General features: G+C 69.2%; 50 protein-coding genes. 17 read left to right on the top strand and 33 right to left on the bottom strand.

Going from position 1 to position 54,328, the window contains the following annotated elements:
* The first annotated feature begins 117 nt into the window (after nt 1-117).
* On the top strand, nt 118-702 hold the full coding sequence (locus ABZ824_RS38260; protein ID WP_356969645.1) for an NAD-dependent epimerase/dehydratase family protein: 585 nt from the start codon (nt 118-120) through the stop codon (nt 700-702).
* 7 nt (nt 703-709) lie between these two features.
* Here the strand turns inward: ABZ824_RS38260 and ABZ824_RS38255 are convergent, their stop codons facing one another.
* The 11 genes from ABZ824_RS38255 to ABZ824_RS38205 all read right to left on the bottom strand — a co-directional run bounded on the left by ABZ824_RS38255 (nt 710) and on the right by ABZ824_RS38205 (nt 15,879).
* Nucleotides 710-1,855, bottom strand: a complete 1,146-nt coding sequence (locus ABZ824_RS38255) for a MarP family serine protease (protein WP_356969643.1) — start codon at nt 1,853-1,855, stop codon at nt 710-712.
* Nucleotides 1,856-1,997: 142 nt separating this feature from the next.
* Nucleotides 1,998-4,709 (bottom strand): fumarate reductase/succinate dehydrogenase flavoprotein subunit, encoded by a 2,712-nt coding sequence (locus ABZ824_RS38250; protein WP_356969641.1) that lies wholly within the window; start codon nt 4,707-4,709, stop codon nt 1,998-2,000.
* On the bottom strand, nt 4,706-5,446 hold the full coding sequence (locus tag ABZ824_RS38245; RefSeq protein ID WP_355078881.1) for an ABC transporter ATP-binding protein: 741 nt from the start codon (nt 5,444-5,446) through the stop codon (nt 4,706-4,708). The genes ABZ824_RS38250 and ABZ824_RS38245 overlap by 4 nt, the downstream gene beginning before the upstream one ends.
* Nucleotides 5,443-6,303: an ABC transporter permease gene (locus tag ABZ824_RS38240; protein ID WP_356969639.1), complete on the bottom strand. Its 861-nt coding sequence runs from the start codon at nt 6,301-6,303 to the stop codon at nt 5,443-5,445. The genes ABZ824_RS38245 and ABZ824_RS38240 overlap by 4 nt, the downstream gene beginning before the upstream one ends.
* On the bottom strand, nt 6,300-7,727 hold the full coding sequence (locus ABZ824_RS38235; protein ID WP_356969637.1) for an ABC transporter substrate-binding protein: 1,428 nt from the start codon (nt 7,725-7,727) through the stop codon (nt 6,300-6,302). The genes ABZ824_RS38240 and ABZ824_RS38235 overlap by 4 nt, the downstream gene beginning before the upstream one ends.
* Nucleotides 7,728-7,739: 12 nt before the next feature.
* Nucleotides 7,740-7,967, bottom strand: a complete 228-nt coding sequence (locus ABZ824_RS38230; protein WP_039797742.1) for a ferredoxin family protein — start codon at nt 7,965-7,967, stop codon at nt 7,740-7,742.
* Nucleotides 7,968-8,753, bottom strand: coding sequence for a GntR family transcriptional regulator (locus ABZ824_RS38225; protein WP_355078884.1), 786 nt, complete (start codon nt 8,751-8,753; stop codon nt 7,968-7,970).
* 206 nt (nt 8,754-8,959) lie between these two features.
* A complete protein-coding gene (locus ABZ824_RS38220; RefSeq protein WP_356969634.1) occupies nt 8,960-9,955 on the bottom strand; it encodes a pyridoxal-phosphate dependent enzyme in 996 nt (331 codons plus the stop codon).
* Nucleotides 9,952-10,563: a QsdR family transcriptional regulator gene (locus ABZ824_RS38215; RefSeq protein ID WP_356969632.1), complete on the bottom strand. Its 612-nt coding sequence runs from the start codon at nt 10,561-10,563 to the stop codon at nt 9,952-9,954. Before ABZ824_RS38215 ends, ABZ824_RS38220 begins: the two co-directional genes overlap by 4 nt.
* 46 nt (nt 10,564-10,609) lie before the next feature.
* Nucleotides 10,610-12,403: an acyl-CoA dehydrogenase gene (locus ABZ824_RS38210; RefSeq protein ID WP_356969630.1), complete on the bottom strand. Its 1,794-nt coding sequence runs from the start codon at nt 12,401-12,403 to the stop codon at nt 10,610-10,612.
* A gap of 488 nt (nt 12,404-12,891) precedes the next feature.
* Entirely contained in the window at nt 12,892-15,879 is a 2,988-nt protein-coding gene (locus tag ABZ824_RS38205) for an AAA family ATPase (RefSeq protein WP_356969628.1), read from the bottom strand.
* A 296-nt stretch (nt 15,880-16,175) separates the two neighbouring features.
* On the opposite strand from ABZ824_RS38205, the gene ABZ824_RS38200 reads away from it, so the two are divergent.
* The 3 genes from ABZ824_RS38200 to ABZ824_RS38190 all read left to right on the top strand — a co-directional run bounded on the left by ABZ824_RS38200 (nt 16,176) and on the right by ABZ824_RS38190 (nt 18,477).
* A complete protein-coding gene (locus tag ABZ824_RS38200; protein ID WP_356969626.1) occupies nt 16,176-17,321 on the top strand; it encodes an epoxide hydrolase family protein in 1,146 nt (381 codons plus the stop codon).
* Nucleotides 17,322-17,532: 211 nt separating this feature from the next.
* Complete coding sequence (locus ABZ824_RS38195; protein ID WP_356969624.1) at nt 17,533-17,994, top strand: hypothetical protein; 462 nt, start codon at nt 17,533-17,535, stop codon at nt 17,992-17,994.
* Nucleotides 17,995-18,036: 42 nt separating this feature from the next.
* Nucleotides 18,037-18,477: a hypothetical protein gene (locus ABZ824_RS38190; RefSeq protein ID WP_356969622.1), complete on the top strand. Its 441-nt coding sequence runs from the start codon at nt 18,037-18,039 to the stop codon at nt 18,475-18,477.
* Nucleotides 18,478-18,849: 372 nt separating this feature from the next.
* Here the strand turns inward: ABZ824_RS38190 and ABZ824_RS38185 are convergent, their stop codons facing one another.
* Nucleotides 18,850-19,749 carry an SDR family oxidoreductase gene (locus tag ABZ824_RS38185; RefSeq protein ID WP_356969620.1) on the bottom strand — a complete coding sequence of 300 codons (900 nt, stop codon included), beginning with the start codon at nt 19,747-19,749 and terminating at the stop codon, nt 18,850-18,852.
* Nucleotides 19,750-19,913: 164 nt separating this feature from the next.
* Here ABZ824_RS38185 and ABZ824_RS38180 point away from each other — a divergent pair, with 164 nt between their 5' ends.
* Nucleotides 19,914-20,204, top strand: coding sequence for a hypothetical protein (locus tag ABZ824_RS38180; RefSeq protein WP_356969618.1), 291 nt, complete (start codon nt 19,914-19,916; stop codon nt 20,202-20,204).
* 80 nt (nt 20,205-20,284) lie between these two features.
* Here ABZ824_RS38180 and ABZ824_RS38175 read toward each other — a convergent pair whose 3' ends face one another.
* Nucleotides 20,285-21,832, bottom strand: coding sequence for an MFS transporter (locus ABZ824_RS38175; RefSeq protein WP_356969616.1), 1,548 nt, complete (start codon nt 21,830-21,832; stop codon nt 20,285-20,287).
* 75 nt (nt 21,833-21,907) lie between these two features.
* On the opposite strand from ABZ824_RS38175, the gene ABZ824_RS38170 reads away from it, so the two are divergent.
* Nucleotides 21,908-22,876, top strand: a complete 969-nt coding sequence (locus ABZ824_RS38170) for a LysR family transcriptional regulator (protein WP_356969614.1) — start codon at nt 21,908-21,910, stop codon at nt 22,874-22,876.
* A 104-nt stretch (nt 22,877-22,980) separates the two neighbouring features.
* Here the strand turns inward: ABZ824_RS38170 and cysC are convergent, their stop codons facing one another.
* From cysC to ABZ824_RS38155, 3 genes are read right to left on the bottom strand one after another with little or no spacing between them, the layout of a single operon-like run.
* Complete coding sequence (cysC, locus tag ABZ824_RS38165; protein ID WP_356969612.1) at nt 22,981-24,816, bottom strand: adenylyl-sulfate kinase; 1,836 nt, start codon at nt 24,814-24,816, stop codon at nt 22,981-22,983.
* The gene (gene cysD, locus ABZ824_RS38160; RefSeq protein ID WP_356969610.1) at nt 24,816-25,748 is read right to left on the bottom strand and encodes a sulfate adenylyltransferase subunit CysD; all 933 of its coding nucleotides are present in this window, start codon (nt 25,746-25,748) and stop codon (nt 24,816-24,818) included. The genes cysC and cysD overlap by 1 nt, the downstream gene beginning before the upstream one ends.
* A 27-nt stretch (nt 25,749-25,775) precedes the next feature.
* Nucleotides 25,776-26,657, bottom strand: a complete 882-nt coding sequence (locus ABZ824_RS38155; protein ID WP_356969608.1) for a helix-turn-helix domain-containing protein — start codon at nt 26,655-26,657, stop codon at nt 25,776-25,778.
* An 84-nt stretch (nt 26,658-26,741) separates the two neighbouring features.
* On the opposite strand from ABZ824_RS38155, the gene ABZ824_RS38150 reads away from it, so the two are divergent.
* From ABZ824_RS38150 to ABZ824_RS38140, 3 genes are read left to right on the top strand one after another with little or no spacing between them, the layout of a single operon-like run.
* The gene (locus ABZ824_RS38150) at nt 26,742-27,905 is read left to right on the top strand and encodes a hypothetical protein (protein ID WP_356969607.1); all 1,164 of its coding nucleotides are present in this window, start codon (nt 26,742-26,744) and stop codon (nt 27,903-27,905) included.
* Nucleotides 27,905-28,681: an SDR family oxidoreductase gene (locus tag ABZ824_RS38145; protein ID WP_356969605.1), complete on the top strand. Its 777-nt coding sequence runs from the start codon at nt 27,905-27,907 to the stop codon at nt 28,679-28,681. The genes ABZ824_RS38150 and ABZ824_RS38145 overlap by 1 nt, the downstream gene beginning before the upstream one ends.
* Nucleotides 28,682-28,690: 9 nt before the next feature.
* Entirely contained in the window at nt 28,691-29,854 is a 1,164-nt protein-coding gene (locus ABZ824_RS38140; RefSeq protein ID WP_356969603.1) for a sulfotransferase, read from the top strand.
* Between the two features lie 487 nt (nt 29,855-30,341).
* On the opposite strand, the gene ABZ824_RS38135 is transcribed toward ABZ824_RS38140, so the two are convergent.
* Complete coding sequence (locus ABZ824_RS38135) at nt 30,342-31,019, bottom strand: PaaI family thioesterase (RefSeq protein ID WP_356969601.1); 678 nt, start codon at nt 31,017-31,019, stop codon at nt 30,342-30,344.
* Nucleotides 31,020-31,217: 198 nt separating this feature from the next.
* Here ABZ824_RS38135 and ABZ824_RS38130 point away from each other — a divergent pair, with 198 nt between their 5' ends.
* Nucleotides 31,218-31,868, top strand: a complete 651-nt coding sequence (locus ABZ824_RS38130; protein ID WP_356969599.1) for an HAD family phosphatase — start codon at nt 31,218-31,220, stop codon at nt 31,866-31,868.
* Between the two features lie 12 nt (nt 31,869-31,880).
* Here ABZ824_RS38130 and ABZ824_RS38125 read toward each other — a convergent pair whose 3' ends face one another.
* Nucleotides 31,881-32,474, bottom strand: coding sequence for a TetR family transcriptional regulator (locus tag ABZ824_RS38125; RefSeq protein ID WP_355078927.1), 594 nt, complete (start codon nt 32,472-32,474; stop codon nt 31,881-31,883).
* Nucleotides 32,475-32,495: 21 nt separating this feature from the next.
* Here ABZ824_RS38125 and ABZ824_RS38120 point away from each other — a divergent pair, with 21 nt between their 5' ends.
* A complete protein-coding gene (locus tag ABZ824_RS38120) occupies nt 32,496-32,861 on the top strand; it encodes a hypothetical protein (protein ID WP_356969597.1) in 366 nt (121 codons plus the stop codon).
* On the top strand, nt 32,858-33,445 hold the full coding sequence (locus tag ABZ824_RS38115; protein WP_356969595.1) for a hypothetical protein: 588 nt from the start codon (nt 32,858-32,860) through the stop codon (nt 33,443-33,445). Before ABZ824_RS38120 ends, ABZ824_RS38115 begins: the two co-directional genes overlap by 4 nt.
* A 15-nt stretch (nt 33,446-33,460) precedes the next feature.
* On the opposite strand, the gene ABZ824_RS38110 is transcribed toward ABZ824_RS38115, so the two are convergent.
* The 6 genes from ABZ824_RS38110 to ABZ824_RS38085 all read right to left on the bottom strand — a co-directional run bounded on the left by ABZ824_RS38110 (nt 33,461) and on the right by ABZ824_RS38085 (nt 38,335).
* On the bottom strand, nt 33,461-34,342 hold the full coding sequence (locus tag ABZ824_RS38110) for an isocitrate lyase/phosphoenolpyruvate mutase family protein (protein ID WP_356969594.1): 882 nt from the start codon (nt 34,340-34,342) through the stop codon (nt 33,461-33,463).
* A 125-nt stretch (nt 34,343-34,467) separates the two neighbouring features.
* Complete coding sequence (locus ABZ824_RS38105) at nt 34,468-35,013, bottom strand: hypothetical protein (RefSeq protein WP_356969592.1); 546 nt, start codon at nt 35,011-35,013, stop codon at nt 34,468-34,470.
* Between the two features lie 94 nt (nt 35,014-35,107).
* Complete coding sequence (locus tag ABZ824_RS38100; protein ID WP_356969590.1) at nt 35,108-36,385, bottom strand: sigma-70 family RNA polymerase sigma factor; 1,278 nt, start codon at nt 36,383-36,385, stop codon at nt 35,108-35,110.
* Between the two features lie 13 nt (nt 36,386-36,398).
* Nucleotides 36,399-36,749, bottom strand: a complete 351-nt coding sequence (locus ABZ824_RS38095; protein WP_356969588.1) for a YciI family protein — start codon at nt 36,747-36,749, stop codon at nt 36,399-36,401.
* A gap of 111 nt (nt 36,750-36,860) precedes the next feature.
* Nucleotides 36,861-37,667, bottom strand: coding sequence for an ATP-binding cassette domain-containing protein (locus ABZ824_RS38090; protein ID WP_356969586.1), 807 nt, complete (start codon nt 37,665-37,667; stop codon nt 36,861-36,863).
* A complete protein-coding gene (locus ABZ824_RS38085) occupies nt 37,664-38,335 on the bottom strand; it encodes an FCD domain-containing protein (RefSeq protein WP_356969584.1) in 672 nt (223 codons plus the stop codon). The genes ABZ824_RS38090 and ABZ824_RS38085 overlap by 4 nt, the downstream gene beginning before the upstream one ends.
* 256 nt (nt 38,336-38,591) lie before the next feature.
* Here ABZ824_RS38085 and ABZ824_RS38080 point away from each other — a divergent pair, with 256 nt between their 5' ends.
* Nucleotides 38,592-40,262: a 2-isopropylmalate synthase gene (locus ABZ824_RS38080; protein WP_356969649.1), complete on the top strand. Its 1,671-nt coding sequence runs from the start codon at nt 38,592-38,594 to the stop codon at nt 40,260-40,262.
* Nucleotides 40,263-40,456: 194 nt separating this feature from the next.
* Here ABZ824_RS38080 and ABZ824_RS38075 read toward each other — a convergent pair whose 3' ends face one another.
* Nucleotides 40,457-40,840 carry a nuclear transport factor 2 family protein gene (locus tag ABZ824_RS38075; RefSeq protein WP_356969583.1) on the bottom strand — a complete coding sequence of 128 codons (384 nt, stop codon included), beginning with the start codon at nt 40,838-40,840 and terminating at the stop codon, nt 40,457-40,459.
* Between the two features lie 88 nt (nt 40,841-40,928).
* Between ABZ824_RS38075 and ABZ824_RS38070 the strand changes: the two genes are divergently transcribed.
* Nucleotides 40,929-41,714: a helix-turn-helix transcriptional regulator gene (locus tag ABZ824_RS38070; RefSeq protein WP_356969581.1), complete on the top strand. Its 786-nt coding sequence runs from the start codon at nt 40,929-40,931 to the stop codon at nt 41,712-41,714.
* A gap of 15 nt (nt 41,715-41,729) precedes the next feature.
* Here the strand turns inward: ABZ824_RS38070 and ABZ824_RS38065 are convergent, their stop codons facing one another.
* Both ABZ824_RS38065 and xylB read right to left on the bottom strand, forming a co-directional pair.
* Nucleotides 41,730-42,359, bottom strand: a complete 630-nt coding sequence (locus tag ABZ824_RS38065) for a maleylpyruvate isomerase family mycothiol-dependent enzyme (RefSeq protein ID WP_356969579.1) — start codon at nt 42,357-42,359, stop codon at nt 41,730-41,732.
* A 141-nt stretch (nt 42,360-42,500) separates the two neighbouring features.
* Complete coding sequence (gene xylB / locus ABZ824_RS38060; RefSeq protein ID WP_356969577.1) at nt 42,501-43,910, bottom strand: xylulokinase; 1,410 nt, start codon at nt 43,908-43,910, stop codon at nt 42,501-42,503.
* A 235-nt stretch (nt 43,911-44,145) separates the two neighbouring features.
* Here xylB and ABZ824_RS38055 point away from each other — a divergent pair, with 235 nt between their 5' ends.
* Nucleotides 44,146-44,637 (top strand): hypothetical protein, encoded by a 492-nt coding sequence (locus ABZ824_RS38055; RefSeq protein ID WP_356969575.1) that lies wholly within the window; start codon nt 44,146-44,148, stop codon nt 44,635-44,637.
* Here ABZ824_RS38055 and ABZ824_RS38050 read toward each other — a convergent pair.
* From ABZ824_RS38050 to ABZ824_RS38025, 6 genes are all read right to left on the bottom strand, one after another.
* Entirely contained in the window at nt 44,628-45,650 is a 1,023-nt protein-coding gene (locus ABZ824_RS38050; RefSeq protein ID WP_356969573.1) for a glycoside hydrolase family 172 protein, read from the bottom strand. The genes ABZ824_RS38055 and ABZ824_RS38050 overlap by 10 nt on opposite strands.
* Nucleotides 45,635-46,087, bottom strand: a complete 453-nt coding sequence (locus tag ABZ824_RS38045) for a thioredoxin domain-containing protein (protein WP_356969571.1) — start codon at nt 46,085-46,087, stop codon at nt 45,635-45,637. Before ABZ824_RS38045 ends, ABZ824_RS38050 begins: the two co-directional genes overlap by 16 nt.
* 56 nt (nt 46,088-46,143) lie before the next feature.
* On the bottom strand, nt 46,144-47,625 hold the full coding sequence (locus tag ABZ824_RS38040) for an FGGY-family carbohydrate kinase (protein ID WP_356969647.1): 1,482 nt from the start codon (nt 47,623-47,625) through the stop codon (nt 46,144-46,146).
* Between the two features lie 2 nt (nt 47,626-47,627).
* On the bottom strand, nt 47,628-49,040 hold the full coding sequence (locus ABZ824_RS38035; protein ID WP_356969569.1) for an L-fucose/L-arabinose isomerase family protein: 1,413 nt from the start codon (nt 49,038-49,040) through the stop codon (nt 47,628-47,630).
* Nucleotides 49,041-49,159: 119 nt separating this feature from the next.
* A complete protein-coding gene (locus ABZ824_RS38030) occupies nt 49,160-50,038 on the bottom strand; it encodes a family 43 glycosylhydrolase (RefSeq protein WP_356969567.1) in 879 nt (292 codons plus the stop codon).
* A gap of 38 nt (nt 50,039-50,076) precedes the next feature.
* Nucleotides 50,077-52,365, bottom strand: coding sequence for an excinuclease ABC subunit UvrA (locus tag ABZ824_RS38025; protein ID WP_356969565.1), 2,289 nt, complete (start codon nt 52,363-52,365; stop codon nt 50,077-50,079).
* 63 nt (nt 52,366-52,428) lie between these two features.
* On the opposite strand from ABZ824_RS38025, the gene ABZ824_RS38020 reads away from it, so the two are divergent.
* Nucleotides 52,429-53,397: a WYL domain-containing protein gene (locus ABZ824_RS38020; RefSeq protein ID WP_356969563.1), complete on the top strand. Its 969-nt coding sequence runs from the start codon at nt 52,429-52,431 to the stop codon at nt 53,395-53,397.
* A 67-nt stretch (nt 53,398-53,464) separates the two neighbouring features.
* A complete protein-coding gene (locus tag ABZ824_RS38015) occupies nt 53,465-53,866 on the top strand; it encodes a nuclear transport factor 2 family protein (RefSeq protein ID WP_355078963.1) in 402 nt (133 codons plus the stop codon).
* Nucleotides 53,867-54,328: the final 462 nt, after the last annotated feature.

Raw genomic sequence — 54,328 nt, 5'->3', positions numbered from 1 at the left:
CGGCTCGCGTCCGAGCGGCCGCCGCGTCCGCGACGAAGTCGCCAGCGGCGGTCGCTCGGACGCGAGCCACAAAGGGGCCGCGAACACGCCGCGACGAAGTCGCGGCAAAATGGTCCAGTGCGCATCTTCTTGGCCGGTGCGACCGGCGTTATCGGAGTCCGCTTGCTTCCGCTGTTGATCGAGGTGGGGCACGAGGTCGCGGGGATGACCCGATCGGCGGGGAAGGCCGATCCTTTGCGGGCGCTGGGGGCCGAGCCGGTGGTGTGCGATGTGTACGACGCCGACGCCCTGTCCGCCGCCGTGGTCGGGTTCGGGCCCGACATGGTGATGCATCAGCTCACGGACCTGCCGGACGACGCGGCGCTGCTGCCGGAGCGGGCCGAGGCGAACGCGCGCATCCGTACCGAGGGCACCCGTAACTTGATCGCCGCCGCGCGGGCGGCCGGGGCGAAACGCTTTCTCGCCCAGAGTATCGCGTGGGAGCCGCCCGCGGGCCGGGGCGCGGTGATCCAGGAGCACGAAGCGGCCGTGCTGGACTTCGACGGCGTGGTGGTGAAGTACGGCCAGTTCTACGGTCCTGGCACCTACTACGAGACCGAGCTGCCCGCGCACCCGCGCGTGCATGTCGACGATGCCGCGGAGCGGACCATTCCGCTGCTGGATGCCTCGAGCGGTGTGGTGATCATCGCCGACGCGTCCTGACCGGCGGTCAGGACGCGCAGGGGCCGGTGTCGACCGGGCGGTCGGAGCGCCACCCGTGGTCGAGCCGGTCGAGGACTTCCGGCAGGCTCGTGGCGAATCCGACATTGCTGTTGTTCTCGTCGACACCGAACACGATGCCAAGCACCCGGCCGTCGCGGTCGACCAGTGGCCCGCCGGAATTGCCGTGCTGGATCGAACCGTCCAAGGTGTAGATCTCGCGTTCCCCGACACCGGTGCGGTAGATGTCGCGCACCTGGCGTTCGGCCCGGCCGCGCACCCGCGTGGCGGACGCGGTGTAGGACCCGCCCCTGGGGTAGCCGAGCGCGATCGCGTCGTCGCCGGGATCGGCCGGTTCGGGCGCGACGGTCAGGGCGGGCGCGGTGAGCCCGGGGACGGCGAGCACCGCGATGTCCATGGTCGGATCGAACCGCACCACAGTCGCGGTGAGCGATCCGGCCGCGGTGTCGACGGAGACTTTGCTGGAGCCCGCGACGACGTGCGCGTTGGTCAGCACGCGCTCCGGCGCGATGACGAATCCGGAGCCGGACTGGCGCACGCCGCAGGTCGGCGCGAGATCCTGGACGCGAAGCACACTCTGGCGCAGTGCGGCGGGCATCGGTCCCGCGACGATGCCCGGATCGGGCGGCGCGAGCGGGCGGCCGAGCCCGGCGTCCACGATCGGTCCGGTGAGCACCTCCGACAGTCCGGACAGCCAGAAGGGCGCGACGTCGTCGACGGTCCGCACGGTCGTCGAATCACGCACCAGGGCGGACGATTCCAGCGGTGCGGCGAACAGCCACACCACCAGCGGCACCGCGAGCGCGTAGGCGAGACATCCGCAGACGGCGTCGGCGCGTTGCGCGACGGGATCGGACACCGTCGCGCGTGCGGCTCGTCCGGCCCGGTGCCCGGCGACCGCGCCGAACGCGACCAACCCGGCGACCACCGTCAGCGCGAGCAGGAGCCGCACGGCGCCGGGAGCCAGCTGACCGAACACCGTGGCCGAGAGCGCCGCGCCGAGAATCGCTCCTGCCAAGGCGCCCGCGAAACCGGGCAGCCCCACGATCGCGCCGCGACGCCAGCCGAGCACCGCGGCCACCGCGACGGTGGTGAGCACGGCGAGATCCAGCCAGTTCGGCAAGGTCAACGCCATACTCCCGTCGCTGCTGGTGGACAACGGCGACGGATTCGTCGTCGGCCGCCCCGTCGCCATCCGGCTGTGTCACGGCCGACGAGTCGGCAACGGTCGAGCCGCTAATCTAATCAGCGATTCGAGCTGCGGCAACCACGCCGCGCTAGGCCGTCGGCTGGGTGGCCAGCGCTCGCCGGGCATACGCGCGCACGTCGGCATCGGTGTCGTCGATCGCGGCGCGCAGCGCGTCGTGCGCGGCGGGCAGGTCCGGCCACGCCGACAGCGACAGCACCGCCGCCTTGCGGACGTCGAGATGCGGATCGTGCAGTGCCGCAGCCAGGATCGGCACCGCGAGGTCCGGGTCGGCACCAGCGAGCCCGCGCGCCGCGCCGACCCGGATCTGCCAGGCCGAGTGACGCAGGGCGCCCGCCAGCGCGGTGACGTCGGCCGGCTCGGCGCCCAGCTGCGCGAACGCGGTCAGGGCCGCGGCGCGGACCAGCGGGTCTTGGTCGTCGGCGAGGCGGCGGATCACCTCGGCCCCGCCGTCGCCGATGGCGGCCAAGCCTTGGGCGACCGCGATCCGCACTTCCCGGTTACTGTCGACGGCCAGGGTGGCGACGCCGTCCCGATCGTTCAGCGAGACCAGCGCGCGGACCGCCTCGATGCGGACGCGATGATCCTCGTCCGCCAACGCCGCGCGGTAGTGCGCGGGTTCGCCTGCCCGCAGGGCGCGCAACAGATCGATCACCGTGGACCGCACGACGGGGTCGGCCGAGCCGAGCCGGTCGGAAAGTCCTGCCGCCGAGGGCAACACCTCGACGAGTTCGCGCAGGCTGGCCGCGGCGGCGCGCCGGACCGAGGCCGCCGTGTCGTCCAGCGCGTCGCCGAGGGCGGTCGCGAAGCCCTCCGGGGTGTGCTCGGTCAGCACCGAGATCGCCGCGGCCCGCACGCCCGCGTCGGCATCGGTCAGATAGCTGGACAATTGCTCCACGGTGGGCTCGTCGAGCGCGAGCAGCGCGACGATCCGGGGAGACGGGGGAGTGGCGGGCTGCGCCGGCGAACCGGCCGCGGTGCGATCGTGCTCAGCGCCGCCGCCGGTGTGCGGCGCACGGCCGACGACCTGGTGCGGCTGGTGCACCGGCACCACCTCGGCATCGGCCGAGGGCAGGTCGTCGAGCCCGGGCACCGGAACCAGGTACGGCGCCACCGGCCGCTTCAGGAACGCCATGGTTCCGTCTGGGTTCTTGCGCAGGTTGAGGTGGTATCGCCATTCGACATCGTCGCGTTCGGGTAGGTCGGCGCGCTCGTGGTAGAGGCCCCAACGGGATTCGGTCCTGGTCAGTGAGCTGCGGGCGGCCATCTCGGCGCAATCGCGGATGAACGACACCTCCGCCGCGCGCATCAGCTCGTGCGGGGTGCGCGCGCCGATGCCCTCGACCTCCCCGCGCATCCGGTCGAAGGTCTCCACCGCGATGGCCAGCTTGGTCGCCGTCTTGGGCGGCGCGACATAGTCGTTCACGAAACGTCGCAGCTTGTATTCCACCTGCGGTTGCGGCGGCCCCTCCGGCTGGCGCAGCGGCCGGTAGATCAGCTCATGGGCGGCGGCCAGCTGGTCCTCGGGCAACTCGGCGGGCGCGGCGACCTCGTCCAGGGTGGATGCGGCGTGCGCACCGGCGAGATCGCCGAAGACGAACGCGCCGATCATGTAGTTGTGCGGCACGCACGCCAGATCGCCCGCCGCGTACAAGCCGGGCACCGTGGTGCGCGCGTGCTCGTCGACCCACACCCCGGAGGCGGAATGGCCACTGCACAAACCGATTTCGGAGATGTGCATCTCGATGTCGTGGGTGCGATAGTCGTGGCCGCGGTTGGCGTGGAAGGTGCCTCGGGTGGGTCGCTCGGTGGTGTGCAGGATTCCTTCGAGCGTGCTCAGCGTCTCGTCGGGCAGGTGCGACACCTTCAGGTAGATGGGACCGCGCGCGGATTCGATCTCGCGCTTGACCTCGGCCATCATCTGGCCGGACCAGTAGTCGGAGTCGACGAAGCGTTCGCCTTCGGCGTTGACCTGGTAGCCGCCGAACGGATTGGCGACGTAGGCGCAGGCCGGGCCGTTGTAGTCCTTGATCAGCGGGTTGATCTGGAAGCATTCGATGCCGCTGAGTTCGGCCCCGGCGTGGTAGGCCATCGAGTAGCCGTCGCCCGCGTTGGTCGGGTTCTCGTAGGTGCCGTACAGGTATCCGCTGGCGGGCAGCCCGAGCCTGCCGCACGGCCCGGTGGCCAGGATCACGGCTTTCGCACCGACGGCAACGAATTCGCCGGTGCGGGTGTGCAGGGCGGCGGCGCCGACGGCGCGTCCGTTGTCGGTGAGCACGCGCACCGGCATGAGCCGGTTCTCGATGCGGATCTTCTCGCGCATCTTGCGCTGGCGCAGGACGCGATACAGCGCTTTCTTGACATCCTTGCCCTCGGGCATCGGCAGCACGTACGAGCCGGACCGGTGCACTCGGCGCACGGCGTACTCGCCGTACTCGTCCTTCTCGAACTTCACGCCGTAGCGTTCCAGCCGCTGCACCATGGCGAAGCCGCGCGTCGCGGTCTGGTAGATCGTGCGCTGGTCGACGATGCCGTCGTTGGCGCGGGTGATCTCGGCGACGTAGTCCTCCGGCTCGGCCTTGCCCGGGATCACGGCGTTGTTCACGCCGTCCATGCCCATGGCCAGCGCGCCGGAGTGCCGCACGTGCGCCTTCTCCAGCAGCAGCACGTTCGCGCCCTGCTCGGCGGCGGTGAGCGCGGCCATCGTGCCCGCCGTGCCGCCGCCGATGACGAGCACGTCGCAGTCCAGCCGAATCCGTTCCGACAGCGGCGGAATGTTCACAGTTTCTCCAGGATCTCGGCCTTCGTCGCGGCCCGGTCGATCGCGTCCCTCGGGCTGGGCACCGGCACCAGCGCCCGCAGCGTGCCGCCGCCGAGCACGGCGATGCGGTCGCCGAGCAGCAGGGCCTCGTCGAGGTCGTGGGTGACGAAGACGATGGTGGTGGGGTGGGCGCGCCAGGTCTGGATCAGCAGGCGCTGCATGGTTTCCCTGGTCTGGGTGTCCAGTGCGCCGAAGGGCTCGTCCATCAGCACGGCGCGCGGCGCGGCGGCCAGGCTGCGCGCGAGCTGGACGCGCTGGCGCATGCCGCCGGACAGGTCGCGCGGCAGGTAGTCGGCGTAGCCGGTGAGCCCGACCTCGTCCACCCAGTGCAGGGCGGTGGCCCGCCGCTGGGCTCGCGGTGTGCCGCGCAGGCGCAAGGCGAGTTCGATGTTCTGCCGCACGGTGCGCCACGGCAGCAGCGCGTCGTCCTGGAACACCAAGGCGCGGTCGGCCGCGGGCCCGGTGACGTGGTCGCCGTCGGCCAGGATGGCTCCGTCCTCCGGCCTCCGCAGTCCGGCGACCGCGCGCAGCAACGTCGACTTGCCGCAGCCGGATTTGCCGACCACGACGAGGATTTCGCCCGGCGCGATGGACAGGTTCAGCCCGTCGAGCACCGGCTCGCCGCTATAGGCGATGCGGACACCGCTGAGACTCAAGGCCATTCCGGTCGATGCCGGTGCGTCGATCACTGTGGTCATGCTTCGACCTCCCTGGGCAGCCAGCGGGTTATGCGGCGGCCGGCCAGCTCGACCAGCCCCGATGTCGCGAAACCGAGGACGCCGATGGTGATCATGCCGACGAACACCGCCGGATAGTCCACGATGGTGTAGGCCTGCCAGGTGCGGTAGCCGACGCCGAGGCGTCCGGAGATCATCTCCGCGGAGATGAGACAGATCCACGCCACGCCGACGCCGACCGACAGCCCGCTGAAGACGCCGGGCAGGATGCCGGGGAACACCACGCGGGTGAGCACGTCCAGCCGGGACGCGCCCAGCGTGCGCACCGCGTCCTCCCAGATCGTGGGCAGTGCGCGCACCGCGTGCCTGGTGCTGACCAGCACCGGGAACAGCGACGCGGTGAACGTGATGAACACGATGCCGGACTCGTCGTTGGGGAACAGCAGGATCGCGACCGGCACCAGGGCGATGGCCGGGATCGGGCGGACGAGTTCGGCCAGCGGGCCGAAGGTGTCGGCGAGCAGCCGCGACCGGCCCAGTCCGATGCCCGCGATCACGCCGATGACCGCGGCCAGCCCGAAGCCGGTGACGATCCGGATCAGCGACTGCGCGATGTCCAGGTAGTACTGGTCGGAGCGCAACTGCGTGCCGAATTCGGCGACGATCTCGGTGACGGTCGGCAGCGTGTCGAAACGCAGGCCCGCCGCCCGCACGTTGTTGACCGTGAGCAGCTGCCACAGTCCGACCGCGGCGGCGACCGAGCCCACCCGCAGCAGGCGCGAGCGCCAGGCCGATCGCAACGCCGGCGTGGCCGCCGATCGGGTGGCGGCGGGTTCGGCCGCGGCCCGCACTGCCGGTGCGGCCAGTTCGCTGGTCATCCGCGTACTTCCGTGACGGCCTGGTCGTAGCCGACCGGCGTGGCGGACGGGTGCGCCTGCCGGTAGCGCTGCGCGGCCGCGGTGGTGGTGAAGGGCAGGTAGGCGGCGCCGTCGCGCAACCAGATCGACTTGTCGGCGAACCAGCGGGTGCCGAGTTCGGTGTCCGGGACGTAGGCGGCGCGGATCGTCCGGCCCTGCGCTTTCGCGGCCTGGACGGCGCGCAGCAGGCAGGTCGGGTCCGCGGCCGGTTGCGGCTTCGCCGCGCCGTCCACCCACAGTTCGCCTGCCAGCGCGGGGTTCTCCGCCGCTTTGCCGCAGACCGGGTCGGTGCCGGTGACCCGGGTCGGGTTGGCGGTGGCGGCCAGGTCGCGGTCGTAGTCGTCGCGTCCGGTCTCCGTGTACGCCTTGCGCAGCGGCCCGTCGTCGACGAACCGATCGATGTCGAGGTCGGCGAAGTCGCCGATCGACTTCAGGTAGGCGACATCACCTTTGAGCGCGTTGACCAGGCTCGACTTGAGCGTGGTGTCGAAACTCGTTCCGCCGGGACCGTTGTAAAGGTACACCACCTCCTGCGGCAGCCCGGACCCGCCGGCGACGATCTCGGCGGCTTCGAACGGCTTCTCTTGCAGGAACCGGGTGGCATCCAACTGCGCGGCCAGGAACGCCTGCAGGACCTCGGGGTGATCGGCGGCGTACGCGCGCCGGGCCACCACGCCGTGGAAGGTCGGCACGCCGAGTTCGGCGCCGTCGTAGAGCAGCTTGGCCTTGTTCTGGAAGACGACCAGACCGGGCCACGCGACGAATTGGGACAGCGCGCCCACTTGGTGGGATTCCAGGGCGGTCGCGCCGACCTGCGGCTGCTGGTTGAGCACTTCAACGCCCTTGGCCGGATCGATGCCCGCCCGGGACAGCGCCTGCACCAGCGTGCCGTGCCCGGCCGAGCCCACGCTGGCCGAGATCTTCTGGCCCGCCAGGTCGCCGATGCTGGTGGCCGCCGAATCGTTCGGCACGACGACCATGTTCAGCGCGCCCTTGGGGTTGTACCCGGTGACCGACACCAGTTCGGTCCGCGCGCGCTCGTTGACCTGGGTGCGAGAGCCGTTGATCAGCAACGGGTAGTCGCCCATGGAGCCGATGTCGATCTTCTCGGCCACCATCTGCGCGGTGATCGGCGCGCCGGTGTCGTAGTCCTGCCACTCGACCTGGTACTTCGCCCCACCGTTGTCGGTGATCTTCTGTAGCCGCTGCTCGAGGTAGCCCTGCGCGCGCAGCAAGGTGCCCGCGGTGACGGTGTTGATGGTCTTGGACTGGTAGCCGACGACCACCTTGACGGTGCCGGCGGGGGTGTCGTCGGACTGCTCCAGCGAGCACCCGGTCAACGCGAGCGCGGCGGCGAGCAGGACGGGGGCGAGTTTCACTTTCATCGGTCTTCCAGATCAGCGGAGCAGGTAGGGCATGTTGACGGTGACGGCGCCGGTGGGGCAGCGGGCCGCGCAGGGACCGCAGTACCAGCACTCGTCCACGTGCATGAAGGCTTTGCCGTTCTCGGGGTTGATGGCCAGCGAGTCGAGCGGGCAGATCTCGACGCACAGCGTGCACCCCTGGATGCACAGCGACTCGTCGATGGTGACGGGGATGTCGGCGCGCTGGTTGACGAGTGCCATCTAGAGGACCTTCCATTCGGGTGTGCTGCGGGTCAGGCTGCCGCGCATGGTGATGCGGTCGCCGCGCATGCGGATGTACTCCAGATCGACCGGACGGCCGTCGTCGAGCCGGGTCAGTCGTTCCAGCATCAGCAGCGGCGCGCCGCCGGGGACGTCGAGGGTGGAGGCGGTGTGCGGGTCGGCGGGCACCGCTTCCAGGGCGAGGTCGGCCGAGCCGAGCGACTGGCCGCTGATGCGTTCCAGCAGCACGAAGACGTCGGTGTGCTCGAGGTCGTGGCCGAGTACCTCGGTGCCGATGTCGGGCACGAGGTAGGTGAGGTCGAGGCTCAGCGGCAGATCCGCCAGGTAGCGCAGGCGCTCCAGATAGACCACGCGCTCGCCGGGCGCGAGACCGAGCCTGCGCGCGACGGCGGGCGGCGCGGCGACGTGCATCGCCGCGCGCACCTCGTTGCGCACGGTGCCGTGGCCCTTGAAGGTCTCCTGCAGCCCGAGCAGAGCGTCGAGCCCGTGGTCGTACTTGCGGGTGGCCACCCGGGTGCCCACTTTCGGCGCCCGGTCGATCAAGCCCTCGTCCTTCAACAGCGCCAAGGCGTCGCGCACGGTGTTGCGGGAGGCGCCGTACTCGGCGGCGAGTTCCTGTTCGCTCGGCAGCGCGTTCTCGAACGCGCCCGCGTGCAACTGGTGGCGCAAGATGTCGGCCACCCGCCGCGCTTGATCGGCGCGCAACTGCCGCACCGGCGTGGGTTCCGCTGCCACCGTCTCCGCCTTTCTATCGCTGACCTGCACGAATAGCGACGATAGTGTGGTTGTGGTCGCGCGCTTTCCCGCGTCGCCGCCGGGAGAAATCAGAGGATGTTATTGCGCCGGGAGCCTCGCGGCCCGACCTGGCGATATGCGCGGCCGTACGGCTAATACGCCACGTCGGGTTCCGGCGGCCGAATTCGGATCACAGCGATTCGAAAGCGGGGTCCCGTGGGCCGCGCCGCGCGAATCTACGGTCGCGGACCGTAGGTATTGAGGAACAGCGCCGGCCCGGCGCCGAAGAAGCCCGCGCGATCCAGAGCGAGCAGCGCCGCGAGCGCTTTGGCGGTGTAGACGGTCTCCAGGTGCAGCCCGGCGCGTTCGGCGCGCTGTGCGGCATCCACGGCGGCGGGCGTGGTGTGGCCGTAGCCGGGGCCGAGCCATTCGATGGTCAGCGTGAGGTCCTCCGGCCGCAGCCCGGTCGGCGCGAAGCGCGCTCCGCGGGCGCGGAGCAGACGCTCGGTCCGTCCGGCGAGCCGGACGATGTGCTTCGCGTCGAGGGGGAGCGTGTCGTTGACGACGACTCCGACCACGCGCGTGCGCAGTCCGGCCAGGCGCAGGCCGAGTGCGAGGCCCGCGGCGGTGCCGCCGGATCCGACCGCGGTGACGATGTGCCCCGGCTCGGGCAGCTCACCCGCCGCGATCTGTGCCGCGAGTTCGCACGCCACCTCGACGTAACCCAAGGCTCCGACCGGCGACGATCCGCCCGCAGGCAGGAAGTACGGACGCGTGCCGCCCCGCACGCGTCGCAGATACAGCCAGGGCGTCGCGAGGATCGTGCGCAGTTTGGTGTGCGTGAAATGCAGAGCGGCGCCTGATTTCTCCAGCCGCCGCAGTTGCGCGCGCACGTGGTCGTCGACCGGCTGGTCCACCAAGGCGAGCTCGGTATCGATGCCCTGGGCACGGCCGTACAGGGCGGTGGCGAGCCCCCAGTTTGTTCCGGTGCCGCCAACGGTGAGGATGGTGCGCGCGCCCCGTCGCCGTGCCTCCGGCAGCAGCCACTCCAGCTTGCGGACCTTGTTGCCGCCCCATTCGCCGTCGCCGTATCCGCTTTCGTCCTTGCACCACAGCTGGGCCGTGGTGCCGAGGTCGCACCGGCCGACGGGCGTCGGAGCGGTGCCGAGGCGGACGAACGGCAAAGTGTCGGCCACCTCGGGAAAACGCTGGTGCAGCAGCGCCCCGGTCACGGTGTGATCGCGTCGGGGATGCCCAGCAGCGCCGCCTGGACCTCGTGCAGCCGGTCGATGTCGCCGCGAATGCCCGCGACGTTGTCGTTGTACAGGAACGCCTCACCGAGCCGGACGAGCGCGTAGGCCAGCAGCGCGGGTTCCAGTGGCGGATCGTATCCGTCCTCTTCGGCGGCGCGCGCGATCAACTCCTGGACGGTGCCGACGACCAGCGGCTGTACCGGCCCGTCGCTCGCGGTGAGGATGCGCAGGCCGGACAGCGGCTCGTTCTCGAAGTAGCGCCGGAACGGCTCGTTGTCGGTCATCCAGCGGTTGACCCGGTAGAGCACGTCCAGGATGCGCCGCGCGCCGGTGGAGCGGCGACGGGCGTCGGCGCGGGTGAGCAGCGCCTCGAACTCGCCGGCCAGAACGGCACCGAGCACTCCGTCGCGGGAGCCGAACCAGCGGTAGACCGAGGCGCGGCTGAGTCCGAGCTGCCCGGCGATCGCCTGGATGTCCACGCGCTCGCCGGACAGGAACGCCCTGCGAGCATGCTCGATAACCTGTTCCCTGGTCGCGGAGGCCGGGCGGCCGGGAGGACGGGTGGTCCGCTGACTGGAATCGATCACCGCGGAATGGTACATCTTTTAGAACATGTATCGAAACGCGCCGTGCTCAGAACCACTCGTCCCGCATCTGCAAGGTGGTCGTATCCAAGGTGGCGAGCAGATCCAGCGCGGGTGCGGTCTTGGGTAATTCGAAACGATAGAAGAACCGGGCCGCGTGCCGCTTGCCATCGTAGAAATCACCGGATCGGTCCGCGGTGGCGAGGAACTGCTCCAGCCAGATCCAGGCCAGTACGGTGTGCCCGAACGCTTCCAGGTACACCGAGCTGTTGGCCAGCGCGGCTTCGATGTCGCCGGAGGCGAACAGTCCCGCGGTCACCTCGACCAGACGCCGCCACGCCGAATCGAGTTGAGCGGCAAGCTCGGCGGCCTCGCCGCCGGCCGCGCGCGCGGCGGTGATGGTCGCGTCCACCCGGGCCCCGAGCGCGAGCAGGCTCGCGCCACCCTGCTGGGTCACCTTGCGTCCCAGCAGGTCCAGGCCTTGGATGCCGTGCGTGCCCTCGTGGATCGGGTTGAGCCGGTTGTCCCGGTAGTGCTGCTCGACGTTGTATTCGCGGGTATAGCCGTAACCGCCGAGTACCTGGATGGCGAGGCTGTTGGCCTCGAGGCACCACTGCGAGGGCCAGCTCTTGGCGATCGGGGTCAGGATGTCCAGCAGCAGGGTGACCGCGCGGCGTTCGTCCTCGGATTCGGCGGTGCGCTGCTCGTCGACCAACTGCGCGCAGTAGAGCACCAGCGCCAACGCGCCTTCGGCATAGGACTTCTGGGCCAGCAGCATCCGCTTCACGTCGGCGTGCTCGATGATCGGCCGCTGCGGCGCGGACGGGTCGGCGGGGAGCTTGGCCCGGCCCTGGGTGCGCGTGCGGGCGTAGTCGAGCGACTCGAGGTATCCGGTGTAGCCGAGGGCGGTGGCGACCAGGCCGACGCCGATGCGCGCCTCGTTCATCATGTGGAACATGTAGGTCAGTCCGCGTTGCGGCTCGCCGACCAGGTAGCCGATCGCGCCGGGCGCGCCACCGGGCGTCCAGCGGCCCTCGCCGAAGTTCAGCACGGTGTTGACCGTGCCGCGGTAGCCCATCTTGTGATTGAGCCCGGCCAGAGCGACGTCGTTGCGCTCACCGATCGCGCCGTCGTCGCCGACCAGGAACCGGGGCACCACGAACAGCGAGATGCCCTTCGTGCCCGCGGGGCCGCCGGGGATCTTGGCCAGCACCAGGTGCACGATGTTCTCGCCGAGTTCGTGATCGCCGCCCGAGATCCACATCTTGGTGCCGAACAGGCGATACGTGCCGTCGCCCTGCGGTTCGGCGCGGGTGACGATGTCGGCGAGCGAGGAACCGGCCTGCGGCTCCGACAGGCACATTGTGCCGAAGAAACGGCCCGCGAGCATGGGCTTCACGAACTTCTCGACGTGTTCCGGGCCGTGGGCGAGAAGCAGATTCGCGTTGGCCACCGTGAGGAACGAGTAGCCCGCGGTACCCGGGTTGGCCGCCTGGAACCAGGCGTAGCTCGCCTGCGCGATCGTGGCGGGCAGCTGGGCGCCGCCCAGTTCGTAATCCATTGCGGCCGAAGGCAGACCGGCCTTCGCGAAGGCGGCCAGCGCCTGGCCGACCTCCGGGATGATGGTCACGCGCTCGCCGTCGAAGGTGGGTTCGTTGGCGTCGTTGAGCTTGTTGTGCGGCGCGAAATACTTGGTGGCCAGCTGCTCGCTGAGCTCGAGCACGGCGTCGAAGGTCTCCCGCGAGTGCTCGGCGTACCGCTCGCGTTTGGTGAGCGCTTCGACGTCCAGCCACTCGTAGAGCAGGAACTCGAGATCGCGCCGGGACAACAAGGTCGACCGCATCAGCCAGTCCTTTCGAGACATGTTCGATGTACTGTATCTTACGGGCCGGTGGGAGGGTGCGGGACCGGTAGTCCGCGCCGAATGCGTATCCGGGTGCGACGCCGGACCGGCTGTCGACGATGTCCTCCCCGACGCGCCCACCAGGCTGGTCGCCCTTCCACTTCGGCCGTCCGCCGCCCGCCATGCGCTGCTTACCGCCCAACGCTCGCCGTCCGCCATGCGCCGCTCGCCATCCGCCGCGCGCCGCGCGCCGCTCGCCGTCCGCCGCCCGCATGCGCCGCTTGCCGCCCAACGTTCGCTGTCCGCTGTGCGCCGCCCGGCGCTCGCGTCCCCCGCTCGCCGCCCGCTCCTCGCCAACCCCGCTCGCCGGCCGCGCTCGCCGCTCAGTGGCGTCGGTTCATGCGCGTAGGCAGGCACTTGCCGCAGACGAGGTGCCTCCGCGATCGCTTCGGACAGGTCGATACAGTTCGCGGGGATCGCGGTGGTCATCATTCGGAGACGAGCAATCCGCGTTCTCGCGCGATCGCGGCCGCCTCGGTTCTGCTGGACGCCCCGAGCTTGGTGAGGATTCGCGAGACGTGCACACCCGCGGTGTTGGCGCTGATGAACAACTCGGCCGCGATCTGCCGGTTGCTCGCGCCCGTGGCCACCAGGCGTAGGACGTCGAGTTCACGCGGGGTCAGGCCCGAGGTACTCGCCGACCGGGCCGGGGCGGACCGGTTCCCGGCTTCGGCCAGGTCGATTCCGGCGCGGTGGGCCAGCCGTCTGGCTTGCTCGGCGAGTGGCGCCGCCGCCAACTCGCCCGCCAGCCCGAGGGCCGACCACAGTGCGCCGCGGGCCGCCGCGCGATCACCCGCGGCCAATTCCGCGCGGCCGGTTTCGAGCAGGCCGCGCGCCAGCTCGTACGGCCGACCCAGGGCTCGCCAGGAGGAAGTCGTCGCGGCCCAGTCGGCGGGACGGCCGCTGCGCACCGCGTGGCAGGTATCCCGATACGCGGCGTCGACCGCAGTGGTCACCGGCAGCCTCGCAATAGCGGGGCCGAGAACCATTGGCGCGCAACGGGTCCGCGCGATGGCCTCGGCCAGTGCCCACGCCTCGTGCGGGTGCGCGACCAGATCGTCCGCGGTCAGCGTCGGGGCACCGATCTCGGCGGCGCGCTGCGGATTGCCCGCCGCGTGCGCTATCTCGGTCTGCACGGTGTGCAGCTGGATCTGATATTGCCTGGCCCAGCGCCGATTCCCGAGCAAGGGTTGCGCGGTCGCAGCGCTCGCCGCCGCGGCCTGGTCGTCCCCACGCGCGAGCATGATCCGCGCGTGACACAGCAGCAGCGCGGCGGTGCTCAACGGGGGCAACTGCTCGGTGAGCGATTCGTCGATCAGATCCAGCGCCTCGTTCCAGCGGCCCAGCGCTGTGAGCGCCTGCGCCCACTTGACCAGCAGGATCGGCGCGGCCTCGGCGAATCGGTAACTCTCGTGCGCGGCGCGCAACCCCTGCTGGATCGCCGTGATGGCCGCCTCGTCGGCGCCTGCCGAGACCAGCAGCGCCGTCTCCCACAGCACGACGGTCAGTAAGGTGCCCGGATCTCCCGCGGCCTCAGCGGCGGCATGCGCCCGCTCGAAATGGGTCATGGCGACGTCGGGACGGTTCGCGGTGGCCAGCCCGAGATAGGCGTGGGCACGCGCGACCAGCGACGCGGCGCTCCGGTCTTCGCGAGGGTCGCTCGAACGCCGCCGGTGCCTCGCGGCGTCCGTGTCCTCCGCTTCGACGCACCCGCCCGGGTTCCTTGCGACCGCCCTCGGCGCGCGGAGCGCCGATGCCATGACCGGCGAGGTGTCGTCGACGGGCGGGTCACCACGTAACTGTTCGGCCACTTCGACGGCGGCGCGCGCGTCGTTCTCGGCCGTCGTCGCGCCGCTGAACACCCGCACCGCGGCGAGTTCGGCGAGGATTTCACCGCGCAGCAGGGTCGGCTGGTCCGAAGGAAGATATGCCAGCGCCGCGAGCAGGTCGTGTTCGCCGCCGCCGCTGCTCTGATTGCGCAGGCCGGCGCGGTAGTAATGCAGGCGCGCGGCGCGCTCTGGGTCGGTCCCCGCATCGATGGCGGCCAGCGCCTCGTCGGCCACCGCGATACCGCGCTCGACGACGCCGCCGCGATGACACGCGGCCACGAGCGCTGCCAAGACGTCGAGCCGATCGGCGTCCACCCGTCGCGCCGCAGCCGGTACGCGATCCCACAAATCGAGCACCCGCTCCAGGTGGCGTACCTGATCGCGATGCGCGCTCACCCTTTCCGCCTCCGCCGCGGCGTCCCATGCGGCTTCGAATGCCAGCGGCAGATCTCCCGCGGTATACGCGTGGTAGGCCAGTTCGGCGGCCGGGCATCGGTCCGCGCCCGGCTTGCTTCGCCGCGTAGCCAGGGCTTGGGAAAGTCTGCTGTGCAGCGCTTTTCGCTCCGCCGGTAGGAGGTCTTCGTAGACGGCGTCGCGGATGAGAACGTGCCGGAACTGGTAGCCGGTGTCGGTGGAAACCAGGAGCCGCTGGTCGACCAGCTGACGCAGTGCTGTGGCGAGCGCGCCCTCGGGGAGGTCGGAGGCGGCCGCCAGCAGTGTGTGCCGGACCGGTGATCCGGCCACCGCCGCGAGCCGCAGCACCGACGCGGCCTGATCGGGCAGGTCGGACAGGTGATCGAGCAACAGCTCCGACAGCTCGGCGGGCGTGTCCTCCGGTGCGGGATCGAGTGCCTCGACGTACAGCGGGATTCCCCTGCTGCGCTCGAAGATCCGCCCGATGGTCCCTGGCTCGGGCTCCCTGCCGCGCAGCGCGGCCAATTGCCTGCCGACCTCGTGCCTGGTCAGCGGTGCTGGATGCAGCAAGCGGACACTCGGGTCTCGGCGCAGGCTCGCGATCAGCCTGCGCAACGGCTCGGAATCGGCAGGCCGGTGGGTGCCGACCAAGAACAGATCGCCTTCGGCGACGTTGGCCACCAGGAAGGCGAGCAATTCCAGGCTGGCGTCGTCGGCCCAGTGCAAGTCTTCCAGCACCACCACCAGCGGTTTGGTCATCGAGAACTGTTCCAGCACGGTCAGGATCTCACCGAACAACCGGATCCTGTCGGTGTCGGCCTCCGCCGCGCCCGACCGCGCCGCCAGTTCCGGAAGCCAGCGCGCCAGCGCCGGTCGCACCGGGAGCAGCGTCGCGAGCGCCTCCACGCCCTGGTCACGCAGCAGTGTGCGCATGACGGCGACGAACGGCGTGAACGGCACCCCCTTCGCGCCGAATTCCGGGCACCTTCCGTATGCCACTACCGTACGAGCCCCGAGCCGCGTCCGGAACTCCGCGACCAACCGCGACTTGCCGATACCCGCCTCACCCCCGACCAGCACGGTATGCACCGCCGGGTCCCGATAGGCATCCTGCAACGCCGCGAGCTCAGCGGCCCGCCCCACAAACGCGCCGCACACCGGAAGGCTGACCACGGCGCGATCATGCCCGCACCGCGCGCTCGACGCCAACCGTGGCAGCCGCCAAGGACCGAATGGAGTTCGCGAGGGGCACACCATCGAGAGGTCTTCTCGGCCGATGCCGCAGTGGTGTGCCACTCGCGAACTTGGGACCGGGGGCGCGGCCTCGGCCCCGACCAGCGCGCCGCCGGGGTCGTGGCCGATAGAGGTATGGCCTGGGTTCGGCGTTACTCATCGGTGGGCTGGGCAAGCGCGGAAATAGTGATTTCTCGTGATTCGGCGGTCACCTCGTTACGCGAAGTATCAATGGCATGACGAACACCGAGATTCGCCCCTTCCGTATCGACATTCCGCAGGCCGACCTGGACGAGCTTCGGCTGCGGCTGGCGCGTACCCGCTGGATCGATGAACTGCCCGACGCCGGCTGGGAGCGCGGTGTGCCGACGGCGTACCTGAAGGAGCTGGCCGGGTACTGGGCCGAGAAATTCGACTGGCGTGCGGCCGAGGCGGAGCTGAACGCCTACCCGCAGTTCACCACCACCATCGACGGCCAGAACGTGCACTTCCTGCACGTGCGTTCACCCCGGGAGGACGCGACCCCGTTGTTGTTGCTGCACGGCTGGCCCAGTTCGGTGGCCGACTTCCGTGATGTGATCGGCCCGCTGACCGACCCGGACTCGGACGCGCCCGCGTTCCACCTGGTCATCCCGTCGTTGCCCGGCCACGGTTTCTCCGGCCCGCTCACCGAGCGAGGCTGGAACGACGGCCGGATCGCGGCGGCGCTCGCCGAACTCATGGCTCGCCTCGGCTACGACCGCTACGGCGTGCAGGGCGGCGACCACGGCGCGTTCATCGCTCCGGCACTGGCGCGGATCGACACCGACCACGTCCTCGGCGTGCACGTCAACGCTCTGGTCACCTTCCCGACCGGCGACCCCGCCGACATGGCCGCGCTCACCGACGCGGAGAAGGCGCGGCTCGCCGCGATGAAGAGATTCCAGGACGACGGCTCGGCCTACATGAACCTGAAGGGTTCCCGCCCGAACACCATCGCCCAACTGCTCGCCGATTCCCCGACCGGCCAACTCGGCTGGATCGTGGAGAAGTACCGCGAGTGGACCGACAGCTCCCACGACCTGCCCGACCAGGCCGTCGACCTCGACCGCCTGCTCACCACGGTCAGCATCTACTGGTTCACCGACACCGCACGCAGCGTCGCGAACCTCTACTACGAACGCTTCCACGACGCCACCATGTTCGCCCCGAAACCGAAGGGCACCGTCCCGACCGGGGTAGCGGTGTTCAAGGACGGCGACTATGCCATCCGCCGCTTCGCCGAACGAACCCACAACATCACCCACTGGTCGGAGTTCTACTCCGGCGGCCATTTCCCGGCCCTCGAGGTGCCGGACCTACTGATCGGCGACATCCGCGAGTTCTTCAGCGCACTCGGCTGATCCGATGGAAGTCGTAGGCAGGCGGTTGTCACCGCCTGCCTACGCCATGCGTGGCGACGAGGAGGAATACCTCGAGAACACTGCGCTGGGGCGTAGCGGGCGCGCGGCGGCGGACGGCGGATGAAAAATTCGCTGCACGATGGAACCGATCGGGGTGCTTCGACGTCCAACCAGATGCAGAACCGAAGATTCCATCAACGGGGGTAAGCGAATGACAAAGTACGCGAAGAATATCGGGGCGGTCGCGGGTGGCGTGCTGGCGGTCTTGATGACCACGTGTGTGGCATTGCCCGCCGCCGACGCGGCGCCCGGGCCGGGCAACGCGAACTGCCACGTGGACGCCGTGAAGGCCATGAATCCGCACAATTCCAAGGGCACGCCGACCGACATCGTCGGAAAGGGCGGTATCAAGTGCACGGCGGACATCGACTCGCTGTACATCGATGTCGAACTCCAGCGCAAGGAGGGTGGGAACTGGAAGCGGGTCGACGGCGGCCACAACGAGGCCATCAAACCCACCGCGGGGACCAAACTCGTTGCCCAAGGCGCCACCACCTGCGCGGACGGGGAGTACCGGACGGCTGCTCGTGGGGGCGGCGTGTACGGGGGAGTAGCCTCGCAATCCTCGGCGTGGCGGTACTCGGACACGGTGGTGAATCCGTGCGGTAAGTAGTGCCGAAGCGGGGCAAGGTTGCAAGTGAGCTGGGAGGCCGGGGTGAGCGGGACGGAATGGGAGATGTTCTGCTCGGAGGTGTTTGCCATCGCCGAGCGTTACGCCATTCAGACGTTTTCGAATCCCGGCACGCTGGTGCTCTCCAGCGGATCCTCGTCCACGGAAGCCGAAGCGCGCGGGGTCAATCCACACATCAAACTGGTGGATATGGGCGACGCCGCGGTGCGCATCGAAACGGGCTGGTGCGTCCGCGCCATCGCCGACTACGAAATCCAATTCGAGGACAAGCCGTCCCAGGCGGCCGCGGCGGTCGAGGCGATCATTCTCGGAGGCGCCGAGGAGTATGTGATCACCGATGACGACGACCGGTGGGTGGCGTTCGGGTGGTGTATTCGGGGCGAGGATTCCCTGATGTCGCGACCCCCGCACATCACCTCGGGACGAAAGGCGGTTCGTCGGCTCCTGCCGTGGCGGTCGGCGTGACCGTGCGGCCAGGAGCTCGACCGAGCCGACCCAGCTGCCGTCGGTGCAGCGTGGCGAAGGCCGTCGCGCGGACCGAGCTTCTTTCACATCGCCGAACGCGTGAGCCACGAACAATTGTGTCTGCACGGCTGGCCGCCATTGGGCTGGCCCGCGGCGGAGCCGATGGACGGCCCGGAATTCAGCCCCGACGACGGCCCACCTGCTCATGCAGGTTCATCGAGAGTGTGACGCGGACGAATGCTCATGGAAATGCGCGGCGGTCGAAACGTTACGGATCAGGTCCGAGGTCGGCCGATCCGAGAACGCAAGAGAAGGGCAGGCGGGTTGACGACCGCCTGCCCTTCTGCGACCGCGAGGAGATGCAACCCCTGCTCAGCGGCAGTAGCAGCCGCTGTCGAGGTCCTCGAACAGTCCGGGGCCGCTGGGGGACCAGCCGAGCAGTGCGCGGGTCGCCTCGCTGCTCGCGGCCATGTCCGCTCCGAAGAACCGGCTCAGCCAGCCGAAATGCTCGTCGCCGCGGTCGGCCGGGACCGAGACGACGGGCAGGTCTAGTTCGCGCCCGATGGCCTCGGCGATGTCGCGGGTCGGGATGCCGGTCTCGGCCGCGGCGTGCAGGACCGTGCCCGCCGGGGCGTGCTTGTCCAGGGCGAGTTGCACGATGCGGCCCGCGTCGCTGCGGTGGATCGCCGCCCAGCGGTTGGTTCCGTCGCCGAGGTATGCCGAGACTCCCTTGGCGCGAGCGGTCGCCACCAAACCGGTGATGAATCCGCGGTGGTCACCGTCGCCGTGCACGGTGGGCGCGAAACGCACGACGATCGTGCCGACGCCGCGTTCCACGAACTCCAGCGCCAGATTCTCACTGCCGCCGCGTAGGGAGCCGGCGCCGTGGGCCGGGGACCGGTCCTGCTCGGTGGCCAGACGGCCGGGGGCGAGTAGGGCAAGGGCGGAGGCGAGCACGAACGGGCGGTGCGAGCCCGCGAGGACCTCGCCGATGGTCAGCACGGCGTCGCGCTCGGTCTGGTTGGTCATGGCCGGGTCAGCGAAATCGTGCTTGTTTGCCAGATGGACGACGGCGTCGGCGTCCGCCGCACCGGCGCGGAGGCTGTCGAGATCGTCGAGGTCGCCCCGCCGGGACCGGGCTCCTTTCCGTTCGAGCGCGGCGGCGGAGGCGTCCGAGCGGGCGAGTCCGGTGACCTCGTGACCGGCGTCCAGTAACTGGTCGACGACCGACGAGCCGATCCATCCGGTCGCTCCGGTGACGAAAACGTGCATGTCGATACTCCTTCGTGCAGATCCGCGATCGACAGTCGCGGACTTGATCTTTCGGTGGCTAACAGCGAGCGACCGGTGGTCGGGGGCGAGGCAGTTCGGCTCGGCCGCAACATGGAGGCCTGCGCGTTCGGGCTCGTGCACCGAATCGCTGGCATGCTCGAGAAATGGCAACTATTCGGGGGAAAGCCGTTCGATGGGTGTCGGACACTCAGCCGGGCGTTATCGCGGTCGAGTTCACCGACGTCGACGGTGTCACGCACACGTTGATCGACAAGCTGCCGATCTTCGGCGTATCAGATGATCTCGGGCCGGATTCGGTCTATCCGGTACCGGTCGAGATCGGCGTGGAGTTGGTCGAGCGCGTCGGTGAGGCGACGGTCATCGACCTCAGCGCAGAGGCGCACAACACCGACCGCATCCGGTATGTCGTGCGGAGCGCGAGTATCGTCCACTGATCGGCGAAACGACGACAGCGGGGGGGTGCAAGCCTTCACCTGAGTGGTTCCGGCAACCGTGGTGTGATCGACCGTGCGTGTCACATCGTGTGAGCAGCGGTATCGGGCGACGACGACCGGGACCCGCCACGCCGGGACAGCAGCGACTGGAGCACGACGAGCCCGCCGAGGACGAGCACGCTCACACCGACCACCCGAAGTCCGGCGTCCGTGCCCGAGACGAACGCCGCGACGATGTCGGCGGCACGGTCCGGCGCGGTGGCGGCGAGTGCCTGTGCCACGGTGTGCGGATCGTGTGCGGCGCGGATGTCCGATGGCAGCGCGGCGGCGAAGCGCGCGGTGAGCACAGTGCCGATGACGGCGACACCCAAGGCGCTGCCGAACTCGCGGGTGGTGGCCTGTAATCCGGCTCCGACCCCCGCCTGCTCCGGCGGCAGCGAACCGGCGATGGCTGCGGAGAGCGTCGGAAGGGCCAGCGCTACACCGATTCCGGTGACGACGAGCCACGCCGCGTACTCGACGTAGGGCGTCTGCGTGCCGCTGGTGGACAGCCCGAGCAGTCCGCAGCCGACGAACGCGAACGCGAGCGCGATGGTGGTGTCGAGACCGATGCGCTGTGCGAGCCGGCCGACGTGGCGCGCGGCGAGGATGATCGGGACGGTCAGCGGCACGATGCCGAGCCCGGTCTCCAGCACGCCGAATCCCTTGCCGTACTGCAGGAACGACGCGTTGACATAGAACAGCGCGAACATGCCGAAGAAGACCGTCGTCATGCCGAGGCAAGCACTGCGCAGGCCCGGTACACGGAACAAGCGCGGATCGACCAGCGGGTGTTCGACCTTCAGTTCGACGAACGTCCACACGGTGAACAGCACTGCGGCGCAGACGAATCCGGCGATGACGATCGGGCTTTCCCACCCCGCTTCCGACCCCTGAACGATGCCGAGCAGCAGCGCGATCGACGCACCGACGAGCAGCACTGCGCCGACCGGGTCGATGGTGCGGTCATGACGCGGCGACACCGGCGCGACGCGCCCCACTAGCAGGCAGAGGATCAAGGCGATCGGCACGGCGGCGGCGAACAGCCAGCGCCACGATCCACCCGACAGGATCGACCCCCCACCGACGTTCCCGACGACACCGCCGATGCCCGTCATCGAGGCCCAGGTGGCGATCGTCGCGCCTTTGCGTTCGGTGGGGACGGCGTGCAGCAGGACGGAAAGCGTGTTGGGCAGCACCGCGGCGGCGCCCAGCCCTGTGATCGCGCGGCCCGCCAGAAGCAGGACCACGTTCGGCGCGGTCGCCGAGAGCAGCGCACCCACCGCGAACAGCGCCAACCCCGTGAGCAGTACTCCCTTGCGCCCGAAGCGATCCCCGGCGGCACCGCCCGGAATCACCAAACACGCGAAGACGATGACATAGGTATCGACGATCCAGACCAACGCCGAGGCGGAGGGATGCAACGCGCTCGAGGCGAGCATCGGGACGGCGAGATTGATCGCGGCGACCATCCCGACGACGAGCACGACGCAGGCGCACATGAGCGCGAGCAGGCCGCGCCGCGCGGTGGCAGGAGACATCGGGTCTCGTGACGGCGCACGATCCCGGACCAAGACTTTGAATGGCATGCCCTCGACGGTATTTACCGCGCGTCTCTGCATGCCACGCAACTTTTACAACCTTATTTTGCGTAACATGCAACTATGCTCGAGCAGCTCGATCTGAACCTCCTGCGTGTATTCGACGCGCTGCTCCAGGAATGCAGCGTCACGGCGGCTTCCGAACGACTGCACCTGTCCATCCCGGCGACCAGCCGGGCGCTGGGCCGGTTGCGCCGGGCGATGAACGACCCGATCCTGGTGCGGGCCGGGCGAGGCATGGCTGCCACACCGTTCGCGCTGCGCACCGCGCCGCGGGTGCGCTCACTGCTCGACGAGGCGTCCGCGCTCATCAGCGCCGACCGCGAGGTCGCGATCGGCGAGCTCGAGCGCACCTTCACGATCCGCATCAACGACGGCCTCGCGGTGACCCTGGCGACGGCGGCGGTCGAAGCCACGGCCACCGTGGCCCCCGGCGTGGTCTTGCGTTTCGTCACCGAAGGCAGCGAGAGCGCCGAGGCGCTCCGCGACGGCTCGGTCGATCTCGACATCGGTGTGGGCGACATCGCGGCTCCCGACATCCGGACAACCTTGCTGTACCGGGAACGGATGGTCGGCATCGTCCGCGCCGACAGCCCGCTGGGCAGGCACCGCCGCCCGAGCTTGCGGCAACTGTGCCAGTATCCCCACGTCTCGGCCTCGCGTCGTGGACGCGCTCGCGGCCCGCTCGACGACGCGCTCGACGCCGCGGGTCTGCACCGCCACGTCGCCGCCGTCGTTCCGTCCTTCGCCGTCGCGGCGCTGCTGGTCTCCACGAGCCGCTACGTCGGCCTCGTCCCGCAACGCCTCGCCGAACAGTACGGCCGAACCCTCGGCATTCGCTGGTTTCCCCTCCCCACGGACCTGCCGGAAGTCGAAGTGCGACTGTTCTGGCACGCCCGGCTCGACGCCGACCCGGCCCAGCGCTGGCTACGTGACACGATCCGCGACGCACTCAGCGGGCCACGCGCCGAGAAGCCCGCGGTATCCGCTCGCACCGCCGAGCGTGGCGGCCGGCCCGGGACAGGCGCGTGAAGGTCCGGCAACCGGCGGCGCAGGGCTCCGGCTGACACTCTGGTATCCCCGATGCAACGCCGACGAGGTGCGAGCATCGATCGACCGTTACGGGATTCGTCCGGTCAGTCCATCCGGCTCAACCGCGCGAGGATCGTCGCCGCCATCGCCGCCGGATCGCCATGGTCGGGCCGCAGGACGATCTCGGCTTCGGTCGGCGCTTCGTAAGGGGCGTCGATGCCGGTGAAGCCGCGGATCTCGCCTGCGCGGGCCTTGGCGTACATGCCTTTCGGGTCGCGCGCTTCGCACACCGACAGCGGCGTGTCGACGAACACCTCCAGGAACGGGATGCCCGCCGCTTCGTGGGCGGCACGGGCGCGGTCGCGGTCGGCGCGGTAGGGGCTGATCAGCGAAACAACCGCTACCACACCGGCTTCGGCGAACAGTTTCGCTACTTCGCCGACCCGGCGGACGTTCTCTTCCCGATCGGCCGCGCTGAATCCGAGATCGGAGTTGAGGCCGTGGCGCAGGTTGTCGCCGTCGAGGAGGAACGCCGGGCGGCCCGCCGCCACCAACCTGCGCTCCAGTTCCACGGCGACAGTTGACTTTCCGGAGCCCGACAGCCCGGTGAGCCAGACCGTCAGGCCGCGGGTGGCGCGCTCGTCGCGCTCGACAGCGGTGGAGTGCCAGACCACCCGGGAGGACGGCAGGCTCGGACCGGTGATCATGCCCGCCGCGACGGTGTTGTTCGTGGTGTCGTCGACCAGGATGAAGCTGCCGGTGGCGCGGTTGCGCCGGTACGGGTCGAACAGCAAGGGCTGGCGGGTGCGCAGCTGGACGCGGCCGATCTCGTTGAGCGACAACGCCTCCGCGTGCTCGTCGCGGTGCAGGGTATTGACATCCAGCCGGTAGTCCAGGGAGCGCACCTCGGCGGTGGCCGCGCGGGTGGTGTGCCGGATGGTGTAGGTCGAGCCGGGGGTGAGCTGGGTGCCCTCGGCGAACCAGCACACCATCGCGTCCAGATCGCGCCCGGTGTTCGGGCGGTTGTTCGGGCGGCAGATCAGGTCGCCGCGGGAGATGTCCAGTTCGTCGGCGAGCTGGATGGTGACCGCCTGCGGCGGAAAAGCTTCCGTGACGGGTGCGCCGCCCGGCCCCCAGATCGCCTCCACTGTGGTGGTGAAACCAGATGGCAGCACCGCCACTTCGTCACCCGGCTTGAAGACTCCGCCCGCCACGGTGCCCGCGTAGCCACGGAAGTCCTGGGCGTGGCTGCGGGTGACGTACTGCACCGGGAAACGCGAATCGATCAGGTTGCGGTCCGAGGCGATGTGCACCTCTTCGAGATGGTGCAGCAGGGGAGTGCCTTCGTACCACGGCATGCTCGCGCCCCGGTGCACGATGTTGTCGCCGTGCAGCGCCGACACGGGCACGAAGGTCAGATCGGAGACGTCGAGTTTGGAGGCGAAGCGCGCGAACTCCTCGCGGATCTCCTCGAACCGGTCCTGCGACCAGTCCACCAGGTCCATCTTGTTCACGCACAACACCAGGTGCGGGATGCCGAGCAAACTGGCGAGGAACGCGTGCCTGCGGGTCTGCTCGACCACGCCTTTGCGGGCGTCCACCAGGATCAGCGCCAGGTCCGCGGTGGACGCGCCGGTCACCATGTTGCGGGTGTACTGAACATGCCCGGGGGTGTCGGCGATGATGAACTTTCTTCTGGGCGTGGCGAAATAGCGATGCGCCACGTCGATGGTGATGCCCTGTTCGCGTTCGGCGCGCAGGCCGTCGGTGAGCAGCGCGAGGTTAGGGTAGTCGTCGCCGCGGTCGCGGCTGGTGCGCTCCACGGCGGCGAGCTGATCGGTGAACAGCGTCTTGGAGTCGAACAGCAGTCTGCCGATCAGCGTCGATTTGCCGTCGTCGACGCTGCCCGCGGTGGCCAGGCGCAACAGTGTGGTCGTCATCAGAAGTAGCCTTCGCGTTTGCGGTCTTCCATCCCCGCCTCGGAGATGCGGTCGTCGGCACGGGTGGCGCCGCGCTCGGTCACCCGCGCCGCGGCGACCTCGGCGACCACGTCCGCGGGTGTGGCCGCGGTGGACTCGACACAGCCGGTGCAGGTCGCGTCGCCGACGGTCCGGAAACGGACGGTGGCCTCATACGGCTCCTCGCCGTCGAGCAGCTGGAGAAAACGGGTGTGCGCCAAGAGCATTCCGTCGCGCTGCACCACCGGCCTGCGGTGCGCGTAGTACAGCGGCGGCAGCTCGATGCCCTCGGCGGCGATGTAGCTCCAGATGTCCAGTTCGGTCCAGTTCGACAGCGGGAACACCCGGATGTGCTCGCCCGCGCGGTGCCTGCCGTTGTAGAGGTTCCACAGTTCGGGGCGCTGCCTGCGCGGGTCCCACTGGCCGTACTCGTCACGGAAGCTGAACACCCGCTCCTTGGCGCGGGCCTTCTCCTCGTCGCGGCGCGCGCCGCCGAAGACCGCGTCGAACGCGCCCTCCTGGATCGAGCGCAGCAGCGTCGTCGTCTGCAACCGGTTGCGGGAGGCGCGCGGCCCGGTCTCCTCGACGACCCGTCCCGCATCGATGTCGTCCTGCACCCGTCCGACCACCAGGCGCAGGCCCAAGCGGGCCACCGTCTCGTCGCGATAGGCGATCACCTCGTCGAAATTGTGCCCGGTGTCGATGTGCAGCACCGGGAACGGTAGCGGCGCGGGCCAGAAGGCCTTGGCCGCCAGGTGCAGCATCACCACCGAATCCTTGCCGCCGGAGAACAGCAACACCGGGCGCTCGAATGTCGCTGCCACTTCACGGAATATGTGCGCCGACTCGGCCTCGAGCGCGTCCAGATGGGGCAGCTCGTAGGTGCTCGCCGTCGACTTCGCGTACTGGCTCACACCGCAAAACTAGAACACGTTTCGGTCTTAGGTCAATGGTCTGCGTCCGCCCGAGTTAGCCGTGACCGCGTCAGCGGCGTCCACCAGCGCCGCGCCGCGGCGGGCGATCTCCGCCCCGGTGATCGAGCGGCCGACGTACATCGTGAGCACCATGTTCTGCCTGCCGTCGCCGTCGTAGGTCGGTGCGGCGAGCAGGCTCACCGCGTGCTCCTTGCGCGGCCGTAGATCCGCGCCCAGATACACCCGCTCGCCGAGGCTCGTCACCAGTTCGCCGACCAGTTCGCGCAGCTCAGGGGGTAGGTCCCGATCGGCGACCCCGGCCAGCAGTGAGTACAGCCGACGTCCCGCGGTGGTCATGCTCTCGACCAGGAATCCCCGCTCGCGGCATTCGGCGACCACTTGTCGCAGGCGCGTCTCGTCCTGTCGCAACGGCACCGCGGGCGGCTTGGCCAGCCAGGCGTCGAACGCCGCGTCGGTGTCCCAGAGCACGTACATCAGGCCGACCGGAGGCGCGAAATGGTAGGCCGCGCCCACCTTCACCAGGCCGGGTCCGGTGCTCTCCAGCACCATGATCTGCTCGCCGACGACCGCGGACGCGGTGCAGGTGGTGTGGTAGCGCGCGGAGAGTTTGTCCAGCTCGACGCGGGCGAGCGCGGAGATGGCGAAGCTGTCCTGCGCCACCCGGCCCGCCGCGATCAGTGCGGGCCCGAGCCCGTAGGTGCGGGTGTCGGCGTCGCGCATCAGGTAGCCGCCCGCGGTCAGCTCGGTGAGGATGCCCAGGCAGGTCGGCTTGGCCAGGTCGAGTTCGCGGGCGAGCTCGGAGAGCCCGAAGCGTTTCCCGCGCTGTTCGACGAAGAAATCCAGGACCTGCACCACGCGTGCGGTGGGCGCGGACCGACGACCGACCATTGACCACTCCTAGAACACGTTCTAATCTTTCTTCTATCGAAATGTACCAGAGTGGTACATATTTGGAACACCGGAGAGAGCCTCTTGCTGACACAGCCGTTCGCGGACGCCATCGCCGCCGCCGAGCAGATCATCACCGGAGCCGCGCACATTCGCACCGAACAGGACCTCGTCGAGGGCTACGACTATCTGGCGGGCAGCATCCGCGCGTCGTTGCAGATGGCCTGGGCCTATGAGCTGGACTTCCCGTTCTTCGTCATGTCCACCGGCCCATACACCAAGATGGGGCTGGACAACCCCGACACCCTCTACTACCACTCCTACCTGCGCCCGGACGCCGAATATGTGGTGACCGGCACCCGCGGCACCACCCGTGACCTGAGCTTCCAGGTGCTCAACGGCAACTATTCGCCCGTCGACGTGCCCGACAGCCTCACCGCTTTCGACGACCGAAAGCTCGACATCCGCGCGGACGGGACCTACGAGATCCGCTTCGGACCCGGCGAAGCGGGCTCCGGCTATGTGCATCTCGGCGCCGACGCGGCGATGCTCGTGGTCCGCGAGGTGCACAGCGACTGGGTGACGGAGAAGGCGGGCACGATCCGCATCCAGCGCGTCGACCGGATCGGCGACGCGCCGCCGCCGCTGACCAAGGACGTGCTCACCAAGCGATACGGCGTGGCGGGCAAGATGCTGGTGTCGCGGTTGAAGACCTTCCTGGCCTTTCCGGAGTGGTTCTATCTGAACCTGCCGGTGAACACGCTGACCGAGCCGAGGCCGACGCCGGGCGGGTTGAGCACCCAGTTCTCCTCGGTGGGTCACTACGACCTGGACGACGACCAGGCCATGATCATCACGGTGCCCAAATCCGACGTCCCCTACCAGGGCTTCCAGCTCGGCAGCATGTGGTACCTGTCGCTGGATTACATCAACCATCAGACCAGCCTCACCGCCGACCAGGCACACGTGGACCCGGACGGGATGATCCGGCTGGTGGTCAGCGAGCGTGATCCTGGCCTGGCCAACTGGATCGAGCGCACCGGTCATTCCCGCGGCTACCTCCAGTTCCGCTGGCAGCGGCTGTCGCGGGAGATGAAACCCGACGACGGGCCGACCGTGGAGATCGTTTCCGTCGCGGACCTGCCCAATCGCCTGCCGTTCCACGAACAGGCGCGGGTCACGCCGGAGCAGTGGCGCGACCGGATCGCGGCGCGTCAGGTCGCCGTCGCGGAGAGGATGCTCGGCTGATGTTGCTGCGGGACAAAGTGGTCGTCGTCTCCGGCGTGGGGCCGGGACTGGGGCGTGCGATCGCGGTGCAGAGCGCGAAGGCGGGCGCGGACGTAGTGCTGGCTTCCCGGACCGAATCGCGACTGACCGAGGTGGCCAAGGAGATCACCGAACTGGGCAGGCGCGCGGTGGTCGTGCCGACCGACATCAACGACGAGGCCGCGGTCGCGAATCTGGTCGAGACCGCGCACAGCGCCTTCGGCAAGGTCGACACGCTGGTGAACAACGCCTTCGCGATCCCGCCGATCGTCGACCTCGCCGACGTCGACCTGGATCAGGTGCGCGCGGGCTTCGAGACGAACGTGCTGGCCGCCTTGCGTCTGACCAGGCTGTTCGTGCCCGCCCTCGCCGAGAGCAAGGGCTCGGTGGTGATGATCAACTCGGCCGTGCTGCACCATTCGCGGCGGACCTTCGGGCCGTACAAGATGGCCAAGGCCAGCCTGCTCGCGCTGGCGCAGAGCCTGGCCACCGAACTCGGTCCGAAGGGCATCCGGGTCAATTCCGTCGCGCCGGGCTACATCTGGGCCGACAACCTGAAGTGGTACTTCAACTACCTGGCGCAGCAGCGGGGGATCACCGCCGAGGAGGTCTACGCCGAGACCGCGAAGACCACCGACCTGCGCAAACTGCCCGAACCCGACGAGATCGCCGACGCGGTCGTGTTCTTCGCGTCCGCCATGGCGCGCGCGATCACCGGCGCGTGCCTGGACGTCAACGCCGGCGAATTCCACCACTAGGAGATGACCGTGATCGGTAGGGACGACGTCGGGACCGTCGACGATCTGCACGCCTCGGCGACCAAGGTGGTCGGGCTGGACGACTTCGGCACCGACGACTACCGCGAAGGGCTCGAGGTGCTGCTCGAGTCCTATGCGAAGGACGCCGAACTCACGCCCTTCGGCAATAAGGTGAACCGCGCGTTCCTGCGCGGCGCGCTGATCGCCCGGCTGCTCAGCGAGGCGGCTTGGCGGCAGCATCCGGAACACGCCGACGTGGCGATCGAGCGCCCGATCTTCGTGACCGGTCTGCCGCGCTCGGGCACCACGGCGGTGCACCGCCTGCTCAACGCCGACCCGGCGCACCAAGGGCTGGAGATGTGGCTGACCGAGATGCCGCAGCCGCGCCCGCCGCGCGAGACGTGGGCGGGCAACCCGGTCTACCAGCGCCTCGCCGCCGCCTACGACAAGCACCACGTCGAACATCCGGAGTTCATGGGAGTGCACCACATCTCGGCCGACCAGGTCGAGGAGTGCTGGCAGTTGCTGCGGCAGTCGGCCATGTCGGTGTCCTACGAGTGCCTGGCCTACCTGCCCACCTACTCCGAGTGGTTGCGCGAGCGGGATTGGACATCCGCCTATCGCAGGCACCGGCGCAACCTGCAACTGATCGGGCTGCCGGACGCGGGCAAGCGATGGGTGCTGAAGAACCCGAGTCACCTGTTCGCGCTGGACGCGATCTTCGAGGTCTATCCGGACGCGCTGGTCATCCAGATGCACCGCGATCCACGCACCATCATCGCGTCGGTGTGCAGTTTGAACGAGCAGGCGTCGGCGGGCTGGTCGGAAAAGTTCCGCGGCCCGGTGGTCGGCGCGACGCAGCTGGATCTGTGGGCGCGCGGCGCGGAGCGGTTCCTCGCCGACCGCAAACGCCACGACGCGGCGCAGTTCTGCGATGTCGATTACGACGAGTTCGTCGCCGACCCGATCGGCACGGTGACGTCGATCTACCGGCACTTCGGGCTGCCACTGACCGCCGAGGCCGAGGCGGCGATGACCGCGTTGCACGCGGAGAGCACGTCTGGGGCGGCACGCCCGGCGCACCGCTACACCCTCGCCGATTTCGGGCTGACCGCCGAGCAGGTGGACGCGCGGTTCGGCGCGTACCGGGAGGCGCACTTCCCGGGGCGGTGAGCGGTCGGCGCTCGCCGGTGGCATGTCCGACCGGCGAGCGCCGGAACGCGGCGAAGGCATTTCACGCGAGTCTGAATCGTGTGCAGGTGCGGTCGCGCCGGATTCGCGGGTGGCTCGCCTGCCTGCGCCTTCGGGGTCGACACGAATCGATCTGACCGACAGGGCATTCCGCGCAGTCGTGCACAGTGCGCCATTCGCGAGGGTGCTCGGCGTTCGGCTCGTCGGCAGGTGAATCGCTTATCGAGGGCGACCATTGCGCGTCGGCGGACTCGCGATCCGTCGACGCGACAGCGTGTACCGGGGGAGCGGCGAGCGCGGGCGCTATGAATGCGGCGCGAGAGCGGAGAGGACAGGAAAGCGGCGCTCCCGGCATGCGGTGGCCGGGCCGTTCACCGTCCGTGCGAGAAGTCGACGCCGCTCAGCGGACTCCGGCAGGTGCGGGGCCGAGGCTCGAACCGGCCGACCCTCGCCGCGCAGGCGCCGAGTTTCAGGGCTGTCCAGGCTTGAGCACGATGAACAAGCCGTTCGCCTCCGCGCACAGCCGGTCGCCGTCGTGCAGGGTGGCCCGCACATAGACCTTGCGCCCCTCCTGCCGTTCGGCCCACGCGCGCACCTGGAGTTCGGTGTTCAGCGGCGTGATGGAGCGGTAGTCGACGGTGAGCGACGCCGTTCTGGTCACCGCGCCGGAGCGCACCGCGGCCGCCATGCCGAGCAGGTCGTCGAAGGCGATGGCGATCTGACCGCCGTGGGCGGCGCTGTTGCCGCCGAGGTGGAAGGTGCGGAAGGTGAGGCGCGCGTCGACGCCGTTCTGCGGGTCGACATGGTCGATGAAGAACGGCGGCAGGGTGATGTTGCCGCGGGCGGGCAGGTCGAAGCGGGTCCAGTTGGGCGTCGACCACTCGTCCACCCGTGCGGCGTCGAGCCTGTCGTTCAGCTCCTTGAGAATGCCGATCGCCTCCACCGCCAGCTCGTCGGAGGGCGAGGCCAGCCGGACGCGGTCCATCAGGCCGCGCACCTGCTCGATGAACTGGCCGTAGTGCGGCCCGCCGCGGGAGATGTCGTCCTTGGCTGCCTCGTGGGCGGCGATCAGCTGGGTCATCGGCCGGAACCCGCCCTCGTGGTGCTCCTGACTCGGCAGCGAGTCGCCGTCCCGCGGTTCGTTCATGAGAACAAGTTATCGGTTGCCCGGTGAATGCTCGCCGCGCGGGTGCTGTGTCCGTCGTCACGAGCCGTCACCGCCTAGGCTGGTGCGCGACCGCATATCGCCTTTCCCGGGTGGTATCGGCCTGGTTCCGGCGGCCGGATACGCGTCGCGGCCGCGCTGGATCCCTGACCGCTTCGGCTGGCGAAAGGCTCTGTGCGCATGGGTATCACCGCGGTCGTGTTCGACATGGACGGCGTATTGATCGACTCCGAGCCGGTCTGGGAACTGGTGCGGCGTGGCTACGTCGCGGAGAAGGGTGGGCGATGGCTGCCCGACACCCAGCAGCGGCTGATGGGGATGAGCACCGGGGAATGGTCGACCTATCTGAGCGGCGAACTCGGGGTCGGCGAGCCCCCGGAGACCGTCGCGCGGGAGGTGATCGAGCGGATGTCCGAACGCTACGCCGAGGGCGTGCCGGTGCTGCCGGGTGCGGTCGAGGCCGTGCAGCGGATCTGTGAGCACTGGCCGCTGGGGCTGGCCAGTTCGTCGCCGCGCGCGCTCATCGACACGGTGCTGGGCCGGACGGGTCTGATCGAGTACTTCTCCGTCACCTTCTCCACCGAGGAGGTCGATCGCGGCAAACCGGCGCCTGACGTCTACCTGACGGTCGCGACGTTCCTGCGTCAGCGGCCGAGTGACTGTGCGGCCGTCGAGGACTCGAGCAACGGCCTGCGCTCGGCCCACGCGGCCGGGATGCGGGTGATCGCGGCGCCGCGCCCGGAGTACCCGCCCGCTTCCGATGCGCTCGGCCTGGCCGCCAAGGTCATCTCCGGCCTCGACGAACTCACTCCTGGGCTGATCACCGGCTGAGCCGTCGCCAGGTCAGGGCCGATAAGAAGTCAGCAGGGTGCGGGCGGCGGCAGCCAGGTCCTCTTCCAGCCAGGCGGGCAGCTGCGCGGCGTGGGCGTGGCGGCGCAGCGCCGCATAGGGCAGGTCGACGATCGCGCGGCTGACCGCATCGATCTCTCGCTCCTCGTCCCTCCCGAACAAGGCGAGCGCGATGCGGCGCAGATGCTCGATCAGCGGCGCGTTCATCTCGGCCAGGGTCGCGCGGAACTCGGCGTCCGGCTCGCCGTCGAGCAGATCGCTGGGACGCAGCTCCAGCAGGAGCTTGGCGTCCTGGGGGAGTTCGCGGCCGAACCGCAAGGCGGCGCGCACCATCCCGACGCCCGCCTCCACCGGATCCGGCTGGTCGGCGGCGGCGAGGGTGCCGTCCTGGAAACGGCGCAGCGCGCGCAGCCACGCCGCGGTGAGCACACCGTTGCGGTTGCCGAAGCGGTGATACAGGGTGCCGACCGGAGCGCCACTGGCCTCGGCGATGGCCGACACGCTGGCCGCGCGGGGCCCTTCGGCGAGGACCAGCGCGCGTGCTGCGTCGAGGATCACGTCGCTGTCGTGCTTGCGGGGCGGCGCCATGTACTAGTACGTTCCTTCTATATGGAGCGATTGTCCTATATTGACGAGCATGCCAGATCGGTCGACGCGAATCGCGACCGGGCGTGGCAAGCGATGCTGCGAGTCGTCTGTCGCGACCCGCACAAGCCGTCGCCGCCCACCGGGTTCGTCGTCGATTCCGTCGCGGAACCGCACCGTTTGGCGCTGCGCGGCCAGCACTGGTTCTCGAAATACGCGCTGATCTTCGAATTGGACGAGGAGGGCCCGGGCCGGACCCGCGTTCGCGCGCGTAGTTACGGCGACTTTCCCGGTCTGCACGGCCGGATCTATCGTGCGCTGGTCGTTGGGACGGGCGGTCACCGATTGGCGGTGCGTCAGATGCTGCGCAGGATCGCGGCGGCGGCATGATCCCGGGGACGGTGTGGGGCGCCACCGAAGCCGAACGCGAGGCTCCCTTGCCGTGCGACGACCGGCAACCGGGCGGTCTCCAGGCCGATCGAGCGATCAGCGTCGACGCGCCGCACGCTCTCGTCTACGCCTGGCTGTGCCAGTTGCGCGTCGCGCCGTACAGCTACGACCTGCTGGACAACTTCGGCAAACGCAGCCCGCGCCGGCGCGACCCGATGCTCACCGAACTGGCGGTGGGGCAACGGTTCATGTCCCAATTCGAGCTGGTCTCCTTCGCCTTGGGCAGGCACATCACGCTGGTCTCGGGCAAGGCGTGCGTCACCTACGCGGTGCGACCAGAAGGCGCGGGAACCCGCCTCCTGGTCCGGATACGCTGCGGCGCGCCCAGACTCGTCGCGGTGACATTGGCCCTCGGCGACCTGCTCATGATGCGTAAGCAACTGCTGACGCTGAAGGAACTCGCCGAAGCCGAACACCGCGCAGGCTCGGCAGCCTCATCGGGGCCGCCGGAACGTCGAGCGCCACGTCGGCGGCGCAGTTTCCGTCGGCTCATACGGCTGTCCGGGGCACGGCACACTTCCTGACGGTGCGTCGATCCGTCAGGTTCGCATAATGGCCGCGGCAATGGTGGTGGCATCGGCAAAAGCATCGAAGGTTCCGGCCCGCAGGAATTCCGTAGCGGCTCGGTGCACCGCGGCTTGTGCCGCGAGGTGAAGCGCAGGCCCCAGGCTGATGCGGCGGACGCCCGCCTCGATGAGTCGAGCGACGGAGGGGCCTCCCGGGCCGGTCATCGCGTTGATCGGTAGCGGTGCTGCGGCGGCGAGCCGCTCCAAGGTGGGCAAATCCAGCAGCCCCGGCACGAAAAGGCAGTCGGCGCCTGCTGCGGCGTAGGCCCGGGCGCGGGCGAGCACCTCAGCGAAAGGGTCTGAGACGGGGCGTTTTCGGCTGAAGTAGACGTCGGTTCTGGCATTGACGACGAGGTCCGGTGCGCCGGCGCGTTCTGCCGCCGCGCGTGCCGCGCAGATGCGGGCGGCCTGCTCGCCGGGGCTGTGGAGAGGCTGGTCGGCCGAGCGGGAGTCCTCGAGGTTTATTCCGGCGGCGCCGGCGGCGACGATCTGTTCGACGGTCTCGGCGACGTCGACCGGATCGGGACCGTATCCGTTTTCTATGTCGACACTAACGGGGAGTTCGACAGCGTCGATGATGCGGCGGACGACGTCGATCATGTTCTCGCGGCTGATGTGATGACCGTCCGGTAGTCCGCAGGACCAGGCGATTCCGGCGCTGGTGGTGGCGATAGCGGTTGCTCCCGCGCGGGCTACCGCCACGGCGCTGGCGGCATCCCAGGCGTTCGCGAGAACCAGCGGATTCCGGTGCAGGGCACGTAGGCGGGACGCTGGACGCATGTTTGCGGGCAGCTCGGAACCGTGGGAGAACTGCTCCGCGGCGAGCAGGTCGGCATTGTCGGCATTGTCGGTCACCCCGCCCACACTGCACTTTCCACCGACTGGAGAGTCAAGCATCGCGGTGGCCCGCTCGACGGCTGGACTGAGCACCGACTTCTACGTGTAGAGCGGACCCCCGGCCTCCGGGAGTGGATCAACGCTCATCCACGTGCGGGGCCGCCGCCGCAGGCACGGGCGCCCGGCTGGGCTCGAGAAAGGCGTTCGACCAAATCGAACTTGCGTTGTTCATAGCCTTTCGGCACGGTGTCGCGGACCGAGATCAGGGCGTGTGCCCAAGAGCCGAGGAGGGTGCGGTCGCCCACCGTGCGGCCGGGGTCCGGTGTGGGTTCGGCGGTGAGCAAGGGGAGTGGGTGGATGCGGTGACGGGCCTCGTTCTCCAGTACGGTCGCTTTGTCCACGAAGATCCGCAGGTCGTGATTGAGCAGATAGCGGCCGACCGCGCCGTGTTCCGGCGGCCGCAGTGCGGCGACCGAACCTGCTGTGCGATAGAGGTTTTCGCCTAGTCGGGGTCGTTGCGCATCCCGTCCCGCCCAGGTGACCCGAGCGGGTTCGGTGAGCAGTCGCTCGATCCCTTGGACGAGGTGGTGGCCGATCCTGGCGTGTTCCATGAGCCGCGGGCCCGCGTCCACGTAGCCGAGCAGGCGGTGGTCGCCGGTGCGGAGTACTGCTCGATAGAGCTGCCACACGTAGTCGTATTCCCTTCGGTGGTAATCGATTTCGTTGCATGCTCACACGCGTTTGCGGTGTGGCGATTACAGCGGCGTTACCACCGTGGTGCGGTCAATCGGCCTGCGCGCAGGCGACCGCCCGGTCGAGCAGGAGGGCCTGCTCGGAAGTATTGCCCGTCAGTTCCGCCGCGCGCGTGAATTCGGCGCGGGCCTGCGCATACCGGCCCAGCTGGGCGAGCAGGTCGCCGCGCACGGCGTAGCGCAGGTGGTAGTCGGTGAGGGCGCCGGCGGCGACGAGCGCGTCCACCAGCTCCAGCCCCGCGGCGGGGCCGTGCACCTTGCTCACCGCGACCGCGCGATTCAGCTCCACGACGGGGGAGGGAAAGCGTTGCGCCAGAACGGCGTACAGTCCGGCGATGCGCCGCCAATCGGTCTCTTCCGGCGTCGCCGCCATCGCGTGCACCGCGGCGATCGCGGCTTGCAGCGCGTACCGTCCCGGTGGCAAGGCGCGCTCACGTGCCGTGCTGTTCGCCCGCCCGAGGGCGGCCAGCCCGCGCCGGATCAGCAGGCGATCCCACCGCGCGCGGTCCTGGTCATCGAGCAGCACCACCTCTTCGCCGGTTCCGGTGCGCGCGGGCAGCCGGGAAGCCTGTAGCTCCAGCAGCGCGACCAGGCCGTGCGTCTCCGGCTCGGCGGGCAACAACTCGCCGAGCATGCGGGCCAGGCGCAGCGCGTCCTGGCACAGCTCCTCGCGGACCCAGTCCTCGCCCGCCGTTGCCGCGTAGCCCTCGTTGAAGATCAGGTAGACCACGGCCAGCACCGAGGCCAACCGATCGGCCAGCTGGGCACCGCGTGGCACCGTGTAGGGGACCCGCTTGTCGGCGATGGTGCGTTTCGCGCGCACGATCCGTTGCGCCACGGTCGATTCCGGCACGACGAACGCCCGGGCGATCTCCTCGGTGGTCAGCCCGCCGAGCAGCCGCAGGGTGAGCGCGACCCGGGCCGGTTCGGTGAGCACCGGGTGACAGGCGGTGAACATCATTCGCAGCAGGTCGTCCTCGACCAGGTCGTCGTTCGTATCGGGCGGCGGCTGCTCGGTCACGAGATCGCGACCGAGCAGCTCCAGCTTGCGGGCGAAGGTGCGGTTGCGCCGCGCCCGATCGATCGCCCGGTGCTTGGCGGTGAGCATGAGCCAGCCGCCCGGGTTCGGCGGCACGCCGTCGCGCGGCCACTGTTCCAACGCCGCGACCAACGCGTCCTGCGCCAGTTCCTCGGCGGCGCCGATATCGCCGACCACCCGGGTGAGCCCGGCGACCAACCGGGGCCATTCCATCCGGGTCACGGCTTCGGCGGCGCGTCGCGCCGAATCCGCGGACGGCTGCCCGCTCATCCGCCGTGCCCGCTCAGGCGGGTTCGGCGATCTGCCGGACCTCGACCTCGATGTCCCATTCGGGTCCGTGTACGGCGAGGAAACGAGAAGTCCATTCCACCGCCTCTTCCTTCGACTTGACCTGCAGAATGCAGTATCCGCCGACGATCTCCTTGGATTCGGTGAACGGTCCGTCCAGCACGGTCTGCTTGCCGCCGGACTGGGTGACCCTGGTGGCTTCGGTGATCGAGTGCAGACCGTTGGTGTCCAGCAGCACGCCCGCCTTGGTCATCTCCTCGATCACCTTGCCCACCTGTTCGACCAGCGCGTCGTCCGGCTCCGGGGAAGTAGCGGGGTCAAGGCGGATGAGCATCATGTATCGCATCTCGGCATCCTCGGTCGATGTGGCGTCAGGATCGGTCGATCCTCACATCACTGCATCGAACGACCCCCGCCCGAATCGACATGTCGGCGGAAATTTCTCCGGCCGACGCGCCTACCGCGGCCACGCGATGGTTTTGCGGGCCGCTCGCGCGGTCCAACGGCCGTCGTCGTAGCGGACCTCCACCGGGTGTGCGAAGGCGGCGGTGACGTTCTCGGTGGTGATCGTCTCCAGCGCGGGGCCCGCCGCGACGGCGTGACCGCCCGCGATGAGCAACGCGTGGGTCGTCGTGCTGGGCAGCTCTTCCAAGTGGTGGGTGACCAGGATGGAGGCGACGTCGGGGTGGGTACGGTCCAGGGTGTCGAGAGTGTCCAGCAACTGCTCGCGCGCGGCGACGTCCAGGCCGGTGGACGGTTCGTCGAACAGCAGTAGCCGTGGCTCGGCGATCAGCGCTCGGGCGATGAGCGTGCGGCCGCGCTCGCCCTGGCTCAGCGTGGGCCAGATCTCCGTCGCCTTCCCGGTCAGGCCCACGGTGTCGATCATCGCGTCGGCTCGGTCGAGCTGGTCGGCTGTCGGTGTCCAGCGCATGGGGGTGTCGATCGTCGCGGTCAGGCCGGTCAGCACGACCTCGCGGATGGTCAGCGGAGACCGCAACGGGTGGCGTGGGTTCAACTGGCCGATGCCGCGGCGCAGCTGCTGCAATTCGACGCGGCCGAGTTCAGCGCCGAGCACACGGACCGAACCCGACGTGGGGAAGGTGACCGCGCCGCAGAAGCCGAGCAGGGTGCTCTTTCCCGCGCCGTTCGGACCGAGCAGCGCCCAGCGTTCGCCGGCGCGCACGGTCAGCGAAATCCCGCCGATGATCTTCTTGCCCTCGCGGCGGAAGGTCACGTCGGTCAGTTCCAGCACCGGTTCGGTCACGTGAAAGCCTCTTTCAGAGTGGTCAGGTGGGCGCGGCTGTACTCCGCCGCGGCGGCCGGGTCGCGGGCGGCGATGGCGTCGGCCAGCCGCTGATGCGCGGCGTGATCCACGGACTCCGACGGCACCGGGCGGATCTTCAACATGTCGATCATCGCCAGCCGCAACCGGGGCAGGAAGCTGTCGAACAACTGGGTCAGTACGTCGTTGTGGGCGGCCACGATGACCGCCCGGTGGAACGCCATATCGGCGTCTACGTGCTCGGCCACCGGCTCGCCGTGTGCTTCGCGCGCGGCCAGGGCCCGGCGGATCATGCGCAGGTCGGCGGGGGTGCGCCGCTGGGCGGCCAGTGCGGCGGCCTCGGCCTCGATGGCGATGCGCGCCTCGATCACCGAGGCGATGGTGGCGCGGCGCAACACGGCGTCCCATTCCTCGGTCGCCTCGAGCGCGGTCACGAAAACGCCCGCGCCCTGCCTGCTGTCCAGGACGCCTCTACCGGCCAGCTCGCGGATCGCCTCCCGCAGCGTCGAGCGTCCGACGCCGAGCTGCGCGGCCAGGGTGGTCTCACCGGGCAGGCGGTGACCCAGCGGCCATTCGCCCGCCTGGATGCGGGCGAGCAACACTTCGGCCGCCTGCGCGGCCAGTGGATGGCGCCGTACCTGGGAGATCATTCACTACCTCTCTACTTGTCTGAGGAGTCGTGTACAGTCTAGCCATCATGCGCACCATGCTTCTGCTTAGCCGCCACGGCGGGGCCTGAACGACCGGCCGCCCGCCGTGGGGCTTCGTCGTGGCCGGTCACCCTTGTCGTGACGGCCGCAATGGCCAGGAAGCAGACCCATGACCACCGCATTCCCCACCATCCACACGCCTGCGGGGCAGGTGCCCGATCAGGCTCCGGCGTGGAATCGCCAGCGGCGCTCGCAAATGCCGTCGCACCGCTATCGTGACATCCACCGACGCGTGGAAGTACCGCTCACGCAACGGAAATGGCCCGACGCCCGGCTCACGCAGGCGCCTCTGTGGGTGCCGGTCGATCTGCGCGACGGCAATCAGGCACTCGCCGAGCCGATGGACCCGGCGCGCAAACGACGCTTCTTCGAGCTCCTGGTCGCCATGGGCTACAAGGAGATCGAGGTCGGCTACCCGTCGGCCTCCCAGACCGACTTCGACTTCGTTCGGCTCATCGCCGAGGAGGATCTCGCGCCCGAGGACGTGACGATCGCCGTCTTCACCCCGGCGCGGCGCGATCTCATCGAGCGCACCGTCGCATCGGTCCGCGGCATCCCCAACGACGTCGTGATCCACATGTACACCGCGACGGCTCCCGCGTGGCGGGACATCGTGCTCGGCAAGGACCGCACGGCGCTGCGCGAGCTGATCCTCGACGGCGGGCGCGCCGTGCTGGACTGCGCCGGGGACCTGCCGAACGTGCGGTTCGAGTTCTCGCCCGAGGTGTTCAACCTGACCGAGCCCGACTACGTCCTCGAGATCTGCGACCGGATGACGACATTGTGGGACGCCACACCGCGGCGGCCGGTCATCCTGAACCTGCCCGCCACCGTCGAAGTCGCCACCCCGAACGTCTACGCCGACCAGATCGAATACATGCACCGCAATCTGGCTCGCCGCGACAGCGTCGTCCTGTCGGTGCACCCGCACAACGATCGCGGCACCGGCGTCGCGTGTGCCGAACTGGCGGTACTCGCGGGCGCGCAACGCGTCGAGGGCTGCGTCTTCGGCAACGGTGAGCGTACCGGCAACGTCGACATCGCCACGCTGGCGCTGAATCTGCACGCGCAGGGCGTCGATCCGATGATCGACTTCTCCGACATCGACGAGATCCGGCGAACCGTCGAATACTGCACGCGTATGCCGATCCACGAAAGACACCCGTATGTGGGCGATCTGGTGCACACCGCGTTCTCCGGGACTCATCAGGACGCGATCAAGAAGGGCATGGCCGAGCATCGCACCCGGGCCGCCGCGACGGGCATTCCCGAGCGCGCGGCCGACTGGCACGTGCCGTATCTGCCCATCGATCCCGCCGACCTCGGCCGCAGCTACGACGCGGTGATCCGGGTCAATTCCCAATCCGGCAAGGGTGGCATCGCCTACCTGCTGCACACCGAATACGGCATGGACCTGCCACGACGCCTGCAGATCGATTTCGCCGGGCACGTGCAAGCGCTCGCCGACGACACCGGCGTCGAGATCAGCGCCGCCGAACTGCGTGACCTGTTCGAGGCGATCTACTGCGACGACCCGTCGGGGCTGGCCGTGAAGGACTGGCGCACCAGCGGCGACGGCGCCGAAGCGGACACCGAGATCACGCTGATCGTCGACGGCGTCACCCACCGTACGCGGCGCGGCGGCGGCCCGGTCGCGGCGCTCACCGAGGCACTGGCCGAGGCGGGGTATCGCATCGAGGTGCTCGGCCTGACCCAGCAGGCGACGGACCGAGACGAGGGCGCCGTCGCTTACCTGGAATACCGCAGCGGCGAACGCCTCGGTTGGTCCTGCGGCCGAGCCGATTCCGCGCAGGCGGCGGCATTCGCCGCGATCGTGCGCGCTGCCGGACGCTCGGCCCGGCGGTGACCATCCGGCACCCGCTCTCGCGCTGACCGACTCGTGGCGCGACGGCAGATCGCGGCTGGTGCGCGTATCACGCGCGTACCACCGACGATCCGATCGGGTACTCGGGCCCCGGTACCCGATCGGATGCGGGCGCTGCACGGCAGGTGACGGTCAGGCTCCGGTGAAACCGTCGCCGGAAAACCGAATTTTCCCGGTCAGAACATGCCGTGCGGTATCTGCGCGGGCTCGGGCACCGATTGCACGACATCCCAGTGCTCCACGATCTTTCCGTCGGCCACCCGCCAGATGTCGACCACAGCCAGGTCGGGCTCTTCGTCGCCCGGCGGGATCATGCGGTAGTGCATGACCACGTATTCGTCGTCGGCGATCACCCGCGCCAGCTCCAGCTTCGACCCGGCCACCGGTGCCTGGGCGATGAACTCGATGAAAGCGTCCTTCCCGGAGGGATTTCCGGGGCTGTGCTCGAGGAAGTCGTCGTGCAGCAGAGTGCGCAGCACGTCGACGTTGCCCGCCGCGAACTCCGTGAAGCCGTTCAGGAGCAGTTCCCTGTTGCGCGCTGCCGCGCTGTCGTTCGTCATGCCGACGAGACTGGCAGCGCGCGAACCGGGGTGTCGATTACCCGCCATGTAATGGCGGGCGTGACCCGGGCGTCGTGATACTGGGCCGATGAACGGTGATCGACCGGTCGGCGAGCTGCTGCGAGAGTGGCGGCACCGGCGGAAGCTGAGCCAGCTGGACCTGGCCATCCAGGCCGACGTGTCCGCCCGGCATGTCAGTTTCGTCGAGACCGGCCGCACGACGCCCAGCCGAGCCATGGTGCTGCACCTGGCCGAACAGCTCGACATTCCGCTTCGCGAACGCAATCGCGCGCTGATCGCCGCCGGACACGCTCCCGAGTTCCGGCGCAGTGACTGGAACGACCCCGCGCTGCGGCGCGCCCGCGACGCGGTGCAGCGGGTACTGCGGCTGCACGAACCTTATCCGGCGCTGGCGGTGGACCGGCGCTGGAATCTGGTGCAGGCCAACGATTGTGTGGGCGTGTTCTTCGACGGTGTGGATCCGCGACTGCTCGAACCGCCGATCAACATGATGCGGCTCGGCCTGCACCCGGCGGGCTTCGCCTCCCGGCTGCGCAATCTCGAGCAGGTCCGCGCTTTCCTGCTGCCCCGCCTGGCGCGCCAGGTGATGGCGACCGGGGATCCCGAACTGGCCGCGCTGCACGAGGAACTGCGCTCCTACGGCTCGCCGGGCGGCGCGGACAGTGACATCGCGGACATCCTGCTGCCGATCCGACTGCGCCACCGCGACACGGAACTCGCGTTCTTCAGCACGATCACGACCTTCGGCGCGGCATTCGACATCACGCTCGACGAGGTCGCGGTCGAAGCGTACTTCCCCGCCGACGACGAAACGGCTGCCTACCTGCGTGCGTGCGCCGAAACCGGCCGGTGAGCGACGGGCGTCGGGTCAGTCGCGTGCGGTGAATCGCTCCGCGGGCTCGCCGCTGAGGTGTCCGGCGGGCAGTTTGCGGCCGCAGAGGACGAGCAGCAGGTCCTGGGCGCGCCCCGACAGCACCGTCCCGGACCCGTAGCTGAAGTCCAGGTCGTCGGCGCGCAGTTCGATGCCGCCGAGTTTGGCGCCGAACAGCTTGACGGTCCTGGGGTCGATCGTGTCCAGCACCAAGCGCATCCGTTCCTCGGGCACCAAGCGGTCCAGGCCCAGGGCAACGGTGATGTCCAGCCCGTGGATCACATCGTGGCTCAACGCGTTGGAGAGCCCGCCGCCCGGCGGCCGCCAGGGGTGATCGACGTTGTCCCACAGTGATTTCAGCAGATCCGAGGTGCTCAGCGTGGCGGCGTCCATCCGGGCGGTGCGGTCGGCCAAGCGGTTGAAGTTCCCGAACGCCGCGACCATCCCCACCGCCAGGCGCGCGCTCGACAGGCGATACGGCATGGTGATGTGCGCGACCACTTCGCGTACCCGCCAGCCCGCGCAGAGGGTCGGCGAGTCCCAGCCCTCGGCGTCCAGTCCGGCCAGGAGTTCGGCGAGTTCGGCTCGTTCCGCCGTCACCGCCCTTCGCACCTGGGTATCGGTCATTCGTCCACCTCTCTTCGACGAGGTGATCCAACCCCTCCGGCCGTCGAGGCGCCACCCGGCGACGAAAATCGGCTACCCGCAGAGCGGAACAGGGTGCTTCCGGATTCGCTGCGCACGCAGGGACTGCGGTGAAGACAGTGGTCAGCCGTACAGCGCCTGGCGGGTCCTCCGATACGCGGCCCGGATGTCCCGTCCGGTCGCGGTGTCGGCCGGTGGCGGAATCTCCGCGACCGAGCATGCGGGCCAGGACGGCGGCCGGGACGTGCCGCTGAGCGCCCATGCCGCTTGCCTGGCAGCGCCGAGCGCCACGTACTCGGCCGGTTCCGGCACCGTCACCGTGACGCCGAAGACCTGCGCGGCGATCGCCGCCACCAGCCGGGAGCGCGCCGCGCCGCCGATGAGCAGCACGCGCCGCGGCGAGACCCCGCCGATCTCGGTGAGGTGGTCGAGCGCGTCGGCGAGATGACACAGCAGAGCCTCGAAGGCGGCGCGGGCCACTGTGCCGGGGCGCATCGCCTCCGGCCGCAACCCGTGCAGGCTGCCCGCGGCGTGCGGCAGGTTGGGCGTGCGTTCACCGGCGAGGTAGGGCAGCATGACCACGCCGTCCGCGCCCGGCGGCTCCTGCGCGGCCAGCGATTCCAGCGTCGGCAGATCCACGCCGAGCAGCTCGGCGGTCGAAGTGAGGATGCGGGCGGCGTTGAGCGTGCAGACCAGCGGCAGGAACGCGCCGGTGGCGTCCGCGAAACCGGACACCGCGCCGGTCGCGTCGGCGGCCGGACGGTCGGTGCGAGCGTATGCCGTTCCGCTGGTGCCGAGGGAGACCACCACATCGCCATCAGTGATGCCCAAGCCGAGCGCGGCCCCGGCGTTGTCTCCCGTTCCGGCGGCGACCAGTGCGCCCGACGGTGTGTGCCCGGCGGACTGGTCCGGGCCGAGGACCCGGGGCAGGCCCGGGTGGCGCCCACGAAAGGCCATGGCGAGCAGATCTTCGCGATAGTCTCCGTCGGCTGGTGACCAATAGCCGGTGCCGGAAGCATCGCCCCGATCGGTGGTCGGCTCGAGCATGTGTCCCGGTCCGCCGCCCCGTAGCCGCCAGGTCAAGTAGTCGTGTGGCAGCACGACGTGGGCGGTGTTGTCGGCGAGTTCCGGCTCGTGGTCGGCCAGCCAGCGCAGTTTGGCGACGGTCAGGCCTGCCACCGGTACGTTGCCGACCGCATCGGCCCACGCCCGCGGGCCGCCCAGGTCGGCGATCAGTTCCTTCGCCGCGTCGGCGGAGCGGACGTCGTTCCACAGCAGCGCGTCCCGCACCGGAACACCCGCCACGTCCAATGGGACCAAGCCCTGTTGCTGCCCCGCGACGGCTATCGCGTCGACGTCGTCGAGCAATCCCGCACTCGCCGTCTGTAGCGCGTCCCACCACGCGGCCGGGGCGACCTCGGTCCCCTCCGGGTGCGTGGCCCGCCCCTGAGCGAGAATCTCACCGCTGTCGGCGTCGCAGACCACGACCTTGCACGCCTGGGTGGAACTGTCGACTCCCGCCACGGTCGTCATGGCGCCTGCCCCGATCGAAGCCCGCTCGCGTCGCCGACACCGCCCCCGTCGCACAGCGGACGCGGGCGGATCGACACGTCGGCGGAAACCGGTCGCATTTCGAGGACGAGCCCGTCGCGCGATCCGGCGAATCGTCCGATCGTCTGGAGCACACCCATACCGACCACCTTGCCCCTCGCCGCCCGGCACCGGAGCATTTCGGGTATTCCGCCGCCGTATCGGGCAGACTGTCGCGATGAGCATCGACCCCACCGACGTGCGCATCCGCACGGGAGACGGGACGCAGCTGCCGGAGCTGACCGAGGAAGCGCTCGGCGACCTGCTCGGCGAACCGGCCGGGCCGGAAGACGCCGTGCTCGAACTCAGCCGTGCCGACCTGCACGAGATCCGGGCCAGGTTGCTGCCCGACGCCGTCTACGAGTTGGAGCACCGGGCCGGGTCGGCGACCGAGTCGTTCCAGATGTACACCTCCGACCCGGTGCTGGTGCGTGATGTGCTGTGGGCATGGCTCTGCGACGATCCGTGGTGGCGCGACTCGGTCGCGTGGTTCCCCGTCGATCCGGCGATCGCCGAGCTGCGCGCCGTGCAGGACGAACTCACCGGACTGCTGGACGGCCTGACCGTGATGGACGATCTCACCGCGGGCATGGACGCGGCGCTGGCGCGCGCCGACGAACTGCTGGCGTCGGAGCTCCCACCGGATGCCGACGACCCCGCTCAGGCCTGATACCACCAGGCGGTGGTCGCCACGTCGGCGTCCTCCAGCGGGAGATAGGTCTCGGCGTCCTGCCATCCGAGGGCTTGGACGGTGACGCGCAGTTCGCGGTCGAAACAGATCGGATCGCGCACATGCCAGCGATACATGCCGAAGCGCTGATCCGCTCGATAGATTTCCTCCGGCGGCAGCACTTGATGCAGCCCGAGATAAGGCGTGGAATATGTCCGGTATGTCCCGTCGAGATCGAAATTCCAGGCGCCGCCGAAATAGTCTTCGGTGCCCGTCCCGCAAATGGTCGGATGCTCGGTGTCCCCGTCGAGGAAGAACTTGACCTCGCCCTCGCCCCACCATCCCGGCGCGCCCGGGCGGATGGCGAGGTAGGTGCCGACGTAGCGGCCCGGCCCCGGCACCGTGTCGAGCACGGTGTGGACGGCAGGGTTCCCCAGGCCGGTGGTCCGCGTCCACCGGGTGTGCAGATACCCCGCTTCGTCCGGTACGTCCTCTTCGGTGTAAGTCGCCTGGTAGTACACCGGAACCTCGCGGCCGCAGTGGTTTTCGAGCGTGATGCGAGCGCGGTGCCGAAACGGCATGGGCCAGTAGCTGTTCAATCCACCCGCTGGCGCGACGACCACCATCTCCGAACTCAGCAGGGCGGTCTCGCCCCATCCGTTGCAGAAGAAGTCGCCGAGGGGCGAGGAGATCGCGGGCCGTGCCGCGTCGTCCCAGGTCATCCGCAGCGTCAGCCCGCGAAGGACGGAACGCTCGGTGGTCAACCAGAAATGCCGGAAAACGCCGGGACCGGATACGTCGGCCAGCGTGGCGGTTTCGCCGTGGGCGAGCGCGATCGAGGGGGAGATCTTCCACCCCGCCCCGAGCAGCCGTGCCGCGTGCGCTCCGGTGCCGTCGGTCGCCCGCGCGCCCGCGCCGGGCGCCCCCGTCGGATTCTCGGCGCTGACCGACCGCGTTCGCGTGCCGTCCAGCCGCCACAGTTCACCGCCCGGCGCGGTCACAGTCCCGGCCATCCGTACCGGGGTGCGGTCGGCGCGAGCCCGGCCCGGTGCGCCGTGGCGGCCCCGCCGGTCGCGGCCAACTGCCGGGTGTCGGTCTGCTGGGCGAGTTCCCGGCGGAATTGGTCCATGTCCAGCCAGAGGATCTGCTGCACAAGGTCTTCCAGCGCGTCCGAGGCGAGGGCGCCCGCCGCGGAGTAGACGAGCAGGCCGTCCCGGAACGCCATCACCGTCGGATACTGCGTCACCTGGGCGGCGGCGGTCAACGCGACCTCGGCTTCGGTGTCGACTTTGCCGTGCACGATCTGCGGATGCCGCTGCGACGACGCTTCGTACACCGGAGCGAAATACTGGCACGGCCCACACCAACCGGCCCACCAGTCCACCAGCACGATCGGATGCGACGTGACGACGGAGTCGAAATTGTCCTGGGTCAAGGTGATCGTGGGCATGACATCCTCGTATCGTTCCGCGGAGCAACTGTGCATAGTCGCACGGATATTCGCGATCAGGAAGCCGCCCCGGCGCGGTGCTGTTCGGCCGCGAGGAAATGCGCGATATTCGTCGTCCGATCGTACAGATCGCGGTAGTGCCGGTAGTACTCGTCGTAGATCGCGACACTTTCGGGCTGCGGTCGCACGGTGTCGACGACGGGATTCCACCCGGAGGTGTCGATCCCGGCGGCCTCGGCCGCGAGCAGGGCGTCGCCGAGACTCGCCCCGACGGTGTCGGCGGGCAATTGCTGCGGCAGCCCGGTGACATCGGAGACGATCCGGGTCCACAGCCCGCCTCTGGTGCCGCCGCCCACCGCGACCAGACGCCCCGCCTGCCCGCCTGCTTCGGTCATGGCCTCGAGGTTGTGGCGCACTCCGTAGGCGATGCCTTCCAGAACCGCGCGGTAGAGCTCGGTCCGTCCGTGCCCGAGGGTCAATCCCGCGACGATGCCGCGCGCGTCCGGATCGAACAAGGGCGTGCGTTCCCCGGCGAAATAGGGCAGCGCGAGCAACCCCCTGCTCCCCGCGGGCACCTCCGCTGCCGCGGCGACCAAGTCGGTGAACTCGCCACCCACGAGCTTGCGCAGCCAGTCGGTGACCGCGCCGGAGGTGGCCATGCCCGCGGCGAGGGTATACGTGCCCGGCCAGGTGCCGCAGGTGCCCCAGAGGCCGGGATGTGGGCGCGGGTCGGTGAGCACCTGCACCAGGAACATGGTGGTGCCGTACATGATCATCGCGTCGCCCGGCGCGCGGACGCCGACGCTGGCCGCCTCGGCCCAGGCATCGATGGTCCCGGTGGTGACGGGCAGCCCCGACGGAAGTCCGGTCGCGGCCGCCGCGTCCGCGCTCACCCGGCCCACGATCTCGGTGGGCCAGGCCAGCTCCGGCAGCCGCCAGCCCGGCACGATCCGCTCGGCCCAGTCGCTCGCCCAGGCACGTTCGCGCAGGTCGTAGAGGGGCACGCACTGACTGGCCGATTGGTGGTCGAGCACGTACCGGCCGGTGAGCCGGTGCACCAGGAAAGAACTCGCCATCAGCAGCATCGCGGTGCGTGCGGCGACATCCGGCTCGTGCCGGGCCAGCCACCGGGCTTTCGGGCCGACAGCCTGGCTGGTCAGCGGCGATCCGGCGCGGTCGAGCACGGCCCGCGCGCCGAATTCGTCGTTCAGTTCCGCTATCTCGACGCTCGCCCTGGTGTCGACGCCGTAGAGGATGGCCGGGCGCAACGGCCTGCCCTTCGCGTCGGCGGGCAACAGGCACGGGCCGATGCCGGACACCGCGAGTCCCTCGAGCGCGGCGCCGCCGGCCGCCGCCACCAGCTCACGGGCGAGTGCGAGAAAATCCGCCCACCACACCTTCTCCGCGTCGTGCTCGACCCAGCCCGGGTGCGGCATGGATACCTCATGCGCCCGCTCGGCTCTGGCGATGACCGTGCCGCGCGCGTCGGTGAGCACGCCCTTCGAACTCGAGGTCCCGATGTCGATACCGAGAAACATCGTCACCGCGTGAACTCGTCCACCGTGACGTCGAGCAATTCGCACGTCGCGCGCACGGCTTCTCGGTGGTCGCCGGGCACTGCGTGAATGTGGTTGGCGCCGAAGCGGTTCAGGAAATCCTCGGCGCGCGCGTCCAGCCGGGCGAACGCGTGCGGCCATTCCCGGGTCGACTGCTTCATCAGGGCTTCGTTGGTCTGCTCGTCGTATTCCTCGAATTCGCCGAGCATCAGCTGCATGCGGTAGTCGCCGTCGAGCCGGGTGAGCCGGGCGAGAGTCATCCGGCCCGGCGCGGCCAGATGATGCACCGAGGCGCCGCCCGCGGGAAAGAAGAACACCTCCGGGTACAGGTGCACCTTCGCCAGGTTCTCCGCCGGATCGTCGCTACGGGCGGCGAACCAGGTGGCGTGCTGGCCGGAATTGCAGAGATCCCAGATGTCCCGATCGGCGTGATAGTGCCGGACGTCGGCGAACAGCACCGGGGTGCCCGCGATCCCTTTGAGCAGCTGCATGGTCAGCGCGCCGTCCATGTCCGCCTCGGTCGCGCAGACGTGCGGCTCCTTCGGTCCGTTCCAGTCGTAGGGATCGTTGAGGAAGGCCTCGGTGACGTCCATGGTGGCGAAATACTGGGTGAGCTCGGGCTGCCCCTTGATCCCCGAGAAATCCAGGCGCCACTCGTCGATCAGCTCGCGCACCGCCAGATACGAGCGGATCTGACGTTCCAGCAGTTGCGGGGTGAGCTTGGCGCCGTCGTAGTACACGCCCGCGGTGTTGCGCTCCAGCCACTCGCGCGCGGCCTTCGCCTCGCCCGCGTCGGCCAGTTCCGCGCGCCGCACGATCTCCCACTGATCGATTTCCTCGACGTCGATGCCGAACAGGCGCTGCCATTGATCGGTGTTGGCGACCGCGGTGTTCATGCCCATCGGCCGCCCACCGAAGCGCCCGAACGTCGAACCGCGCAGGCTCGCCACGGCTGCCGCGGCCCGCGCGCGCACGCCGATCGCGTCGATGAGTTCGGGATCGGACGGATCGCCCCACAGCCTGCTGTGCCGACGTCCGATCTGATCCAGCGCACCTCCGGCGGCGAGCATGCCCACCATTCCCGGCTGGACCGGGTCGATATTCGACAGCAACAGCAGCGGCCCCGGAATCGCGCCCGCCGCCAGCATGGTGAAATGCGGGAACGCCCAGACCGCGTAATGCAGGACGGTGAGATCGACGCCCGCTGCGGCGACCGCGCGCGCCACCGCACCGGCCGACGCGTTGTCGCTGATCGGCGCCGCGCCACGGACCACATCGTGGCCCGCGTCCGCGAGCGCGGCCACCAGCCGGTCCTCGGTGGAGGCGATGAAATCGGCGATGCCCGCATGCACATAGTCGCGGCCATCGGAGATGCTGATGATGCCGATACGGGCCATGCCGGTCCCTCCCGTAGGTGGGTGATCGGAGAGTTCGACTCGCTCAAGAGATACCAGCCGCGACCGCGCTCGGAGACGCGTTTCGCCGAAATAGCGCTCGGCCCGGTGCTTCGGACCGCTTAGCGCGGAACCGTTTTGACGACCCGCGACTGCGGGAAGCCGAGCGGCGCCAGATGTACCCCGCCCTGTCCCCACCCCGCACTGGTGATCCACCAGCGGCCGTCCTCGTCGACCACCTCGGCGGCGTGCGCCGCGATGTGTCCGACCTTGTCGCCGATGCGGAAATGGAAAGGATTGTCACTGCGGAAGACGTCGGTGCCGACGTAATGCGGGCGCGGACCGATGAACAAGTACCACCATCCCCCGTACCGGAGGACGTAAGGCGATTCGGTGTTGCCCGCCTCGGTGCCTTTGGCAGGGTCCGTGTACGCGATGTGCCGATCGCCCCAGTGCAGGAGGTCGGCGCTGGTGCGGTAGGCGACGACATGGTGACCACCCGCCGGGGCGCTGGTCGCGCAGTAATACATCACCCATTGTTCGCCGACGCGCACGACCATGGGATCGCGAGCGTCGTAGCCGTCGCGGAACAGCGGGCCCTCCGCCGATCTGGTCCAGTGGAAGAGGTCGGGCGAGGTCGCCAGGTTCATCGCCGCGGCGGTGCGGTCGGCGCCGCCGGCGGCGTAGAACATGTAGTACCGGCCGTGAGCGCTGAGCACATAAGGCGCCCACAGATGCGTCTCCCCGTAGTCCCGGTCCACTCGCAACGCGGAGGCGTGCTTGGTCCACGCACCGTGCAGCCGGTCGGCGGTGGCGTGAGCGAACTCGATCTCGTCGAACGGATCCGCCGGCTCGAGGTGGGTGATCCCGAAAAGGTGCCACCTTCCGGCAGCGTCGCGAACGAATGTGTGATCGTTGATGTACCAGGCTTCCGACTCCCCGGCGCTCGGATCGTAGATCCGCGCGAAAGCTCCCGCCCGGACCACCTCCCGTGTCGCCATGGATTCATGATGCCGCGATCACGTCCTCGGTGGCGGAATCATCGGGCAACGACACTGCGCCGCAGGTATTCCGCGGTCAGCGACCGGTCGTCCGCCAGCAAGTCCGCCGGTGTCCCGGCGAAAACGAGTTCGCCCCCGTGCTTTCCGCCGTCGGGTCCGAGGTCGATCACCCAGTCGGCCCGAGCGACGACGTCCAGGTCGTGCTCGATGACGATCACCGTGTTGCCCGCGTCGACCAGCCGGTCCAGCAGCCCGACCAGCGCGTCGACATCGGCCATGTGCAGCCCCGTGGTCGGCTCGTCCAGCACGTAGACAGCGGCTTCGGCGCGACGCTGGAGGTGATCGGCCAGCTTGACGCGCTGGCGTTCGCCACCGGACAGCGAGGACAACGACCGGCCGAGAGTGAGATACCCGAGACCGACGTCGAGCAGCGACCGCAACGGCGTGCCGATCCGCCGGTCCCCGTCCGCGGCCCAGAAGTCCAGCGCTTCCGCCGCGGGCATCTCCAGCACGTCGGCGATGGACGCCCCGCGAATCTCGTAAGCGAGCGCCTCCGGACGGTATCGGCGTCCGTGGCAGGCCTGGCAGATCGTGGTGACCGGATCCATGTACGCCAGATCGGTGAAGATCACTCCGGCGCCGTCGCATTCGCCGCAGGCGCCGTCGGAATTGAAACTGAACAAGCCCGGTCGGACACCGTGCCGCTTGGCGAACAGCTGACGCAGCGGATCCATGATGCCGAGATAGGTGGCGGGGCTGGAGCGCCGGGAGGCGGCGATCGCGGCCTGGTCCACCGCGATGACCTGCGGATGCGCCGCGACGAACGCGCCGGACACCAGCGTGCTCTTCCCGGAGCCCGCCACGCCGGTCACCGCAGTGAGTACACCCGTCGGAAACCGTACGGTGAGGTTCTTCAGGTTGTAGGCGTCGGCATCGGCGACGGTGAGCCATCCCGCCGGCTCGCGGACGTCCTCCTTCACCCGCCGCACCCGGCGCAGGCCCGCACCGGTCGGCGTCTCCGCACGCCGCAAGCGATCGACGGTGCCCTGGAACACCACCTGCCCGCCGCGGGAACCGGCGCCCGGCCCCATGTCGACCACATGGTCGGCGACGGCGATGACATCGGGGGAGTGCTCCACCACCAGCACCGTGTTCCCTTTGTCCCGCAGCCGGCTCAGCAGAGTGTTCAGCCGGCCCACATCCCGGGGATGCATGCCGACGCTGGGCTCGTCGAAGATATAGGTCATGCCGGTGAGGCTGGAGCCGAGATGCCGGACGACCTTCAGGCGCTGCGCCTCGCCGCCGGACAGGGTGGCGGTTTCCCGATCGAGCGACAGGTAGCCGAGCCCGACCTCCTCGATCCGGCGCAACCGGGCGACGGCGGCCTGGGCGATCGGCCGAGCCACCGGATCGTCCAGGCGGTCGAGCACCTCGATGAGGTCGGTGATCTCCAGCCTGCCGTAGTCGGCGATGCCGAGGCCATCGATCCGGCTCGCCAGCGCGGCGGCGTTGAGCCGTGCGCCCCCGCAGTCCGGGCAGACCTCCTCGGTGACCACCGCGCGGGCGGCTTCGCGATTCTTGTCCGACAACGCGGTGAGATCACGCTTGATGTAGAGCCGGTCGAACCGCTCCAACAGGCCTTCGTACGCGTTGTTTCCCGCCGAGCCGTTCCGATTCTTGCGCGGCACCCGGAAACCCTTGCCATGCAGGAACAATTGCCATTCCTCGGTAGTGAAGTCCCGCAGCGGCTTGTCCGGATCGAAGAGCCCCGACTCGGCGTAGAGCTGCCATTGGAACGTTCCGACCGCGAAGGGCCCGAAGGTGATGGCGCCCTCGTTGAGCGATTTGCCGCGGTCGATGAGCTTGCCCAGATCCGGCCGCACCACATTGCCGAGACCCCCGCACGCGGGACACATGCCCAGCGGATCGTTGAACGAATAGCGCGTGGCCTCGCCCGCGCTCGGCACGCTGTGCCGGGAGAACAGGACGCGGATGACGGAGTGGATGTCGGTCATGGTCCCGACCGTGGAACGGGAATTGCCGCCGATCGGCTTCTGATCGACGACGACGGCGGGCGCCAGGTTGTCGATCGCGTCCGCCTCCGGACGCTCGTATTTGGGCAGCCGATTGCGGATGAACCAGGTGAAGGTCTCGTTGAGCTGCCGCTGCGATTCGACCGCCACGGTCCCGAAGACGATCGACGACTTGCCCGAACCGGAGACGCCGGTGAAGACCACGATCTTGCCTTTGGGGATCGTCAGCGAGACATCGCGCAGATTGTTCTCACGAGCCCCGACGATCCTGATGGTGTCTCGATCTGCATGCACGGACCTCACGCTAGGCAGCGATGAGGTCGGTTTCTGTCCTCCTTCGCGGCCATACTCGAGTACGTGACCCGGACCGCCGAGCGACTGCTCCAGCTGCTGTCGCTGTTGCAGACCCGCCGCGAATGGAGCGGTCCCGAACTGGCCGCGCGGCTCGGCGTCACGGTGCGGACGGTGCGCCGGGACGTGGAGCGTCTGCGTGAGCTGGAGTATCCGGTGGTCGCGAGCCTCGGCGCGATCGGCGGCTACCGCCTGGAAGCGGGCGCGGCACTGCCGCCGCTGCTGCTCGACGACGAGGAAGCGGTCGCGATCACGCTCGGACTGCGCGGCGCGGCGCAGGGCGCGGTCGCGGGTATCGAGGAATCGGCTGCTCGCGCCTTGGTGAAGCTGCAGCAGGTCCTGCCGTCGCGCTTGCGCCGCCGAGTCGACGCGATAGACGCCACCACCGTCTCGCTCGGCGGGCCCGCCGCCGGTCCGATGATCGATCCCGAGGTGTTGGTCGCCCTGGCCGCCGCCGCGCGCGACAGCGAGCGGATCCGCTTCCGATACCGCGACAAGACCGATACGGAAAGCAGCCGCCTCGCCGAACCACACAGTCTGGTCTCGGCGGGTCGGCGCTGGTACCTGGTCGCCTGGGATGTCGACCGCGCCGATTGGCGCACTTTCCGCGTGGACCGTGTGACGTCACCGCGGCCGATCGGAATACGCTGCGCACCTCGCGCGCTGCCCACCGCCGACGCGGCGAGTTTCGTGACCAGCCAGTTGGCGCGCTCCAGACCGGTTCGTCCCGTGGTGCTGCGGGTGCATGCCCGCGCCGCCGTGCTGGCCGAGACGTTCCGCGTTCGCGCGGAGGAAGTCGAACCGCTGGACGAGCGGACCTGTCTCTTGCGCACCTCCGCGGATTCGCTGGAGTGGACCGCCCTCCGCATCGCGCACCTCGACCTGGACTTCGAGGTCGTCGAACCCGTCGAGATGAAAGACCTGCTCGCCCGGCTCGGCGCCAAACTGCTTCGTGCGGCGGACAAGCCTGGCTGAGCGAAGGCCGCCGCGGCGTGCGGATACTCGGCTGCCCGATGCGGGAAGCGGCACTACGGTGCTGCGCATGACGCTCTCAGTGGAAGACCGCCTCGATATCACCGACCTCATCGCCCGGCACGGCCACATCATCGATGCGGGCGAACTGGATCGCATGGACGAGCTGTTCAGCGCCGAGATCGTCTACGACCTGACCGCCATGGGATACGGCGAATTGCGCGGCATCGCCGCTGTGCGTGACGCGGCCCTCGCGCTCGGCGACGCGAATCCGGTCGGCCATCACGTCACGAATGTGATCGTCACCGAAAGTGAGGCCGACCGCGCGCAGGTGTTGTCGAAGGGAATCGGGATCGCCGCCGATGGTCGCTGCGGAAGCGTTACGTATGAGGACGTGGTGGTGCGAGAACCCGTCGGCTGGCGGATCACGTATCGCAAAGTCATTCCGCGCCGCGCTCCGCTGGGTGGCTGATCGCCGACGGGCGCATTGTCGTAGAAGCGCTGCCAATCGATCTTGTCGTGGTCTGAATCACACTTGTGTCATTCGCGCCGGAGTTTCGCCGCGCGCACGCCGCTGACCTGCGAAAAAGCGCGCTGGGCAGGCGATTTGACGAAGCGTTATCCGCCGCGTAACTTATTCCAAGTCAGAGCGACACGGACACCGACCCGGAGCCGAGAAGCAAGGCGGAGACGCCGAGCGGAAGGACCGGGAAACGAGGTAGGACGAGGAGCGCCTGGCGATCACACTGGCTCGATCGGGAGCCCGATTTTGATCGGGTGAGCGAATGAGCTAAGCTGGAAAAGTTGCCTCACTGAAGGTCCGAAGTAATTCGGATTGAATGTGTGTGCGTGTGTTCTTTGAGAACTCAATAGTGTGTCGATGAATGTCAGTGCCAAATATTTTTTGGTTCCGGCCTTTTCACCCCCCGTGTGG

Source organism: Nocardia sp. NPDC047038, from assembly GCF_040644075.1.
GTDB lineage: Bacteria > Actinomycetota > Actinomycetes > Mycobacteriales > Mycobacteriaceae > Nocardia > Nocardia sichangensis.
Note: the sequence above shows the minus strand (reverse complement) of the source record. Positions and strands in the feature narration are given on the sequence as shown.

Coding starts and splice junctions, on each gene's coding strand:
- ABZ824_RS38200 (WP_356969626.1), top strand. CDS start 16,176: ATGACGAACACCGAGATTCGCCCCTTCCGTATCGACATTCCGCAGGCC.
- ABZ824_RS38195 (WP_356969624.1), top strand. CDS start 17,533: ATGACAAAGTACGCGAAGAATATCGGGGCGGTCGCGGGTGGCGTGCTG.
- ABZ824_RS38170 (WP_356969614.1), top strand. CDS start 21,908: ATGCTCGAGCAGCTCGATCTGAACCTCCTGCGTGTATTCGACGCGCTG.
- ABZ824_RS38145 (WP_356969605.1), top strand. CDS start 27,905: ATGTTGCTGCGGGACAAAGTGGTCGTCGTCTCCGGCGTGGGGCCGGGA.
- ABZ824_RS38100 (WP_356969590.1), bottom strand. CDS start 36,385: ATGAGCGGGCAGCCGTCCGCGGATTCGGCGCGACGCGCCGCCGAAGCC.
- ABZ824_RS38045 (WP_356969571.1), bottom strand. CDS start 46,087: ATGCCCACGATCACCTTGACCCAGGACAATTTCGACTCCGTCGTCACG.
- ABZ824_RS38035 (WP_356969569.1), bottom strand. CDS start 49,040: ATGGCCCGTATCGGCATCATCAGCATCTCCGATGGCCGCGACTATGTG.
- ABZ824_RS38085 (WP_356969584.1), bottom strand. CDS start 38,335: ATGATCTCCCAGGTACGGCGCCATCCACTGGCCGCGCAGGCGGCCGAA.
- xylB (WP_356969577.1), bottom strand. CDS start 43,910: ATGACGACCGTGGCGGGAGTCGACAGTTCCACCCAGGCGTGCAAGGTC.
- ABZ824_RS38255 (WP_356969643.1), bottom strand. CDS start 1,855: ATGGCGTTGACCTTGCCGAACTGGCTGGATCTCGCCGTGCTCACCACC.
- ABZ824_RS38095 (WP_356969588.1), bottom strand. CDS start 36,749: ATGCGATACATGATGCTCATCCGCCTTGACCCCGCTACTTCCCCGGAG.
- ABZ824_RS38065 (WP_356969579.1), bottom strand. CDS start 42,359: ATGACCGATACCCAGGTGCGAAGGGCGGTGACGGCGGAACGAGCCGAA.
- ABZ824_RS38155 (WP_356969608.1), bottom strand. CDS start 26,657: ATGGTCGGTCGTCGGTCCGCGCCCACCGCACGCGTGGTGCAGGTCCTG.
- cysC (WP_356969612.1), bottom strand. CDS start 24,816: ATGACGACCACACTGTTGCGCCTGGCCACCGCGGGCAGCGTCGACGAC.
- ABZ824_RS38210 (WP_356969630.1), bottom strand. CDS start 12,403: ATGCGGTCGACCTTGTTGTCCCGGCGCGATCTCGAGTTCCTGCTCTAC.
- ABZ824_RS38180 (WP_356969618.1), top strand. CDS start 19,914: ATGGCAACTATTCGGGGGAAAGCCGTTCGATGGGTGTCGGACACTCAG.
- ABZ824_RS38175 (WP_356969616.1), bottom strand. CDS start 21,832: ATGCCATTCAAAGTCTTGGTCCGGGATCGTGCGCCGTCACGAGACCCG.
- ABZ824_RS38050 (WP_356969573.1), bottom strand. CDS start 45,650: ATGGCCGGGACTGTGACCGCGCCGGGCGGTGAACTGTGGCGGCTGGAC.
- ABZ824_RS38125 (WP_355078927.1), bottom strand. CDS start 32,474: ATGGCGCCGCCCCGCAAGCACGACAGCGACGTGATCCTCGACGCAGCA.
- ABZ824_RS38055 (WP_356969575.1), top strand. CDS start 44,146: ATGAGCATCGACCCCACCGACGTGCGCATCCGCACGGGAGACGGGACG.
- ABZ824_RS38040 (WP_356969647.1), bottom strand. CDS start 47,625: ATGTTTCTCGGTATCGACATCGGGACCTCGAGTTCGAAGGGCGTGCTC.
- ABZ824_RS38075 (WP_356969583.1), bottom strand. CDS start 40,840: ATGACGAACGACAGCGCGGCAGCGCGCAACAGGGAACTGCTCCTGAAC.
- ABZ824_RS38245 (WP_355078881.1), bottom strand. CDS start 5,446: ATGACCACAGTGATCGACGCACCGGCATCGACCGGAATGGCCTTGAGT.
- ABZ824_RS38030 (WP_356969567.1), bottom strand. CDS start 50,038: ATGGCGACACGGGAGGTGGTCCGGGCGGGAGCTTTCGCGCGGATCTAC.
- ABZ824_RS38070 (WP_356969581.1), top strand. CDS start 40,929: ATGAACGGTGATCGACCGGTCGGCGAGCTGCTGCGAGAGTGGCGGCAC.
- ABZ824_RS38080 (WP_356969649.1), top strand. CDS start 38,592: ATGCCGTCGCACCGCTATCGTGACATCCACCGACGCGTGGAAGTACCG.
- ABZ824_RS38015 (WP_355078963.1), top strand. CDS start 53,465: ATGACGCTCTCAGTGGAAGACCGCCTCGATATCACCGACCTCATCGCC.
- ABZ824_RS38235 (WP_356969637.1), bottom strand. CDS start 7,727: ATGAAAGTGAAACTCGCCCCCGTCCTGCTCGCCGCCGCGCTCGCGTTG.
- ABZ824_RS38240 (WP_356969639.1), bottom strand. CDS start 6,303: ATGACCAGCGAACTGGCCGCACCGGCAGTGCGGGCCGCGGCCGAACCC.
- ABZ824_RS38130 (WP_356969599.1), top strand. CDS start 31,218: ATGGGTATCACCGCGGTCGTGTTCGACATGGACGGCGTATTGATCGAC.
- ABZ824_RS38115 (WP_356969595.1), top strand. CDS start 32,858: ATGATCCCGGGGACGGTGTGGGGCGCCACCGAAGCCGAACGCGAGGCT.
- ABZ824_RS38185 (WP_356969620.1), bottom strand. CDS start 19,749: ATGCACGTTTTCGTCACCGGAGCGACCGGATGGATCGGCTCGTCGGTC.
- ABZ824_RS38135 (WP_356969601.1), bottom strand. CDS start 31,019: ATGAACGAACCGCGGGACGGCGACTCGCTGCCGAGTCAGGAGCACCAC.
- ABZ824_RS38230 (WP_039797742.1), bottom strand. CDS start 7,967: ATGGCACTCGTCAACCAGCGCGCCGACATCCCCGTCACCATCGACGAG.
- ABZ824_RS38120 (WP_356969597.1), top strand. CDS start 32,496: ATGGAGCGATTGTCCTATATTGACGAGCATGCCAGATCGGTCGACGCG.